The organism is Paraburkholderia sp. OAS925, from assembly GCF_040543975.1.
Classification (GTDB): Bacteria; Pseudomonadota; Gammaproteobacteria; order Burkholderiales; family Burkholderiaceae; genus Paraburkholderia; species Paraburkholderia graminis.
Genome location: NZ_JBEUNO010000002.1, coordinates 2,413,673 through 2,471,343, shown reverse-complemented (window position 1 = coordinate 2,471,343; position 57,671 = coordinate 2,413,673). Strand labels below are relative to the sequence as shown.

General features: G+C 61.1%; 48 protein-coding genes and 3 pseudogenes (2 of these 51 running past the window's edge). 33 read left to right on the top strand and 18 right to left on the bottom strand.

The genetic code is table 11. The annotated features are described in order from the left end of the window. On the top strand, positions 1-1,025 hold the 3' portion of the coding sequence (locus ABIE53_RS29815; protein WP_192698931.1) for an FAD-binding oxidoreductase. 244 nt of this gene lie to the left of the window's left edge; only the last 1,025 of its 1,269 coding nucleotides appear in the window; the start codon falls outside the window, past its left edge; its stop codon occupies positions 1,023-1,025. Positions 1,026-1,191: 166 nt separating this feature from the next. Next, positions 1,192-2,049 (top strand): glycine betaine ABC transporter substrate-binding protein, encoded by an 858-nt coding sequence (locus ABIE53_RS29810; RefSeq protein WP_006052163.1) that lies wholly within the window; start codon positions 1,192-1,194, stop codon positions 2,047-2,049. A 77-nt stretch (positions 2,050-2,126) separates the two neighbouring features. Here the strand turns inward: ABIE53_RS29810 and purU are convergent, their stop codons facing one another. Together purU and ABIE53_RS29800 are read right to left on the bottom strand one after the other, a co-directional pair. Then, positions 2,127-3,002, bottom strand: coding sequence for a formyltetrahydrofolate deformylase (purU, locus tag ABIE53_RS29805; RefSeq protein ID WP_006052162.1), 876 nt, complete (start codon positions 3,000-3,002; stop codon positions 2,127-2,129). Between the two features lie 125 nt (positions 3,003-3,127). Then, positions 3,128-4,042, bottom strand: a complete 915-nt coding sequence (locus ABIE53_RS29800; protein WP_029971730.1) for a choline sulfate utilization transcriptional regulator — start codon at positions 4,040-4,042, stop codon at positions 3,128-3,130. Positions 4,043-4,219: 177 nt separating this feature from the next. Between ABIE53_RS29800 and betC the strand changes: the two genes are divergently transcribed. The 7 genes from betC to ABIE53_RS29765 all read left to right on the top strand — a co-directional run bounded on the left by betC (position 4,220) and on the right by ABIE53_RS29765 (position 11,342). Then, on the top strand, positions 4,220-5,758 hold the full coding sequence (betC, locus tag ABIE53_RS29795; RefSeq protein ID WP_192698932.1) for a choline-sulfatase: 1,539 nt from the start codon (positions 4,220-4,222) through the stop codon (positions 5,756-5,758). Between the two features lie 73 nt (positions 5,759-5,831). Then, positions 5,832-6,785 carry a choline ABC transporter substrate-binding protein gene (locus ABIE53_RS29790; RefSeq protein ID WP_006052159.1) on the top strand — a complete coding sequence of 318 codons (954 nt, stop codon included), beginning with the start codon at positions 5,832-5,834 and terminating at the stop codon, positions 6,783-6,785. Between the two features lie 267 nt (positions 6,786-7,052). Beyond that, positions 7,053-8,201 carry a porin gene (locus ABIE53_RS29785; protein ID WP_192698933.1) on the top strand — a complete coding sequence of 383 codons (1,149 nt, stop codon included), beginning with the start codon at positions 7,053-7,055 and terminating at the stop codon, positions 8,199-8,201. A gap of 78 nt (positions 8,202-8,279) precedes the next feature. After that, positions 8,280-8,576 carry a DUF2964 family protein gene (locus ABIE53_RS29780; RefSeq protein WP_310075215.1) on the top strand — a complete coding sequence of 99 codons (297 nt, stop codon included), beginning with the start codon at positions 8,280-8,282 and terminating at the stop codon, positions 8,574-8,576. A 372-nt stretch (positions 8,577-8,948) separates the two neighbouring features. After that, a complete protein-coding gene (locus ABIE53_RS29775; protein WP_192698934.1) occupies positions 8,949-9,422 on the top strand; it encodes a universal stress protein in 474 nt (157 codons plus the stop codon). Positions 9,423-9,464: 42 nt separating this feature from the next. Then, positions 9,465-10,505 carry a zinc-dependent alcohol dehydrogenase family protein gene (locus ABIE53_RS29770; RefSeq protein ID WP_192698935.1) on the top strand — a complete coding sequence of 347 codons (1,041 nt, stop codon included), beginning with the start codon at positions 9,465-9,467 and terminating at the stop codon, positions 10,503-10,505. A gap of 147 nt (positions 10,506-10,652) precedes the next feature. Next, positions 10,653-11,342 carry a CBS domain-containing protein gene (locus ABIE53_RS29765; RefSeq protein WP_192698936.1) on the top strand — a complete coding sequence of 230 codons (690 nt, stop codon included), beginning with the start codon at positions 10,653-10,655 and terminating at the stop codon, positions 11,340-11,342. A gap of 67 nt (positions 11,343-11,409) precedes the next feature. Here ABIE53_RS29765 and ABIE53_RS29760 read toward each other — a convergent pair whose 3' ends face one another. Together ABIE53_RS29760 and ABIE53_RS29755 are read right to left on the bottom strand one after the other, a co-directional pair. Then, positions 11,410-12,846, bottom strand: a complete 1,437-nt coding sequence (locus tag ABIE53_RS29760; RefSeq protein ID WP_192698937.1) for an ATP-binding protein — start codon at positions 12,844-12,846, stop codon at positions 11,410-11,412. Further along, positions 12,847-13,506, bottom strand: a complete 660-nt coding sequence (locus ABIE53_RS29755; RefSeq protein ID WP_053860654.1) for a response regulator — start codon at positions 13,504-13,506, stop codon at positions 12,847-12,849. A 254-nt stretch (positions 13,507-13,760) separates the two neighbouring features. On the opposite strand from ABIE53_RS29755, the gene ABIE53_RS29750 reads away from it, so the two are divergent. Together ABIE53_RS29750 and ABIE53_RS29745 are read left to right on the top strand one after the other, a co-directional pair. Continuing rightward, the gene (locus ABIE53_RS29750) at positions 13,761-14,684 is read left to right on the top strand and encodes a LysR family transcriptional regulator (protein ID WP_006052151.1); all 924 of its coding nucleotides are present in this window, start codon (positions 13,761-13,763) and stop codon (positions 14,682-14,684) included. Between the two features lie 44 nt (positions 14,685-14,728). Beyond that, complete coding sequence (locus ABIE53_RS29745; RefSeq protein ID WP_192698938.1) at positions 14,729-15,670, top strand: quinone oxidoreductase family protein; 942 nt, start codon at positions 14,729-14,731, stop codon at positions 15,668-15,670. Between the two features lie 38 nt (positions 15,671-15,708). Here ABIE53_RS29745 and ABIE53_RS29740 read toward each other — a convergent pair whose 3' ends face one another. Continuing rightward, positions 15,709-16,269 (bottom strand): acyltransferase, encoded by a 561-nt coding sequence (locus ABIE53_RS29740; protein WP_029970717.1) that lies wholly within the window; start codon positions 16,267-16,269, stop codon positions 15,709-15,711. Between the two features lie 444 nt (positions 16,270-16,713). Here ABIE53_RS29740 and ABIE53_RS29735 point away from each other — a divergent pair, with 444 nt between their 5' ends. Beyond that, positions 16,714-19,449, top strand: a complete 2,736-nt coding sequence (locus ABIE53_RS29735; protein ID WP_192698939.1) for an MGH1-like glycoside hydrolase domain-containing protein — start codon at positions 16,714-16,716, stop codon at positions 19,447-19,449. A 641-nt stretch (positions 19,450-20,090) separates the two neighbouring features. Then, positions 20,091-20,381, top strand: a pseudogene (locus ABIE53_RS29730) (nuclear transport factor 2 family protein); the annotation flags it as partial. A 122-nt stretch (positions 20,382-20,503) separates the two neighbouring features. Here the strand turns inward: ABIE53_RS29730 and ABIE53_RS29725 are convergent. The 5 genes and pseudogenes from ABIE53_RS29725 to ABIE53_RS29705 form a co-directional block, all read right to left on the bottom strand. Next, positions 20,504-21,235, bottom strand: a complete 732-nt coding sequence (locus ABIE53_RS29725) for an ABC transporter substrate-binding protein (protein WP_192699431.1) — start codon at positions 21,233-21,235, stop codon at positions 20,504-20,506. A 45-nt stretch (positions 21,236-21,280) separates the two neighbouring features. Then, a complete protein-coding gene (locus ABIE53_RS29720; RefSeq protein WP_192698940.1) occupies positions 21,281-22,561 on the bottom strand; it encodes an MFS transporter in 1,281 nt (426 codons plus the stop codon). A gap of 138 nt (positions 22,562-22,699) precedes the next feature. Continuing rightward, complete coding sequence (locus tag ABIE53_RS29715; protein ID WP_107711053.1) at positions 22,700-23,749, bottom strand: Ldh family oxidoreductase; 1,050 nt, start codon at positions 23,747-23,749, stop codon at positions 22,700-22,702. 172 nt (positions 23,750-23,921) lie between these two features. Next, entirely contained in the window at positions 23,922-24,824 is a 903-nt protein-coding gene (locus tag ABIE53_RS29710; protein ID WP_192698941.1) for a LysR family transcriptional regulator, read from the bottom strand. Positions 24,825-25,055: 231 nt separating this feature from the next. After that, positions 25,056-25,546 (bottom strand): annotated as a pseudogene (locus tag ABIE53_RS29705) (SDR family oxidoreductase). On the opposite strand from ABIE53_RS29705, the gene ABIE53_RS29700 reads away from it, so the two are divergent. The 3 genes from ABIE53_RS29700 (at position 25,514) to ABIE53_RS29690 (ending at position 27,893) form a co-directional block, all read left to right on the top strand. After that, on the top strand, positions 25,514-25,717 hold the full coding sequence (locus ABIE53_RS29700; protein ID WP_310075208.1) for a hypothetical protein: 204 nt from the start codon (positions 25,514-25,516) through the stop codon (positions 25,715-25,717). The pseudogene ABIE53_RS29705 and the gene ABIE53_RS29700 overlap by 33 nt on opposite strands. Before the next feature lie 191 nt (positions 25,718-25,908). After that, complete coding sequence (locus tag ABIE53_RS29695; RefSeq protein ID WP_029970715.1) at positions 25,909-26,346, top strand: SET domain-containing protein; 438 nt, start codon at positions 25,909-25,911, stop codon at positions 26,344-26,346. 317 nt (positions 26,347-26,663) lie between these two features. Then, positions 26,664-27,893, top strand: coding sequence for a YncE family protein (locus ABIE53_RS29690; RefSeq protein ID WP_192698942.1), 1,230 nt, complete (start codon positions 26,664-26,666; stop codon positions 27,891-27,893). A gap of 61 nt (positions 27,894-27,954) precedes the next feature. On the opposite strand, the gene ABIE53_RS29685 is transcribed toward ABIE53_RS29690, so the two are convergent. Then, positions 27,955-28,278 (bottom strand): hypothetical protein, encoded by a 324-nt coding sequence (locus ABIE53_RS29685; RefSeq protein WP_192698943.1) that lies wholly within the window; start codon positions 28,276-28,278, stop codon positions 27,955-27,957. Here ABIE53_RS29685 and ABIE53_RS29680 point away from each other — a divergent pair. The 12 genes and pseudogenes from ABIE53_RS29680 to ABIE53_RS29625 form a co-directional block, all read left to right on the top strand. Next, a pseudogene (locus tag ABIE53_RS29680) lies at positions 28,262-28,524 on the top strand (ABC transporter permease subunit); the annotation flags it as partial. The gene ABIE53_RS29685 and the pseudogene ABIE53_RS29680 overlap by 17 nt on opposite strands. A 668-nt stretch (positions 28,525-29,192) precedes the next feature. Then, on the top strand, positions 29,193-30,131 hold the full coding sequence (locus tag ABIE53_RS29675) for a D-ribose ABC transporter substrate-binding protein (RefSeq protein WP_192698944.1): 939 nt from the start codon (positions 29,193-29,195) through the stop codon (positions 30,129-30,131). A 63-nt stretch (positions 30,132-30,194) separates the two neighbouring features. Continuing rightward, positions 30,195-30,851 (top strand): DUF2291 family protein, encoded by a 657-nt coding sequence (locus tag ABIE53_RS29670; protein ID WP_192698945.1) that lies wholly within the window; start codon positions 30,195-30,197, stop codon positions 30,849-30,851. Beyond that, positions 30,848-32,410, top strand: coding sequence for a sugar ABC transporter ATP-binding protein (locus tag ABIE53_RS29665; RefSeq protein WP_192698946.1), 1,563 nt, complete (start codon positions 30,848-30,850; stop codon positions 32,408-32,410). The genes ABIE53_RS29670 and ABIE53_RS29665 overlap by 4 nt, the downstream gene beginning before the upstream one ends. A 68-nt stretch (positions 32,411-32,478) precedes the next feature. Then, positions 32,479-33,546 (top strand): ABC transporter permease, encoded by a 1,068-nt coding sequence (locus ABIE53_RS29660; protein ID WP_006052132.1) that lies wholly within the window; start codon positions 32,479-32,481, stop codon positions 33,544-33,546. Between the two features lie 3 nt (positions 33,547-33,549). Beyond that, positions 33,550-34,686 (top strand): Gfo/Idh/MocA family protein, encoded by a 1,137-nt coding sequence (locus tag ABIE53_RS29655; protein ID WP_310075201.1) that lies wholly within the window; start codon positions 33,550-33,552, stop codon positions 34,684-34,686. Further along, a complete protein-coding gene (gene apnL / locus ABIE53_RS29650; RefSeq protein WP_192698947.1) occupies positions 34,683-36,695 on the top strand; it encodes a D-apionate lactonase in 2,013 nt (670 codons plus the stop codon). Before ABIE53_RS29655 ends, apnL begins: the two co-directional genes overlap by 4 nt. Before the next feature lie 109 nt (positions 36,696-36,804). Next, the gene (locus tag ABIE53_RS29645; RefSeq protein WP_192698948.1) at positions 36,805-38,175 is read left to right on the top strand and encodes an MFS transporter; all 1,371 of its coding nucleotides are present in this window, start codon (positions 36,805-36,807) and stop codon (positions 38,173-38,175) included. A gap of 41 nt (positions 38,176-38,216) precedes the next feature. Then, positions 38,217-39,047, top strand: coding sequence for a phosphogluconate dehydrogenase C-terminal domain-containing protein (locus tag ABIE53_RS29640; RefSeq protein ID WP_107709704.1), 831 nt, complete (start codon positions 38,217-38,219; stop codon positions 39,045-39,047). A 48-nt stretch (positions 39,048-39,095) separates the two neighbouring features. Next, entirely contained in the window at positions 39,096-40,340 is a 1,245-nt protein-coding gene (locus tag ABIE53_RS29635) for a ribulose-bisphosphate carboxylase large subunit family protein (RefSeq protein ID WP_029970702.1), read from the top strand. Continuing rightward, positions 40,337-41,749, top strand: coding sequence for a 3-oxo-isoapionate kinase OiaK (gene oiaK, locus ABIE53_RS29630; RefSeq protein ID WP_029970701.1), 1,413 nt, complete (start codon positions 40,337-40,339; stop codon positions 41,747-41,749). The genes ABIE53_RS29635 and oiaK overlap by 4 nt, the downstream gene beginning before the upstream one ends. Positions 41,750-41,896: 147 nt before the next feature. Next, positions 41,897-42,604, top strand: a complete 708-nt coding sequence (locus tag ABIE53_RS29625; RefSeq protein WP_006052125.1) for a transcriptional regulator NanR — start codon at positions 41,897-41,899, stop codon at positions 42,602-42,604. Between the two features lie 1,048 nt (positions 42,605-43,652). On the opposite strand, the gene ABIE53_RS29620 is transcribed toward ABIE53_RS29625, so the two are convergent. After that, the gene (locus ABIE53_RS29620; protein ID WP_132384601.1) at positions 43,653-43,850 is read right to left on the bottom strand and encodes a hypothetical protein; all 198 of its coding nucleotides are present in this window, start codon (positions 43,848-43,850) and stop codon (positions 43,653-43,655) included. A gap of 366 nt (positions 43,851-44,216) precedes the next feature. Between ABIE53_RS29620 and ABIE53_RS29615 the strand changes: the two genes are divergently transcribed. Together ABIE53_RS29615 and ABIE53_RS29610 are read left to right on the top strand one after the other, a co-directional pair. Beyond that, on the top strand, positions 44,217-44,465 hold the full coding sequence (locus ABIE53_RS29615; protein WP_006053174.1) for an AbrB/MazE/SpoVT family DNA-binding domain-containing protein: 249 nt from the start codon (positions 44,217-44,219) through the stop codon (positions 44,463-44,465). Next, positions 44,459-44,779: a type II toxin-antitoxin system PemK/MazF family toxin gene (locus ABIE53_RS29610; protein WP_107709712.1), complete on the top strand. Its 321-nt coding sequence runs from the start codon at positions 44,459-44,461 to the stop codon at positions 44,777-44,779. The genes ABIE53_RS29615 and ABIE53_RS29610 overlap by 7 nt, the downstream gene beginning before the upstream one ends. 735 nt (positions 44,780-45,514) lie before the next feature. Here the strand turns inward: ABIE53_RS29610 and ABIE53_RS29605 are convergent. The 4 genes from ABIE53_RS29605 to ABIE53_RS29590 all read right to left on the bottom strand — a co-directional run bounded on the left by ABIE53_RS29605 (position 45,515) and on the right by ABIE53_RS29590 (position 51,200). Next, entirely contained in the window at positions 45,515-47,419 is a 1,905-nt protein-coding gene (locus ABIE53_RS29605) for an RICIN domain-containing protein (RefSeq protein ID WP_192698949.1), read from the bottom strand. A gap of 76 nt (positions 47,420-47,495) precedes the next feature. After that, entirely contained in the window at positions 47,496-48,119 is a 624-nt protein-coding gene (locus ABIE53_RS29600) for an SCO family protein (protein WP_044020130.1), read from the bottom strand. A gap of 312 nt (positions 48,120-48,431) precedes the next feature. Further along, entirely contained in the window at positions 48,432-50,234 is a 1,803-nt protein-coding gene (locus ABIE53_RS29595) for a NosD domain-containing protein (protein ID WP_006047162.1), read from the bottom strand. A 54-nt stretch (positions 50,235-50,288) separates the two neighbouring features. Continuing rightward, the gene (locus ABIE53_RS29590; RefSeq protein ID WP_192699433.1) at positions 50,289-51,200 is read right to left on the bottom strand and encodes a polysaccharide deacetylase family protein; all 912 of its coding nucleotides are present in this window, start codon (positions 51,198-51,200) and stop codon (positions 50,289-50,291) included. Between the two features lie 586 nt (positions 51,201-51,786). On the opposite strand from ABIE53_RS29590, the gene ABIE53_RS29585 reads away from it, so the two are divergent. The 3 genes from ABIE53_RS29585 to ABIE53_RS29575 all read left to right on the top strand — a co-directional run bounded on the left by ABIE53_RS29585 (position 51,787) and on the right by ABIE53_RS29575 (position 56,580). Continuing rightward, positions 51,787-54,039 (top strand): polysaccharide biosynthesis tyrosine autokinase, encoded by a 2,253-nt coding sequence (locus ABIE53_RS29585; protein ID WP_006047160.1) that lies wholly within the window; start codon positions 51,787-51,789, stop codon positions 54,037-54,039. A gap of 89 nt (positions 54,040-54,128) precedes the next feature. Continuing rightward, positions 54,129-55,373: a polysaccharide biosynthesis protein gene (locus ABIE53_RS29580; protein ID WP_006047159.1), complete on the top strand. Its 1,245-nt coding sequence runs from the start codon at positions 54,129-54,131 to the stop codon at positions 55,371-55,373. A gap of 79 nt (positions 55,374-55,452) precedes the next feature. Continuing rightward, on the top strand, positions 55,453-56,580 hold the full coding sequence (locus ABIE53_RS29575) for a hypothetical protein (RefSeq protein WP_376916547.1): 1,128 nt from the start codon (positions 55,453-55,455) through the stop codon (positions 56,578-56,580). On the opposite strand, the gene ABIE53_RS29570 is transcribed toward ABIE53_RS29575, so the two are convergent. After that, positions 56,533-57,465, bottom strand: coding sequence for a glycosyltransferase (locus tag ABIE53_RS29570; protein WP_006047157.1), 933 nt, complete (start codon positions 57,463-57,465; stop codon positions 56,533-56,535). The genes ABIE53_RS29575 and ABIE53_RS29570 overlap by 48 nt on opposite strands. Positions 57,466-57,538: 73 nt before the next feature. Next, positions 57,539-57,671, bottom strand: the 3' portion of a protein-coding gene (locus tag ABIE53_RS29565) for a glycosyltransferase (protein ID WP_006047156.1). It continues 809 nt past the right edge of the window; 133 of the gene's 942 nt are visible here — the last part of the coding sequence; the start codon falls outside the window, past its right edge — the gene reads right to left on this strand; it ends in the stop codon at positions 57,539-57,541.

Here is a 57,671-nt window from a genome sequence, read left to right as displayed (position 1 = left end):
TCGAACTCGATATAGACGGCGAATCGATTAACCGCTGTTATACGATTTCGTCGCCGCCGACGCGGCCGCATACCATCTCCATCACGGTGAAGCGCGTGCCGGGCGGCAAGGTGTCGAACTGGCTGCACGACAATCTGCAAGTGGGCGGCGAGGTTCGCGTGCTTGGGCCGGCCGGCGAATTCACGTGCGCCCGCCATCCCGCGCGCAAATTCCTGTTTCTGTCGGCGGGTTCCGGCATTACGCCGTTGATGTCGATGAGCCGAGCGCATCACGAACTCGGCGAGGACAGCGACATTGTGTTTGTGCACAGCGCTCGCACGCCGGACGACATCATCTTCGCGCGCGAACTCGACCTGATTGCGTCGAATCACGCGCATTTTCGCACCGCGTTTGTGTGCGAACGCTTAGGCGCGCGCACGAATTGGCCTGGCGTGACGGGCTTTTTGACCTTACCGCTGCTCAAGCTGATCGCGCCTGATTTTCTCGAGCGCGAGATCTTTACCTGCGGCCCCGCGCCGTATATGCAGGCGGTGCGCAATCTTCTGGACGAGGGCGGTTTCGATCGCCGTCATTATCATGAAGAGAGCTTTTCGTTCGAAACGGTCAGCGAGGTCGCCGCGCAATTGACGACCGCTCACGTCGGCGATGTATTGCAGACCGCGACTGAAGCGGTTGCTGTGGAGAGCTTTGCAGAAGCGCGGCAAGAGGCGTCGGCTTTCGAGCCGGCTCCCGCGGCGCCGGAAATCGGAACCGAAATCGAAACGCGCTATAAAGTGAGCTTCACGAAGAGCAATCGCGAGATCGAATGCGGCAGCGGCCAACATGTATTGGACGCTGCAAAAAAAGCGGGCGTGCGCCTGCCCGCATCGTGTACCCAGGGTATGTGCGGAACCTGCAAGGTAAAACTCGTATCCGGCGAGGTCGCGATGAAGCACGCGGGCGGCATTCGTCAGCGCGAAATCGATCAGGGTATGGTGCTGCTGTGCTGCAGCAAGCCGCTCACCGATCTCGTCGTCGAAAAGTGACTGGCGCGCGCGCCAGGAAAAGCAGTTGCCGCCAGTGGCCGGGCAAGCCCATTAACCAGGTCGCATGCGGACAACTGCGTGTCGCAAAACAACGTTACTGGGCAATTCTGGCTGGCGATTCTAAATGCTCATTGGGTTGTTTGTGGAAGTGAACGGGAGAACGGCGATGAGACTGATCAGAAAGATATTGGTGTTGAGCACCCTGAGCGCGGCGCTGGCAGCAAGCAGCGTGAGCGTTTCGGCGGATACGAAGCCGACCATCAAAATCGGCTACGTGGAAGGCTGGGACGACAGCGTGGCGACGTCCAACGTCGCTGCACGCGTGATCGAGAAACGTCTCGGCTATCAGGTTCAACTCGTGCCGGTCGCGGCCGGCGTGATGTGGCAAGGCGTGGCGCGCGGCGATCTCGACGCGACGCTGTCCGCGTGGCTGCCGGTTACGCATGGCGCGTACTGGAACAACTTCAAGGAGAAGGTGGTCGACCTCGGGCCGAACTTTAACGACGCGAAGATCGGTCTGATCGTGCCGGACAATCTCGACGTGAAAACGGTCGGTGATCTGGAAGCGAAGAAAGCGGAATTCGGCTCGCGTATCGTCGGTATCGACGCCGGCGCGGGCGTGATGCAGAAAACCAGCGAGGCCATCAAGGCGTATGGACTCGATTACAAGCTGATGCCCAGCTCGGGCAGCGCAATGACCGCGGAACTCGCGCGTTCGGAAGCGGCGAGCAAGCCGATCATCGTGACCGGCTGGAAACCGCACTGGATGTTCGCGAAGTACAAGCTGAAATTCCTCGAAGATCCGAAGAAGGTATTCGGCGAAGCGGAGCACGTCGATAGCGTCGTGAACCCGGAACTGGAAAAGAAGGCGCCGCAGGTGGTTGCGTTCCTGAAGAAGTTCCAGTGGAAGCCGGGCGAGATCGACAGCGTGATGCTCGCGACGCAAAACGGCGAGAAGCCGACCGCCGCAGCCGATGCGTGGATCGGCGCGCATAGCGATCGGGTGGATAGCTGGGTGAAGTAATCCACTCTATTGCCGGTTAAGCGATACGACGAAACGCCGCTTCTTTTCCAGAAGCGGCGTTTTTTTGTGCTGTGATGTTATTGCAGAACGACCGTTCTATCGCCATTGATAAACACGCGCCGCTCGATAAACGCTTTCACTGCGCGAGCAAGCGTAATGCACTCGACGTCGCGGCCCGTGGCGAGCAGCCTGTCCGGACTATACGAATGATCGACACGTTCGACCACTTGCTCGATGATCGGACCTTCGTCGAGATCGTCGGTCACGAAGTGCGCCGTTGCACCGATCAGTTTGACGCCGCGCGCATGCGCCTGGTGATAGGGTTTCGCGCCCTTGAACCCAGGCAAAAACGAGTGGTGAATGTTGATCGCGCGCCCGGCGAGCGCACGGCTCGTCTCGCCCGAAAGAATCTGCATATAGCGCGCAAGAATCATCAGTTCGGCGCCGGAAGTCTCGAACAGATCCAGCAGACGCGCTTCCTGTTGCGGCTTGGTATCCGCCGTAATGGGTAGATGATGAAACGGCAATCCGTGTTGCTGCGCGAGCGGTTCGAAATCGCGATGATTCGAGCCGATACCGACAATGTCCATTTTCAGTTCGCCCATTCGCCAGCGGAACAGCAGGTCGGCAAGACAGTGCTCGAGCTTCGACACCATGATCAGAACCTTGGGTCGCGTGCCGACATCATGCATCGCCCACTGCATATGAAAGCGCTCGGCAATAGACTCGAATTCGCGTTTGAGCGCCGAGATATTCAGCGTCTCGTTGCTGTTCACGCCGTGAAAGACGCAGCGCACGAAGAAGCGTTCGCTGAGATCGTCGTCGAAAACGGTGAGTTCGTCGATATAACAATGATGCCGGTCGAGAAAGCCGACAACGGCGGCAACCTGGCCCGCGGCGCTCGGACACGCAACGGTGAGAACCAGTTGATCTGGACGGGAATCGGCGGACATGCGCTCTCCACATAGACGATAGGCTCATGCCGCGGACGCGGCATGCATCGTCGCAGTAGAGCAAATCCGTGCGCGCGGCGGATAGAAGCGAATCGCCGTGGCAATGGAACGGGAGCGTCAGAGCCTCATTCCGGGTCGAGCCCGCATTCGCCGAGCAGCCATTGGCGGAAAGCGTCGACCGCCGGCGTGGCCGCACGCTGCGTGACCAGCATATAGCCGCGCTCGGTGACCACCGGCGCATCGAACAGTTCGACGAGTTGCCCCGTTGCAAGCAATTCGTCGATGAGCGGCGCCCAGCCGAGTGCCACGCCCTGGCCCATGATCGCCGCATGGGCGACGAGCGTGAAGCTGTTGAACGTGATGCCGCGATGCGCGGCAGGCGCGACAAGACCGTGCGCCGCGAACCAGTCGGCCCATGACAGCCAGCGCGCCGGCTGCGTGGGTTCAAGATGAAGCAGCGGCAGCGTGAGCAGTTCGGAGGGCGACGTGAGCGGCGGATGCGCCGCGAAAAACGCCGGACTGCACACCGGCGTCACACGCTCGGGAAAAAGTTTGACCACGCTGCGTGCATTCCAGTCCGCATGTTCGTCGCCGAATGCAATCGCCACATCGGCCTGATCGTGCGATGGATCGAATACGCTTTGCGACGTAATGATCTTGACATCGACATCGGGCATGAGCGCCTTGAATTGCGAAAGCCGCGGCATGAGCCAATAGGTTGCGAAGCCGAAGTCGGTGGATAGCGTAAGCGTTTGCGGCGTGCGGCGCGCGCGGATTTCGGCGGTGGCAACGCGGATCGTGTCGAGCGCATGACGCACGGCTTCAAAAAGGCGCTCGCCGTCTTCCGTGAGCCGCACGCCACGATGACCGCGCTCGAAAAGCGGCGCGCCCAGCGTTTCTTCCAGTTGCACGATGCGCTGGCTTACTGCCGGCTGCGTGGAGCCCAACTCGCGCGCGGCTGCCGTAAAGCTCGCGAGCCGCGCGGCGGATTCGAACATCGTCAATGCCTGCATTGGCGGCAAGCGATCCTGCCTCGACATAACGCCCCCTTATAGGCACATAACGAATTGCCGTCTTCACAGCGCCGAATTGAACGGCAATAGTGATGTTGATGCCGCACGCGCTCCAAGAGCGCCGCTCAAATGCGGCTGTTGTTGCAGATGCACCGGCACAGGTACTTGCACTGACATTCATGATTTTATTCGAGGCGCGCTCCAATGCTTGACAGCAAAAAGAATATTCTTATTCTGATGGCCGACCAGATGACTCCGTTCGCGCTCTCCGCGTACGGCCACCCGCTCACCCGAACACCCAACCTCGATCGTCTGGCAAAGCAGGGCGTGGTTTTCGATTCCGCGTACTGCGCGAGCCCGTTATGCGCGCCGTCGCGTTTCTCGTTTCTCTCCGGAAAGCTGCCGTCGGCAATTGGCGCTTACGACAACGCAGCAGAATTTCCGTCGCAAACGCTGACATTCGCGCATTATCTGCGCGCGGAAGGCTATCGCACGATTCTCTCCGGCAAGATGCATTTCTGCGGCGCCGATCAATTGCACGGTTTCGAAGAGCGCCTCACTACCGACATTTATCCCGCCGACTTTGGCTGGACACCGAATTGGGACGACTTCGAAGCGCGCCCTACGTGGTATCACAACATGAGTTCCGTGATCGACGCCGGCCCTTGCGTGCGCACCAACCAGCTCGATTTCGACGACGAAGTGACGTTCACCACGCGCCAGAAGCTCTTCGACATCGCGCGCGAACGTCATGCGGGTAAAGATGCGCGGCCGTTCTGCATGGTCGCCTCGCTGACGCATCCACACGATCCGTATGCCATTCCGCAGAAGTACTGGGACATGTACCAGGACGAAGAGATCGACATGCCCACGCACCGCGATTCATTCGACGAAGCCGATCCGCATTCGAAGCGCCTGCGTCACGTTTGCGAAACCGATCGCACGCCGCCGACCGGGCAGCAGATTCGCAACGCACGGCGTGCGTATTACGGCGCAATTTCCTATGTCGACGATCAGTTCGGCGCGATTCTCGAAGCATTGGAAGAGGCCGGGCTCGCGAACGATACGATCATTGTCGTCACTTCCGACCACGGCGAAATGCTCGGCGAGCGCGGGCTCTGGTACAAGATGACGTTCTTCGAAGGCGGCTGCCGCGTGCCGCTGGTCGTGCATGCGCCGCAGCAATTCGACGCGCATCGTGTGAGTGCTTCGGTATCGCATCTCGATCTGCTGCCCACGCTTGTCGAACTCGCGCGTGGCGAACCACCTGCGGCGTGGCCCGATTCGCTCGACGGACATAGTCTCATGCCGCATCTTCTGGGAGAGCGGGGCGGTCATGATGAAGCGATCGGCGAGTACCTCGCTGAAGGTGCAATTGCACCGATCGTGATGCTTCGGCGCGGGCGCTTCAAGTTCATTCACACGCCGGTCGATCCGGATCAGCTCTATGACGTGCAGGCCGATCCGCTGGAGCGCGCGAATCTCGCATTCAACGCGGAGTACGCCGCTCAGGTCGAAGCATTCCGCAAAGAAATTGCCGCTCGCTGGAATCTCGCCGCGCTGCATCAGGAAGTGCTGCAGAGCCAGCGTCGTCGCCGTTTTCATTTCGCCGCGACCACGCAAGGCACCGTTGCTTCATGGGACTGGCAACCGCTCGTCGATGCAAGCCAGCGCTATATGCGCAACCACATCGACCTCGATACGCTGGAGGCGATGGCGCGTTTTCCCGCAGTCGCGCACTGAGTTGTCCCACTTGTCTTGCACCGCTACGCCCGACGCTCCACGCTAACGATTCACCCACCCACAGGAAGCCGCGATGATGAACAAGCTATTCAAACAGGCCATGTCCGGCGTTGCGCTGCTATGCGCGGCGGCGAGCTTTGCGTCGGCCGCCGAGCCGCAATCGTGCATGCAGGTCAACATGGCGGGGCCGGGATGGACCGACATCGACGCAACGAATGCGATGACCGGCGTCGTGCTGAAGGCGCTCGGCTATAAGCAGAAGGTCGCGAACCTGTCGGTGCCGATTACGTATCAGGGCCTGAAAAAAGGGCAAATCGACGTATTCCTCGGCAACTGGATGCCCGCGCAGGCGCCGGTCGTCAAACCTTTCGAAGAAGAAAAGTCGATCGTGGTCGTGCATCCGAACCTGAGCAATGCGAAGTTCACGCTTGCCGTGCCCGACTATGTGGCGGCGGCCGGCGTCCATTCGTTCGCGGATCTCGCGAAGAATGCCGACAAGTTCGACAGCAAGATATACGGCATTGAACCGGGCGCGCCGGCCAACCAGAACATCAAGAAAATGGTGGATGACAAGGCGTTCGGACTCGATAGCTGGAAAGTCGTGGAATCGAGTGAGACGGGCATGCTCACACAAGTGGAGCGGGCCGTGCGCGAGAAGAAGTGGATCGTCTTTCTTGCGTGGGAGCCGCATGTGATGAATACGAAGTTCAAACTGTCGTATCTGGACGGAGGCGACAAGTACTTTGGTCCGAACTACGGCGGCGCCACCGTGAACACCGTTGCGCGCAGCGGCTATGCGGAGCAGTGTCCGAATGTCGGCCGTCTTTTCAGGCAGCTTACGTTTAACGTCGACCTGGAAAACGGCGTGATTACCGAAGTACTGGAAAAGAAAACCAGTGTCGATGTGGCCGCAACCGAAGCACTCAAGCGTCATCCCGATCTGCTCAAATCGTGGCTCGACGGCGTGAGCACCGCGAACGGCGCCAATGGATTGCAAGCCGTGCAAACGGCGCTCGGTGTGAAATAACAAAGGCCATTGCAATCGCCAGGTCGCGAGGCGACAGATTCATGTCGCATCCAATCGATTCGCCGTAAATCTGGACCCGTATTCTTGACTCGTCGATGCCGGCCTGGCGGAATTTTAATGCTCAACAAATAGCAGCCAGGTCTTATCGACCGGTCTCAACCGGTTTCGAACTGCCCGTCATGCGAGAAATGACGCACGCCTGAAAGCCGCGCGGCAGGGATCGCTTTATCCAACGAATTGTGCAGGCATAGAGCAGGGGAGAATTAGATGAAGAAGAGAAATGCCGTCAGTCTTTCGGGACTCGCTATTGCAGCAAGTGCGGTATGTGCGCCAACGGCTGTCCATGCACAAAGCAGCGTCACGCTGTACGGCATTCTGGACGCCGGCATTACGTACGTGAACAACGCCGGTGGTTCCCACCAGGTTAAGTTCGACGACGGCATTTCGTATGGCAACCGGATCGGCTTCAAGGGCGTCGAAGATCTCGGCGGCGGCTTGCAGGCGGTATTCGTACTCGAGTCGGGTTTCCACGTAGGCAATGGACAACTTGGATTCGGTGGCGCTGAGTTCGGACGCCAGGCGTATGTCGGTCTGAAGAACAACTGGGGCACCTTGTCGTTTGGTAACCAGCTCGACATGACCGAAGAATTCGCGTACCTGTACAACATATCCGCGTGGGCAAGCGGTTACGCGATTCACCAGGGCGACTTCGACCGGATGAACGGCGACCGGCTGCCTAACTCGATCAAATTTCTCTCCGCCGATATATCCGGCTTTTCTTTCGGCGGCATGTACTCGTTCGGCAATACGGCCGGCGACTTCCATCAGAAAAGCGCATGGAGCGTGGGCGCGCGCTATGAGCACGGTCCGTTCAACATGGGCGCCGCCTATACGCAGTTGAACAACCCGTTCGGCATCTATGCGTTCGATCCGTACGCGATGATCGGCACGCATACTTTCCTCGGCAGGCCGACCGTTTCCGTCGATCCTGCAACCGGCGCGGTTACAGATCTGTATACCTCGACTTCATTTCCGGTCGACAGGCAGGGCGCGTTTGCAATCGGCGCCGCTTATACGATCGGCAATGTGATGCTGAGCGGCAACTTCACTTACACGACGATCAAGGGCCTTGGTCAGACCTCGCATATGCAGGTTTATGAAGGCGGCGCTTCGTATACGTTCACGCCGGCGTTGATGCTCTACGGTGGCTATCAGCACACGCGGTTTGAAGGAAACCACTGGAATCAGGGCTCGCTCGGGCTTCACTACCTGTTGTCCAAACGTACGGACGTGTACATCTCGGGCGATTATCTGCGCGCATCGGATGGTGTGAATGCGGTGATCGGCTATAGCTTCACGCCGTCGTCGACCAGCACGCAGGCTGATGTGCGTATCGGGATGCGCCATTCGTTCTGAAGCGGCGCGGCGGATTTCTGTGAGCGGGAATCCGCCTGGATTTAGCCGTTAATTTGCAGCCGTCGAAGACAGAGCGCAATGCGTCGCACCATCGCGGCTCGTACGCTTGACCTCGATCAAGAGCGCCCACGTCTTCTGACCGATGATGTCGTTACGACTTTAATCATCGCGTTGGAGGACATCATGACTAGCTCGGACGGCAGGATCTTATTTTCAGCAATCGCCGTTTTTGTGGCGCTCGCGGGCATAGGGGTGTCGATCCGGGGCTTGCTGTTCGACGAGCCGTCATTTTTTCGTTATGGCATTGCCGGTGTGGTCGGCGGCGTTGCGTGCTTCGTGTGGCTGCTCAATTCCGCACGCGACGGCAACTCGTGATCGCCAGACTGCGTACCGGCCGCTTGTTCACATCAGCGGCGCTCCGAGCATTGCCCCCAAGCATTGCCACCACCAGCGGCCAGACCCTGCTCTGACGCTGTCTCCTCATCATCAATCCATTCAATATGCCAATGCCCGTTTTGACGAGCCCATAGGCGGGCACGCCTTCGCGCCAGCCGTTGGCAATCGTTTCGTCGTGAGCGTTGCACTAAATCAAACGATGCGCACCGTGCGCGGCCCTGCGACCTCATTGACGCAGGTCAATCGTCAGATGCGGATACGCGCTCATGATTCTCTCATCGACTCGCTGCTCCAGGTGGCTTTCGCTGCCGCAACGGTCGACGGAAACGTGCAGATCGGGCGGAGGCAAACATGTACGCACACATCGTGGTGGCACTCGACGGCAGCGACGCAGCCAAGCGCGCGCTGAGCGAAGCGATTCAGTTGACGAAGCTCTCGCGCGGCAGGTTGACGGCCGTCTACGTGCTCGATCAGTCGGCGGCGTTCACCTACGCAGGCGCTTGCGATCCGCATCTTCTGAGCGGCGCCGCGCGGCAGGTCGGAACCATGCTGCTCGATGGCGCACAGAAACAGATGCGCGAGATGGACGTCGTGGGCGACACGGAGATCGTGGAAACGCGGGGCATCGCCGAAGACATCGCCGGCACGTTGCTGCGCTTCGTTCAGTGGAGCGGCGCGGACCTTGTCGTGATGGGCACTCACGGACGGCGCGGATTGCGGCGCATGGTGATCGGCAGCGTTGCCGAGCGTTTCGTCCGCCATGCGACGTGCCCCGTTCTGCTGGTTCGCGAGCCCACTGACGCAAAGCGCGAGGCGCCGCTTTGACACAATCCGGCCGCTCGTCTCTCTGATCATTGGAGTCATCTCGTGAAAGCACTGGTTTATCACGGCGCCGGGCAAAAATCACTCGACGAGCGGCCGATGCCGCAACTCGCGTCGCCCACCGACGCCATCGTCAAGGTGACACGCACGACGATCTGCGGCACCGACCTGCATATCCTGAAGGGCGATGTCCCCACCTGCGAGCCCGGCCGCATTCTCGGCCATGAAGGAGTGGGAATCGTCTATCAGGTTGGCGCTGCCGTCAGCACGCTGAAAGAGGGCGACCCGGTGCTCATCTCGTGCATTTCGTCGTGTGGCAAGTGCGACTACTGCCGACGCGGAATGTACTCGCACTGCGCGACGGGCGGATGGATTCTTGGCAACAGGATCGACGGCACGCAAGCGGAATACGTGCGCATTCCTCACGCCGAAACAAGCCTGTACCGCATTCCCCAAGGTGCGGATGAAGAGGCGCTAGTGATGCTTTCCGACATCCTGCCGACCGGCTTTGAATGCGGTGTTCTGAACGGCAAGGTTGAACCGGGAAGCACGGTGGCGATTGTCGGCGCGGGGCCGATCGGGCTCGCGTCGCTGCTTACCGCGCAGTTCTATTCGCCGGCGCAGATAGTGATGATCGACCGCGACCCTTACCGTCTGGAAGTGGCGTCGCGCTTCGGGGCGACGGCGTGCGTCGATAGCGGCGTCGACGATCCGGTGGCAAAGGTCATGAAGCTCACCGCCGGAACGGGCGCGGATTGCGTGATCGAGGCCGTGGGCGTGCCCGAGACTTTCGAGCTATGCCAGGCGCTGGTGGCGCCTGGCGGCGTCATCGCCAACGTGGGCGTGCATGGCGTGAAGGCGGATCTGCATCTGGAGTCGCTGTGGGATCGCAACATCTCGATCACGACGCGTCTCGTCGATACGGTCAGTACGCCGATGCTGCTGAAGACCGTGCGCGCCGGCCGGCTCGACGCCGCGAGCCTGATCACGCATCGCTTCAAGCTCGACGATGTACTGAAAGCCTACGAGACTTTCGGCGATGCGGCCCGATCGCATGCGTTGAAGGTCATCATCGAAGTGGCGTAAAGGCTCGTTGAATCGTCTGCCGGCATTCGAGCCTCGCCGACATGATCCACGTCAAACAGAACGGTGCCGCACACGCCTAACCTTGAATAGCACAGGGGTTTGCCGCGTTGCCCCTTGATTCAACGCCCAACCTTCAGGAGGCTTACCATGCGCGCATCCGATGTCATGACCCACACCGTTGTCTCAGCCACGCCCGACATGACCATTCGTCAGGTCGCCAAGATGTTTGTCGATAACGGCATCAGCGGCGCGCCAGTGCTGGATACGGACGGCAGCATCGTCGGCATCATCAGCGAAGGCGATCTGCTTCGCCGCAGCGAGATCGGAACCGACGAGACCAGGCGCGCGTCGTGGCTCGATTTCTGGTCCGCGAGGCATGAGGCGCGCGATTACGTCAAGACGCATGCGGCCAAGGTGAGCGATGTGATGACGACCGATGTGGTGACCGTGCAGCCTGACACGCCGCTTGGCGAAGTTGCGAGCATTCTCGAAGCACGGCACATCAAACGCGTGCCTGTGACGGAACGGGGACAGGTGGTCGGCATCGTGAGTCGTGCCAATCTCGTCCAGGCGCTCGCGAGCGTGCCCGATGAACCGGTGTCGGACGCCACGCTCTCGGACGCCGAAATCCGCGCGGTCCTCATGGGTGAACTGGCGGGGCGCAGATGGGGCTTTGCCGGCCGCAATATCGTGGTGACAGACGGCGTCGTGCATCTATGGGGCGTTTTCCAGCCGGCCGACGCCGTGGATGCCGTTCGCGTCGCGGCGCAGAACATACCCGGCGTCAAGCGTGTGGAAGATCACACCGAGCCGTATCAGATGATGCCTGGCATCTAGTAGCGGAAAGTAGCTCCGTACTTCTGCGCGTGCCCGATACCCGCGTCGCCTGCGATACCAACCGCCGCTAAGCCGCGGGCTTCAGTCGCTCGTCAGGCGCGGCGCCAGAGGCGGGAAACGATACTTCGACGGCGAGTCCGCGGCTCTCAAAGCCGGGCCCGAAGCGCACGGTCGCGCCAAAGTGTTCGGCAATGCGCGCGACAATCGAGAGGCCAAGACCGCTGCCGGTCGCCTGGTTGCCGGTGGCGCGAAAAAACCGGCTGGTCAGACGCGCGACATCTGCCGAGGCCACACCGGGGCCGTCGTCGCGCACAGTCACGACAACGCGATTATCGAGCGGCTCGTGCGCGCGCTTGACCGAAATTTCGATGTTGCCGCCCTCGCTGCCGTACTTGATTGCGTTGTCCACCAAATTGTCGAACAGGATACCGATCAGCACGGGCTCCGCATCGATCTTGGCCTGCATGTCGCAGTCGAGCATCGCGCGCATGTTTTTTTGCTGCAGGTTGCCGGCGTTCGCCAGCACGGCATCCTTGGCGAGCGCACCAGGCGCGAGCGGTGCCTTCGACAGTTTTTCATGCATGTCCAGACGTGCGAGCAGCAGCAACTGCTCGGCGAGCCGCGCGCTGCGATCCACGCCTTGCACGACGCGCTCCATCGCGAGTCGCTGCCGCGCCGGGTCCGGCTCGGCTAGCGCAACCTGTGCCTGGACTTTGATGGCGGCAAGCGGCGTCTTCAGTTCGTGAGCGGCGTCGGCGGTAAACGCGCGTTCACGTTCGAGCGAATGGTGCAGACGCGAGAGCAGTAGATTGAGCGCGTCGACGAGCGGGCGCACCTCGGTCGGCGCGTCGCCGATTTCGACAGGCTCGAGGCGGTTGATATGTCGCGAGCGGATTGCATCCGACAGCACGCGCAGCGGCGCAAGGCTCCAGCCGATGCTGAACCACACGAGCAACGCGAGGACCGGCAGCGCAATCAGGGCAGGGCGCGCGATACGGCTCGCCACTCCGCTGACCAGATCGCTGCGCGTATTGGCCTGCTCGAATACGCGGACCGTGTGGCCGAGCGCCGTGCCGCGCAGCGTGAACGAGTGATACGTCTGACCGTCCAGCACGACGTCTTGCGTGCCCGTGACCGCCGGCAGCGGCAGGTCCCATGCACCGAGCGCGCGCAGGGCAGGGCTGCCGGCAATCACGTCGCCGTCGCGCGCGCGCACCTGAAAGAGCGCGTCGCGCGGCAGCGAGTCGTCGTCGTCGTTCTCGCTCGCACTGGTCGCGCCGCCTCTTTCTTCCTCGCGCACGTCGATGTGCGCGTTGGCAAGCGTGGCGAGGTTGGCCCGATCGAGAAGCGCGAGCACCTGCGCGACTTCCGCGAGGCGCGCTTCTTCCCATTCGCCGACTTCGTGCGTTGCCTCACGATAACTCGACGCAAGCGCAATCGCCCAGACCGCCGCGATGCTGCCGAGCACGAGCAGCATGAGCCGCCTGCGAATGGATGCGCTCATTTACTCTTTCTCCACCACGTAGCCGATATTGCGCACGGTTCGTATGAGCTTTGCGCCAAGCTTTCTGCGAAGGTTCGAGATGTGCACCTCGATTGCATTGCTTTCGATTTCCTGCTGCCAGCCATACAGGCTTTCTTCGAGCCGCGAACGCGACTGCGGAATGCCCTGGTTGGTCAGCAATTGCAGCAGGATTGCCCATTCGCGCGACGTGAGCGGCACCCGCGTGCCGGCAAGCTGGGCCGTTTGCGCCGCGGGGTTCACCGTGAGATCGCCATAGCGGATCAGCTCGACGCTGCGGCCCTGCGCGCGGCGCAGCAAGGCGCGGCAACGGGCCGTCAGTTCCGTGAGGTCGAAGGGCTTGCCGAGGTAATCGTCCGCGCCGGCCTCCAGACCGCTCACGCGGTCCACCACCGTGCCGCGTGCCGTCAGCACAAGCACCGGCACGTCGTTGCCGGCGTCGCGGATTCGCTTGAGCAGATCCATGCCGGACACGCGCGGCAGGCCGAGATCGAGTACGACGAGCGCGTAGCTCGTGGTGTCGAGCGCGAGGCCGGCTTTATGGCCGTCGCGCGCCCAGTCGACCGTGAAACCCGCCTGACGTAGACCCGCTTCGACCCCGCAGCCGATCAGGTCGTCGTCTTCAACCAGTAGTACACGCATGGGACGCAAATTCCGTTGAGTGTTGTGATAGTGATTGCAATGCATCGCGGAAAAGCGGCGCTGGAGTCCGCAGTTTAACCGCGCTGGCATCGCATGCATTACCGGTATGCGAATGGATTCTGCTTGCCCGCTTGAACGGCCTTCCTTGACAAAGACCGCGTATTGATACGAACCTTATGCCCCCGCAGCATGCGACGAACGCGCTCGACATTCGGCTGCACATTACCTGCAAGACCTTGAGCACATGAATACCTATGCCGATAAGCATTTCGTTTGAAGTTCTGGAGGTGCTGGACGCGATCGACCGTACGGGCACGTTCGCTGAAGCTGCGGAAACGTTGCATCGCGTTCCTTCGTCGCTAACGTACCTCGTGCAAAAACTGGAAAGCGACATGCAGGTCGAGCTTTTCGACCGCAGCGGCAGACGGGCGAAGCTCACGGAGGCAGGGCGCTTTCTTATCGATGAAGGGCGTCAGCTCCTGGCAGCCGCCCGGCATCTCGAAGCGAAAACGAAGGGCATACAGAGCGGCTGGGAAAGCGAGTTGCGAATATGTCTGGATGCGATTCTGCCGTCCGCTTCGTTGTGGCCGCATGTTCGTGCTTTTTATGACCTTGGAATGGTGACGCAGTTGCGCCTTTCCACCGAAGTGCTTGGCGGCGTATGGGACGCGCTGGTGACGCAGCGCGCCGATCTCGCGGTGGGCGCATTCGGCGAGCCGCCGCATGCATCGAATATTGCAGCCCGGCCGATCGGCACGCTTCGCCATGTGTTCGTCGTTGCGCCCGACCATCCGCTTGCCGATTTGCCACAGCCGCTGGAAAGCGCGGCAATCGCACGATACAGGGGAGTCGTGATAAGCGACACGTCCCGGCAATTGCAGCCTCAATCGGTCGCAAGGCACGACGGACAGAGCGTGATCGTGGTGCCCACGCTCGCAGCCAAGGTCGAAGCGCTGTGCGAAGGTATCGCTGTCGGCATGTTGCCCGATCGCGTGGCGGAAGGCCCGATAAGCGAAGGCAAGCTCGTGACGCGACGCGTCGCGGGCGTGCGTGAATATACAAATTGCTATCTCGCGTGGCGCGAAGACAAAATGGGCCGCGCGTTGGAGTGGTGGATCGCTCAGCTCGACAAACCGGATCTGGTCGAGCGATTTTTTGGGGCGTTGCCGCCGCGTTGATGCATCATTGACGGCATCTCATCCATCGGAGCGTTCCCGTCATCATGAAGGCACTTAGATTTGCGCAGTTCGGTCAGCCGGACGTCTTGTTCGTCGACGAAGTTCCGGCGCCCTCGGCCGGTGCAGACACCGCAATTGTTCAGGTGCGGGCGGCATCCATCAATCCGAGCGACGTAAAGAATGTCGCCGGCCGAATGAGCCAGACGACGCTGCCGCGCACGCCGGGGCGCGACTACTCGGGCATCGTGATCGACGGCCCGCAGGAATGGCTCGGCGTGGAAGTGTGGGGCTCGGGCGATGCCGGCTTTACCTATGACGGCACACACGTCGAGCAGATCGCGGTGCCCGTCGCGAGCCTTTGTCGCAAGCCGGGCAACCTGTCGCACGAACAGGCGGCGGCGATCGGCGTCAACTTCGTGACCGCGTGGTGCGCGATAGTCGAAGCGGCGCAGGTCACGAACGCGGACACGGTGGCGATCATCGGGCTGGGCGGCGTAGGCGGCGCGGCGGCGCAGATCGCGCGGCGCATTGGTGCGAAAGTGATTGGCGTGACGCGAGGCGCGCGCATGAACCCGCATGTCGATGCCGCCGTCGACAGCCTCGGCGATACCGTCGCGCAGTTGCGTGCAGCGAGCGATGGCGGCGCATCCGTCGTGTTCGATACGGTGGGCGGCTCGATGTTCGAAACGGCCGTCAAAATGCTCGCATTGCGTGGACGTCTGATCGAAATCTCGGCGACGGATCGTCGTCAGGTGAGCTTTGACCTGGCCGATTTTTATCACAATGAAAGCCGGCTAATGGGCGTCGATTCGCTCAAGCGAGACCTCACCGCGGCCGCCAGGATTCTCGAAGACTTGCGCGCTGGGTTCGAGGAGGGCAGTTATCAGCCGCCCGCGATCGCCAGAACGTATGCACTCGACGATGCCGTCGCGGCTTACCGTGCCGTCGACGCGGGCACGTCGGGGCGCATCGTGTTGAGCCTGTGAAAGCCGCGCTGTGAAAGCCGCAGCGGCGCCACGTCAGTCTAGCTGCGGACCCAGTCATCAGGCGCTTCGAATGTCTTGATCACGCGTGCCGGTATGCCGCCGGCGAGGCTCCTGGGAGGAATTGCGCCGGTGACAATCGATCCGGCCGCAATGACACTGTGGTCGCCGATAGAAGCGCCTGCCAGAACCATCGAGTTCGCACCGATCCACACGTTGTTGCCGATTGAAACCGATGCCTCGGTTAGCGGTTCATCCGGACATACCTGATGAAAGTGCGTGTCGTAGATATAGACCATGTCCGCGACCTTCACGGAGTGGCCGATCTTGATCGATTTCGCGGCGCATAAAACGACACCGTCGTTGAAGAGTGCGTTGTCGCCGACTTCGAGTACGGCATCCTGGAGCACCGTGAATTGCTGCCGAAGACGAAACGAGCGAAAGCAACAATTCTCTCCGAGCGTGACGCGTCCTTTGCCGGCGAAATCGGGAAAGTATCCGTCGACTATGGGTCGTCCCGTACATTGGACGGTCCGCGGTTTGACAAGCGAATAAAGGAGTCCCTTGAGGCTGGATCTTTTCAAAATACTTCTGAGGTCCATTTCTTTGACTCCTCCGAGTAATGCGTCAACGATAGGGAACTCGATATGGAAAATCGGGCCTTCGATGGTTGCGTTTTGGGGATGCGATTCTGACGTGACTCATTTGTTCACGCCGGGACAGGCCGCGGTATGGAGCCGGCCGTTCGCGGTATCGATATGCGGAACAGGTGAGTATACCAGTGCCTTCGGAGGCGGCTGAGTTGGCGGCTGAGTGGGCGACGACAGGCGGTGTCACCAGGTGCCCGTCGCGCTTCGCAGCCGCACCTACGCGCAGGCATCTGGACCAGTTCGACGAAGGCCGCTTACCGTCGGTTTCCTCGGAGCGCATGGGACTAAGGTCCAATGGCGGCGGTGGTTCGAAGGTTGTAGCGTGAGCAGCAGCGGTCTGGCTGTTCTGTTTCATCACGACCAGCACATCGCGGCTCACCTGTACCGGAGGAAAACATGGGCCCTGCAATCGTGGATGTAGCCGAACAAGCACGCCTGAACGATGCGCGCGAGGCGAACGTGCCGTGGAAGAAGTGGGGGCCCTACGTCAGCGAGCGGCAGTGGGGCACGGTGCGTGAGGACTACAGTGACAACGGCGATGCGTGGAACTACTTCACCCATGACCATGCGCGTTCACGCGCCTACAGATGGGGCGAGGACGGGCTAGGCGGATTGTGTGACGATCAGCAGCGGCTGTGTTTTGCGCTGGCGCTATGGAACGGGCAGGACGCCATCTTGAAGGAGCGCCTGTTCGGCCTCACCAACAGTGAGGGCAATCATGGCGAGGACGTGAAGGAGTATTACTTCTATGTCGACAGCACGCCCACGCATTCGTACATGAAGTACCTTTATAAATATCCTCAGCGCGAATATCCGTACCGGGATCTCGTCCAGACGAATCGCCAAAGATCGCGCGAGGAGATGGAATACGAACTGCTGGACACCGGCATCTTCGACGATGACCGCTATTTCGACGTATTCGTGGAATACGCGAAGGCCGCTCCGGAAGATATCCTCGTGCGGATTACCGTGCACAACCGCGGGCCCGAGACCGCACCGTTACGCGTTCTGCCGACACTCTGGTTCCGCAATACATGGTCATGGGGCGAGGACGAGCGCAAGCCGTCCGTGCAGGATGCGGGCGCTGGCGTCATCCGGGCCGCGCACCACGATCTGGGCGAATACTGGCTTCACTGCGAAGGCGCACCAGAGACGCTTTTCACCGAAAACGAAAGCAATACGCAGCGCCTGTGGGATCAGTCCAACGCGTCGCGCTATGTCAAGGATGCGTTCCATGAGTACGTTGTCTCGGGACAGCGCGACGCCGTGAATCCGGAGAGAACCGGAACCAAGGCAGCGGCCCATTACTGCTGCGAGGTGCCTGGCGGCGGCAGCGCGACCATCCGCTTGCGCCTTGCGCCATCCAGACTCGACGACGCCTTCGGCGGCTTCGAGCAGATCTTCGATAGCCGCCTCGCCGATGCCAACGAGTTCTACGAGCGCATTACGCCCAGATCGCTGTCCGAAGACCAGCGCCGGGTGCATCGTCAGGCGTTGGCAGGCATGCTCTGGGGCAAGCAGTACTATTACTTCGATCTCGAACTGTGGCTGCGCGAGCATGGCAGCCATCCGTTGCTCGACTCCGCGCGGCGCGATGTGCGCAATACCGAGTGGTTTCACATGTTGAACGCCGACGTGATCTCGATGCCGGACAAGTGGGAGTACCCGTGGTACGCGGCCTGGGACCTGGCCTTTCACACGATCGCGCTGGCGCAGGTCGATTTCGACTTTGCGAAGGAGCAGTTGCTGCTGATGCTGCGCAGCCTGTACGTGCACCCGAGCGGGCAAATTCCCGCCTACGAGTGGAATTTCAGCGATGTGAATCCGCCGGTGCACGCCGCCGCCACGCTGTGGCTGTACAAGTATGAGAAAGAACTGGGACGAGCCGACCCGCGTTTCCTGGAGCGCTCGTTTCAGGGGCTGATGCTCAACTTCAACTGGTGGGTCAATCGCAAGGACCCCTCGGGCCGCAACGTATTCGCCGGCGGCTTTCTCGGTCTCGACAACATCGGCGTGTTCGACCGCAGCGCGGAACTGCCGACGGGCGGGGCGCTAGAACAGGCGGACGGCACCGCATGGATGGCGTTTTACTGCCAGACCATGCTGGAGATGGCGATCAATCTGACCGAGTACGACCCGCTCTACGAGGAGGTCGCCTTCAAGTTCGTTCAGCATTTCATGTGGATCGCCTATGCGATGGACCGACGCGGCGAACACGAAGACGAGATGTGGGACGAGCAGGACGGCTTTTTCTATGATCTGCTGCGCCTGCCCGACGGCAAGACGACGCGGCTGAAGATCAGGTCGCTGGTCGGGCTGCTGCCGTTGTGCGCGTCCACGGTGTTCGAGGCGCACTCTCTCGAGCGCATGCCCAGGCTCGCCGCGCTGATCGCGCAGTTTCGCAAACGCTACCCCGAATTGATCGCGCAGATTGCCCCGACCGACACGGGCTTCATCGGCTATAACCAGCGCAGGCTGCTGTCCATTCTGAACAGGCGCAAGCTGGAACGGGTGCTGCGCTATATGCTCGACGAGAACGAATTCCTCGGGCCGCACGGCATCCGTTCGCTCTCCCTGTATCACCTGGAACATCCTTATGTGATCAACGTCGGCGGACAGGAGTACAAAGTGCAATACCTGCCGGCCGAATCGAATACCGGCATGTTCGGCGGCAATTCCAACTGGCGCGGACCGGTGTGGATGCCGGTCAACCTGCTGATCGTCCGCGCGCTGGTGAACCTGTACAGTTTTTTCGGCGATGACTTCAAGGTCGAATGCCCCACCGGCTCCGGGCAGCAGATGACGCTCTTCGAAGTGGCGCAGGAGATTGTTCGTCGTCTGACCGGCACGTTTCTGCGCAATGCGGAAGGCAAACGACCGGTCTACGGGGGAACGGAAAAATTCCAGAACGATCCTCACTGGCGCGACCTGATTCTATTTTACGAGTACTTCCACGGTGACAACGGCGCGGGCCTCGGAGCCAGTCACCAAACCGGCTGGACGGGCCTCGTCGCGCCGCTGCTCGATCTGTTCGGGCGCGTCGACGCGAAGACCGCGCTGGAAATCGATCGTGCACGCGTGATGTCGCAAGTCGTCAGGGGGCAGGTGGGCGGAGAAGAGACCGGTGGATAGTGAGCGAGCCAAAGTGCCCTAGGTATGTCGCCGGTTTGCAGAAATTTGTTCCTGACCAGCGGGCCTTAAACAAAGGCTCGGGCGCTCTCAAGAACAATTTTCCCACGACGGTTTGGGCAAAAAATTGTTCCTTTAGACAGCAATTGCATAAATTTGTAGATTTCCCCAAGTGCCCGTGTTCCATGCGTCCGCTTGAACTCTTCCAGCCCAACGCTATTGTCGATCGTCAACCATTTTTGAGCCACCGACGTCCGTTCGCCCGGGCTGCGCTGCGGATGCTGTTTCCGAGCCCTTAATCGTTCTGATTGTCGGCGGCATGAGCATCGATACACCGCATTCGCAACGCCGGACGACGGGATTGCTGAAAAGTAGAGCCGCGGGTGCGGTTGCCTCCAGCAGCGGAGATCCGAACTCCGCATCGAAGATATGCAAGCAAAGCCGGCGCAATGACAATCGTTGCTAAGAACCGTTGTCAACAGCCGGATGACCAGCGAGTCTGAGACATCTAGATTTTTCATGACCTTTGCGGACGTTAGACATCCACGAGTATCGGTTCCGCGCGCACCGCTATCGGGCACATGAATGCCTCCGCGCCTATCGGCAGACGTCGAGTAAGCCCGATGGAGGAAACTGCGGAATGCCCCGATGCGGGCCCGCACTGCGGGCACGCGGGGTTGGCGAAAGTGCTTCAGAAGGCTTCAGAGGAGCTGGAACTGACCTATCCAAAGCCTCCCGAATTCGTGGCGCAGGGAGACCGGGTTCTGGTCGTCGGCGTCGCTACGGGGAAAATCAAAGCGACGAACAGGACGTTCAAGGACGACTGGGTATTCGCCATTACCGTTCGGAATGGCAAGCTGGCGAATATCCGGGAATATATCGACACGCAAGCACTGGCGCGGGCCTCTGACACGGACGCGAGCCGCGGGCTCTGAACCGTCGGGATCGATACCCACGCAACGTCTACCAGGTTATGTTGACCGCCGTGCACTTCACTGCCGCGCGATAGAAGGTTCGGATGTGTAAGTGAGGGCGGTCGGCTGCTGCGTGGCTTCCGTTATGCAGCAGGCGCAATTGACGCGCCGATGATCTCGTGGCGTGCGAGTGACTGCGCGACGAGCCCGGACGCCTTCGCTTCCTCGACGAAAGCCCTCAATGCATCTGCTGCCGCTGGTCCACGGCTCTTCGGCAAACCCATTGCCTGACGGATCACCATGAATCGCTTATCGAGCAAACGCAGGCCACCTGCTTGACGTTCGTCTGCCTCGAGTTGTTGCTTGACGCCAGCCGCGACTTCGAGGCCCTGGTCCAGGAAGGTTTGGACGACTGTCGGGGACGTCGGCGCGCGTACGATTTGCGCATGCTTGAGCTCGCGAGTCAGGAACAGGTCATAAGCGCTTCCCTCGCCGACGGCCACGCGGACGGCGCGCTGATCGACGTCCTCGTTGCAGCGAATCGGCGAAGCGTCGCGGACCAGGTAGTAGCCTTCGATCAAAACGTATGGCTCGGTGAACGCGATGGTTTCTCCTCGTCGTGGGTCGACGGCGAAGAAGCCGACGTCCGCTCGTTCCTCGCTGACCACCTGGACAGACTTGCCCGCCGAATTGCAAACCATGAGTTCGAGCTCCGCCCCGAGGGTTGCGGCCAAGGCCCGCGCGAGGTCGACCGAAACACCGGTCGGTGCGCCTGACGTGTCCTTGCCCGCGAGAATCGGGTTGCCAAGATTGATCGATGCGCGCAGCTTGCCGGTAGGTGCGAACGCGCGAATGACGGATAGGTCGGGTTTCATGGTGAGAGTGTTAGAAGGTTGGAATTCGTGGATGAGCATGAGTGTTCAGCCGCAGACCCGCGCGTTGCTCGACTTTAGCTTCGTCGACGAACGCGGTCGCAGCAGTATTGCCACGGCGAGCACGCTGGCAAGCGCAATGCCGCCGGCGAGGACGAACGCGCTGAAGAAGGTATGACTTTGCTCGACGAGAAATCCGGTTGCAGCCGGCCCGACGATCCCTGCGCAGTTTGCGATGGCGTGCACGCATCCGCCGACGCTGCCGAGCCTCGGACCGGGGATCGTGTCCTGAATCAGCGCCCAGTAGGTGCTACCGCTGAGATATAGCGCGAACACGGCAATGGCCATCAGCAGCAGCGCGCTGGCTGTCGTGGTCACGGCGCCGGCCAGCGTAACGCAAACTCCCGCAGTCCCGAGGCATACGATCAGTACCCGTTTACGGGCACGCAACGCATTGCCCGTGCGGCGAAAAATAAAGTCCGACAGCACACCGCTCAAGCCATAACCGATGAACCCTAGCAACCACGGCAGTACCGTCGCGAGACTCATACTCTTGAGGCTCAAATGACGGTCCATCATCAGAAAGCTCGGAAACCATGTCAGAAAGAAGAAGAGGATGTAGCTGTAGCCAAAGTACGAAATCATCGCCGCTAGAATGGCCGGCTGCTTGAGGTAGAAGCCGAGGCGCTGCACGTCCGAAGGATCTTCCGGGACGCTGCGGTCGGATTCGATAAGCCGACGCTCGTCGTCGGATACGCGCGGATGCTGATGCGGCTTGTCCGTCGCCATGAACTGCCAGAAGATCAGCCAGAGCAATCCCAAACAAGCGATTGCCGCGAAGGCGACGCGCCAGCCGTAAGTCGCAGTCAGCAGACCGACTACCGGCCCCGCAACCGCGCCACCCAAGGGCAGACCGCAATTCGCAAAGCCGAATGCAGTCGCCGATTCCTTATGCGGGAACCAGTTGTTCACGAGCTTGTTGATCGTTGTCGCAAGCGGACCCTCGGCCATGCCGAACAAGGTGCGCACTGCCAGCAGCGACCCAAAGCCGGAGGCGAGGCCGGTCGCGCCGCATAGCAACGACCACATCAGGACTGCGCCTGAAAAGACGCGCTTGCCGCCCCAGCGGTCCGCCGCCCATCCGCCTATGAAATTGAATGCCGCGTAGCCGATGAAGAAGGTCGAAAACAACAGCCCGAGGCTGCCGGGCGACATATGCAGTTCCCGCATGACGGCGGGCGCGGCGACGGACAGCGCCGAGCGGTCGAGATAATTGATGAAGCCTGCGATGAACAGCAGCAGGACGATGCGCCATCGGATGTTTGTCACCTGTTGTCTCCTTCAAGCTTGCTATGTGCTTGACCGCCGGGCGCCCGTTGGGCCGCCCGGCCTGTCGCTTTTCTGTTCGCCGGCGCGCCGCGGGTCGAGGCGGTATGGGCGTTGTGGGTTACGCAGATAAATAGGCCTTCAGTGCTGCGGACGTGCGGTCGCTTCCAGCATCGCGAGTTGTGCCGCACCGATATCGATGCCTTCGGCCATCTGGCGTTCCAGACGGCCGAGTTCGATCTCGCCGGGCACGATCACGGGCGCATCCGGATCGGCAGGCCTTGAGCCGTGCAGGATTGCCGCATAGTCGGCCATATGCTTCGCGAGCCACTCGGTACTGCCGAGCCTGGTCGTATCGATCAGGATGAAGAAGTGGCCGAGATTTTGCGGTTGCTCAGGGTCGTCTTCCCAGGACTTCACGTGCGTCAGATAGGCCGCGCCGGAAAGCAGTCCAGCGAACAGGTCAACGACCAGCGCGAGGCCGTAGCCCTTGTGGCCGCCAATCGGCAGCAGGAAGCCGTCGAGCGCTGCTTTGGGGTCAGTGGTCGGCTTGCCTTGGGCGTCGGTCGCCCAATCGCTGGGAATCGGTTCACCGCGCTTGAGCGCGTTTCGAATCTTTGCCCGGGCCGCAACGCTGATCGCCATGTCCAGAATGAACGGATGGCCGTCCGGATCCGGAACGCCGAAGCCGACGGGACTGTTTCCGAGGCGCGCATCGGTGCCCCCCCACGGCGCGATGGTCGTCGTCGCATTGCTGCCGATGATACTGGCGAATCCCTGCCTGGCGGCGAGGTACGAATAGGGCGACACCGGGCCGAAATGATTGCTGCCCCGAACGAACACGCACGCGATGCCGTGTTTGCGCGCCGCCGTCATCGCCAGATCGAGCGCGCGATAGCCGACGAGCGGACCGATGCCGTTGTCGCCATCGAGTCGGTGAAGCGCGGGACCGACCTGTTGCGCGGTGATCGACGGCGTGGGATTGATGCCACCGATGCGCAGGCGAGAGCCGTATGATTCGATTCGACTCGTGCCGTGAGTGCGCAAGCCAAACAGGTCGGCGAGCACGAGGATGGTGGCGGTGTCGGTAGCGTCGGCGCGATTCAGGCCGAGCGCACAGAGTGCTTCGATGGTCAGCTCGGTCAGTTGCGCCTTGCTGACGATGCCGTGCGTTGAGGTGGGGTGCGTCATGGACAGGGTGTCTCCTTCGATCAAAAAGCAGTGCGAATCAGGTGGCTGCGACAGACAGCGCTTCCTTTTTGCAAATGATCGGGGAAAGGCGACCCACGTGACAAACGCATATTTCCGTGCAATTGGTGCGTCGTATGCACGAATCGATTCAAACTACCGGATAGCCGCGAAGCTATTGCAACGCATCGGATGCGCGCATCTCCGTCAGCAACTGGAGGAAGAAGCGTCCGGCGGAAGACAAGCCGCGTCCGCGACGCTGGAGTACGCCGAGTGTGCGCCGGATAGGCGGATCGGTGAGCGCCACGCTGGCGAGCACCTTGTGTGGCCCGCGAGGCATGGCCAGACGAGGCACGACGCCCACGCCAAGTCCTGCTTCGATCAGGCTCACGAGAGCGGGCACATGGCGCACTTCGCAGAACCATTTCGGGCGCTCAGCGACGCCCGCCAGCGCCTCATCTATCACCGCGCGATTGCCGCTGCCTTGTGCGATCGCCAGATAGTCGAGGTTGGCGAGTTCCGCCCAGGTGACAGCTTTGCGTTTCGCGAGCGGATGACTGCGCGGGCAGGCGAGAACGAACGGGTCGTCGAGGAGCGGCGTGAACTCGATATCGGGCTCGTGTGTCCCGACGTAAGTTAGCCCGAAATCAGCTTCACCCCGCGCGACAGCGAGAAAAACCATCGACGACGGCTCGTCGATCAGACGCAGCCGGATGCCCGGATAGCGTTGATGATAGGCCGCAATGGCTTCCGGAAGGAAATAGCGTACAGCCGAAGGCACGCACGCAATGGTGAGTTCGCCCGTCATCTTGCGGGCGAGATCGTCGAATTCGAGCATCGAGTTGTCGACCTCGTTGAGGATCCGATACGCGCGCTCCAGAAATCCGCGGCCGACGATGGTCAAATCCATCTTGCGCGTGGTTCGCTCGAAAAGCCTGACGCCTAGTGCCTCTTCCAGCTTTTCTATTCGACGCGATAGCGCTGATGCCGAAAGATGCAGCGTGTCCGCTGCGGCGCGAAAGCTCCCCAGGTCGGCTGTAGCGACAAAGGCGCGCAAGTCGGATATCTCGAAGTCCATCCCAATGGTCACACCGTGAAAGGAGTTGGCTAGTGTCGGTGGCGTGGGACCCGATGTCAATTCGCGCGTGCGATACACGAATCGGCCACTTTTGCGCTTCGCCCGCCGCGATGGGGACGCAACTCGGACCGTAGTAAAGAGCGCGTGTGGCGCACGGTCGTTGCGCTGATGCTTCCGGCGCTCGCAGTCATGTCAGCAAGGAAGCGAGCCAATGTGTTACCGCTACGGCTTCTAGGGATTGCCCGCACCACCTGACGCGCCGAACACCTGCCCGGTCACGTAGCTCGCCTGCGCGGATGCGACCTCCATGTAAAGCGGTGCAATTTCGGTGGGCTGCCCAGGGCGACCCATCGGCACCTGCTCGCCGAACTTCTGCACGTTTTCGGGCGTCTGTCCGCCGGTGACCTGCAGCGCTGTGCAGAACGGACCGGGTGCCACGGCGTTGACGCGAATGCCTCGCTTGATCATCTGCTTCGCGAGCCTTTCGTGAAGTTCGCAATTCCCGCTTTTGTCAGCGCGTAATCGAGCAGGATCGCGGACGGCTCGTACGCGTTCACCGAACTGGTGTTGATGATGGCGGAGCCCGGCGGCATGTGCGGAATCGCGGCCTTTGTAATCCAGAACATCGCGTACAGGTTGGTGCGCAATGTCCAGTCGAACTGCTCGGTCGTGATGTCGAGGATCGAATCGTGACTTTGCTGGCGACCCGCGTTGTTGACCAGGATGTCGAGGCCACCCAGTTGTTGCCGGGACGCAAGGCGGTCGCGTTGCCGGGCGACATTCGCAGTGAGTCGTTCTGCCAGTCACTTGTGAACAACGCCTGGCCCGCATCCTCACGAGTCGGCGGCGACGAGCGAGCTATTCGCGACTGCAGCAGCAAGGCGAATTCCTGAGTCGAACATGTTGTGTCGGCGTGATGAGGCGCGTACGCACATGACGCAACCGATGATGTACGCTTACCGACTTAGAGAGCTTCATGAGAAAGATTTGTCTACGACCGTGAGGCGCGATGGCATCGTCGCCGGCCGAGCGGCCGTGGCTCTCCAGAATGCGTCGATAGTCCTTCACACACGATCAATCAACGATGAGAAGAATTTCTGTCCGTCGCTCGAGCGTCCATGGCCGCGGCGTGTTTGCGCTGAGAGCGCTGCGCGCTGGCGAACTCATCCTCGAATACACCGGTACGGTCATGGCCTGGAAGCATGCCGTAAGCCGCCATCGTCGATTCGGGGAGGCGGGCCATACGTTCCTCTTTGGTCTTTCCGATGGGCGGGTCATTGACGGTTCGCTTGGCGGCAACAGTGCGCGCTGGCTTAACCATGCTTGCGTCGCCAACTGTGAGGCGGTCGAGTCCGACGGAAGGGTCTACATTCAGGCAGTGTCGAATATCAAAGCCGGCGACGAGCTGTTTATCGCATATGGGCTCACGACGGAGGGCCGCGCTTCAGCCGCAGTGCGGGCCCAGTATGCGTGCCGCTGCGGTCACCGTCGATGCCGCGGAACGATGCTCGCTCGCGTGTGACGCAACTTGGCCTCGGTGCGGGGATTGCCTGAAACGAAGGCCGGCCGTCTGGCTGGAGACAGTATGTGCGAGTGAGCCCAAGCTTGCAGAACACATGCAGCTTGTTTCCAAAGTGTAAGTCGAGGACGTCGCTTTAGCGACGATCACGGGTACTCCCGCCTTTGAACCTTAAGAGAATCTGAAGCATGCCCATCTACTACCTGGGAAAACGATAAGGACCGCTATGCAACGGAATGCCTAAGCTGTAGCAGCGTCCATTATTTTCGTGGTGCGCGCCTGGTCAGACGTAATCCGACGACGACAATGGGAGGTATGCGATGCGGAAGTACATGTGGGCCAATGCATTGGTCGCGTCAGCGGCTATCGCGATTGCAGGCTGTGGCGGGGATGATCTCAACAATGGCGGACCGCACCATGTGTCGGACATATCCGTACCCAACGTCAAGGCGGGCGTGAACTTCTCATTCGATATCGGCGTCGTCCTGGGTAGCCGGTACTACTTCACTGACAGGAACAACGCATCGCTGGATCAGATCGACATACCGTCGAAAGCCTTCGTCAAGCTCATCCAGGGAAGCGGGCCGCTCGCGTTCACTGGCCTCGGTCCCGGACCGAATTCGCAGGCCGGTCCAGACGGCGCAACTCCGGTCGGCAATCTCATCTATGCGGGTGACGTGAACTCCGTCAAAGTGGTCGATCCATCGGCGGGCGTCGTAACGAGCAAGATCACGGTCAGCGCAACGGGTGTGCGCGCAGACGAAGGTTGCGTGGATTCCGTGCACGGCATCTTCATGATTTCAAGCCCGGAAGAGACGCCCCCGTTCGCTACATTCATCAACACGGCCACGCAGACCGTTATCGCCAAAGTGACGTTCACCGATAGCGCAGGCCAACCCACCGCGGGCCTCGAAGCCTGCCGGTACGACGCTGCCGGCGACAACTTCTATGTGAACGTCGACGGAAGCACGGCGAATCCTCATGGCGAGCTGGTGAAATTGCCAGGTGCGGCGATTCGCGCCATACCGAACGGTGGTACGCAGAACTATACGACCCTTGCGGGCGTCGCGATGTACTCCGAAGGCAATTGTGATCCTACGGGGCTGGCACTTGGACCCGGAAGCGATATTGCGGTGGGGTGCAGGGAAGGGACGACTGGCGCTCCCTTACTGATGCAGATACTGAACCGTTCGAACGGCGCGCTTGTGGCGTCTCTCAACGCTGGCGGCGGCGATCAACTCGAATACGATGCGCCCACCAACCGGTACTACAACGCAGCGAGCCGCTGGACGTCTTCTGGCAATGCATCGACCAACGGCGCCTGCTCGGCCGCCTCGCCATGCACGCCGGTGCTGACTATCGTGGACGCAGGCAACCGCCGTGTTGTTACCCGCCTGAACACGGGCAACAACGCGCACTCGGTAGCGATCGACCCGGCGACCGGTCTCATCTTCGTTCCGTATTCTTCAGCGACATCGCCTGCGGGCTGTCCGGGTTGCGCAGCGAACAGGTTCGTCAATGGCGGGGTGTCGGTATTCGCGGCGCGATGAGACCGGTAACGGCAACAGACCGACGCGGCGGCATGGATGCGCTCGATGGCAGGCCATTTGCCTAAAAGCGCCCGCGATCGAACTCCGGCAGTGCACGCGTTCCTTCAATAGCGACGGCGCGCAGCAGTTCAGAATCCAGCCGTTCGTCGGGCAAGGCGATAAGCATGCCGACTTTGCGTTTGCATACGGCGCGCCTGCGGGCCCGATTGCTTTCGTCAGCACGATCAAGCTTCGCAAAGCGGGGGTCGATACGGCCGTTGATACCCGTGACGCATTTTGCAACGCGCAGCAGTATTTCATAGACCGGAAGCTCCTGCCCCCCGCATCGTGATAGGTCCAGGGAGGCAGATCGCCGCGTCAATCCGTTGGCCTGGCCGACGCTCACGCACGTGACCGTCTCGGGTGTAGTGACACTCATCTGCGCGCTGATCGTTATCAGGCCGCGTACCTCTCCGAAGTCATCCGCTCCGGCATTGAGGCGATTCCTCTCGGGCAATTCGAAGCGGCACGCGCGCTCGGACTCGGCTACATGACGACGCTGCGGCAGGTGATCGTGCCACGGGCTCTCTACAACTTGTTGCCGAGCATGCTGAGCGAATTCATTTCGACGATTAAGGAAACGTCGCTGGGGACGCCGACATTCACCGCTATCGAGCGACGAATGTCGGCAAAGCGATTGAACAGTCGCACCTGCATCGAGCGGTGACGGATCGCTAAGGCCGATGAACGGAATTCGTATCACCGCAGTCAATATGGGCCGCACCGCCGGTCGCCAAAAGCGCGTCGCGCAACGCCTGCAAAGATAATCTTCCTCGTTTCGCTCGCCCATGACCCGGCTCGATATGGGACTTAAGTGGCATTCTTCGGCATTGACGAACCGTCGGACGTTGACCTTTTTCAGCTGCAAACGGCTGTCGGATGGATGCAGCCATGCCCGCGCTGCTGGACGTGTCTCTTCGCTCCGATCATCCCCTTCACACACGGCATTTCGGCGCAGGTCCACATGTTGGTCCGGATCAGACGGTCGCATCTTTTGTCGCTTTTTGCCTTCAGGGCGCAGTCATGCCAGCAATGAACCTATGCGCTGCATCGACCTGCAAAGTGGCAACGCAAGGAAAGGATCCCAACATGTCTGGGACCGCTCTGAGTAGCGAAAACCCTGGCGAGATCGCTCTTCCATGGCCAAACGTAGCTGGTATGATGACATCATGACGGCATAAGTGACGAGCGCAAAAATAAAAAGAACGCATCGCCCGCAACTGGTTTTGCAGTGCACACACGTTGACAAGGAGACAAACGATGAAGGCCTCAAAACGCTGGGTCGCGCTCGCCGCAGCCACGCTTACCCTCTTTACCGCGACGGGCACCGCACAGGCGGCCAACCTGATCGCCATCATTACCCCATCGCACGACAATCCATTTTTCAAGGCCGAAGCGGACACCGCCAATGCGCGCGCCAAAGCGCTCGGCTACGACACGATCGTGCTGGTGCATGACGACGACGCGAACAAGCAGTCCAACCTCGTCGACACCGCAATCGCCCGCGGCGCCAAGGCGATCATTCTCGACAACGCCGGTTCCGAGGCATCGATCGCGGCGGTGCGTAAGGCGAAGGCGGCGGGCATTCCGTCTTTCCTGATCGATCGCGAAATCAACGCGACGGGTATCGCGGTTTCGCAAATCGTGTCGAACAACTACCAGGGCGCGCAGCTTGGCGGCCGCGCGTTCGTCAAGGCGCTCGGCGAGAAGGGCAACTACGTCGAACTCGTTGGGCGTGAAGCCGATATCAACGCCGGTATCCGTTCGAAGGGCTATCACGACGTGATCGACCAGTTCCCGAACATGAAGATGGTCGAGAGGCAGTCGGCGAACTGGAGTCAGACGGAAGCGTATCGCGTCATGGAGACCATTTTGCAGAGTCACCCGGACATCAAAGGCGTGATCGCGGGCAACGATACGATGGCGATGGGAGCCTCCGCGGCATTGAAGGCGGCCAAGCGCAGCGACGTCATCGTCGTCGGTTTCGACGGCAGCAACGACGTGCGCGATGCGATCATGCGCAACGACATCCGCGCGACCGTTCTGCAACCGGCGGCGCTGGCCGCGACGGAAGCGGTCGAGCAAGCCGATAAATACATGAAGACCGGTTCGACCGGCAAGCCCGAAAAGCAGTTGATCAACTGCTCGCTGATTACCAAGGCGAACGCCGGCAAGCTCGACATGTTCGCCCTGCGCTAAAGCGTGTCTGTCGCCCGGGGCGTACGTCCCCGGGTTTTCCTCTGGCGTGGAATGAGGACATTCATGAGAGCTTCTGTTTACGCGGTCATTCTGCTGGTCGCGAGCGGTATGCTGTTCGGCTGCAAACTCGTCAAGCACGATCCTCAGGCGTCCAAAGGACCGCGCGATGCGTACGCGTCGGCGGGCTACGATCCGAACGCGATGGTCGCCTCCATGTGGAGCACGAAAGTGGTGCCCAGCGTCGAGAAGCGCGCGACCGATATCAAGGTGCTGCTGGACGCCATCAAGGCCGATCCCGACGCGGCCGGCAAAAAATATGGCTACCGGGGCAAGGACGACAGCGCGCCCTGGAATTTCCCGACCAGGGTGCGGGGCACCATTGTGTCGGTCGATACGGACTCGAGTCAGGGCACGGTGGGCGTCGATACGGACGGCGACGGCAAGGCAGACGTGATCGTCGACATCGGCCCGACGGTGTTGGGAACGACTCTGCGCGATTCGCTCGACTTCGTCTCGTTCGCGGATTTTCGCAATCAGATCGAATACGCCCGATTCGGAACCGCGCTCAATGCCTACGCGGCGGCACATGTGATGAAGCCGTTGCCGCGCAACGACCTGAAAGGGCAGCCGATCACGGTGACAGGCGCGTTCTCCTACGACGGCGCGAGCGACCAGCCGGAAGTGGTGCCGCTGGCTCTCGCGCTCGGGAGCAAGCCATGAGCGCGGCCCTCGTGGAGAACGATGTCGTCCTTCAGGTCGAGGCGGTGACGAAGGTGTATCCCGGCACGGTCGCATTGAAGGAGGCGAGCTTCACCGTGCGGCGCGGCGCGGTCAACGTGCTTGTGGGAGAAAACGGCGCGGGCAAGTCGACGATGATGAAAATCATCGCCGGTGCGGAGCAGCCCAGCACGGGGCGGCTGCTTCTCGACGGCCAGCCCGTTCAGCTCGCGAGCAGTTCGGACGCGCTGCGTCACGGCATCGGCATCGTGTTTCAGGAACTCAACCTGTTCCCGAATCTGTCGATCGCGGAGAACGTCTTCATCGCGCATGAAATCACGCGTGGGCGCATCGACATCGATGCCGGCGCGCAGCGCCGCAAGGTGAGCGAGTTGCTCAAGCGCCTCGAACTCGACGTCAGCCCGGATACGCTGGTCGAGGATCTACGCATCGGTCAGCAGCAGCTCGTTGAAATCGCCAAGGCGCTGGCGCACGACGCGCGCATTCTGATTCTCGATGAGCCCACCTCCGCACTGAGCGCAGCCGAGGTCGATGTGCTGTTTCAGGTGATCGCGGATCTGAAGTCGCATGGCGTCGCGATTGTTTATATCTCGCACCGGCTCGAAGAGCTGATCCGTGTCGGCGACTACATCACCGTGTTGCGCGATGGCCGCATCACCGGCCATCAGCCGATGAACGAGGTGGACGTGCCGTGGATCGTGCGGCAGATGGTCGGCCGCGAGACGAAGGATTTTTCACGCCCCATCGGACACGAACGCGGCACCGAAGTGCTGCGCGTGCATGACGTATCGCTGCCGCGCAAGGGAGCCGGCCTGCTCGTAGACCACGTGTCGCTGTCGCTGCATGCGGGCGAGATCGTCGGCATTTACGGGCTGATGGGAGCGGGGCGCTCCGAACTGTTCGAATGCATTCTCGGCTGCCATCCGCATGCAACGGGCGACGTCGTGCTCGACGGCAAGCCGCTGAACGGCAAGCCGGTTGCAAAGCGCGTGGCGCAAGGCCTCGCGCTGATCCCCGAAGACCGCAAGGCCGATGCGTTGCTGCCCATCCTGTCGATCGGCAGCAACATGACGCTGTCGAGCCTCGCCGATTTCGCGCGGGGCTTTCATATCGAGCGGCAGCGCGAGCAGAACGCCGTCACGCGTTTCATCCGCGATCTGGCGATCAAGGTGGCCGACTCGCATCTGCCTGTGAGTTCGCTCTCCGGCGGCAATCAGCAGAAGGTCGTCATCGCGCGGGCGTTGATGACGGCGCCGAAGGTGTTGCTGATGGACGAGCCGAGCCGCGGCATCGACGTCGGTGCGAAGGCGGACATCTTCAAGGTGATGCGCGATCTCGCCGTCAAGGGACTCGGCATTCTGTTCGTCACGTCCGACCTGGAAGAAGTGATGGCGCTGTCCGATCGCATTCTGGTGATGTCGAACGGGCGCATCACGGCGGAATTCGATGCAAACGAAGCCACGCAGGACGCGCTCGTTGCCGCATCGGCGATCGGACACCGCGTCGACACGCGCGGAACCGGACAACGCGCCGCCGCCTGACCAGAATCGATGCAACCAGGGATGTAACCCAAAGACGCAGGCCTGACTGGACGATTGGAGACCTTTTCATGACCGTAGCGATCAAAAGCGCCGCGCCCGGCGCGAACCTCGGTGAAGCGCCGCTTTTACTCCTGCTCAAGCTGCGCACGTTCATCGCGCTCTTTGCCGTCGTCATTTTCTTTTCGTTCGCGGCGCACAACTTTCTGAGCATCGAGAACCTGCTGATCATGTCGCGTCACGTTGCGCTCAACGCGTTTCTCGCGATCGGCATGACCTTCGTCATCGTGGCGGGCGGCATCGACCTGTCGGTCGGCTCGATCGTCGGCCTGTCAGGGATGATCGCGGGCGGGCTGATTCTCAACGGGATTCCACTTGGCAGCAGCTACACGCTCTATCTGAGCGTGCCCGAGGTGATCGGCGTCGCGCTGCTCTCGGGCGTCGCGGTCGGCGCGGTGAACGGCCTGCTGATCACGCGGCTCAACGTCGCGCCGTTCATCGCCACGCTGGGCACGCTGTATATCGCGCGGGGCGCGGCGCTGTTATCGTCGGGCGGCGAGACGTTTCCCAACCTGACCGGCAATCCGGATTTCGGCACCACAGGCTTTCCGATTCTCGGCAGTTCGTCCATTCTCGGCATTCCTCTCACGATCTGGCTGCTCGTCGTGGTCGGTGCATTCGCGGCCTATCTCGCGGCCCGCACGCCGCTGGGGCGGCAGATCTATGCGATCGGCAGCAACGAGCGCGCGGCGCAGCTCTCCGGCGTGCGCGTGAATCGCGTGAAGATGTTCGTCTATATGTTTTCGGGGTTTTGCGCGGCGATTGTCGGGCTGATCATTTCGTCGGAACTGGTCGCGTCGCATCCGTTGAGCGGCGAGACTTTCGAACTCAACGCGATCGCCGCGGCCGTACTGGGCGGAACATCGATGTCGGGCGGACGCGGCAAGATCGGCGGCACGATTATCGGCGCGTTCGTGATCGGCATTCTGTCCGACGGACTCGTGATGATGGGCGTCAGCTCCTTCTGGCAGACGGTTATCAAGGGTGTCGTGATCGTCGCGGCGGTGGTGGTCGATCAGATCCAGCGGCGGGTGCAGCAGCGCTTCGCGTTGCAGAAACAGGCGGCGACAGGAGCGTGAGCGATGAGTGCGACGGACGCAATGCAGGCAATCAGCGCAACGACCACAACGACCACAACGGTGAAACGCTTCAAAGGTGCGTTGATCGGATGCGGCTTCTTCTCGCGCAATCATCTGCACGCATGGCGGGACATCGACGGCGCGGAGATCGTCGCGCTGTGCGATGCCGATAGCGAGCGGTTGAAGGCGGCAGGGCAGGCGTTCGGTATCGAGCGTCTGTACAGGGATGCAGCGGCGATGCTAAGCGCCGAGCAACTGGATTTCGTCGACATCGCCACGACTGCGCCGAGTCATCGTTCGCTTGTCGAGCTGGCCGCGCAAGCGGGCGTCGCGGCGATCTGCCAGAAGCCGTTCGCACTGACGCTCGCCGATGCGCGCGCAATGGTCGCCGCTTGCGAGCGGGCCGGCGTGCCGCTGATGGTCCATGAGAACTTTCGCTGGCAGCCGGCGATTCAGGCCGTGGGACGCGCGCTGCATGACGGTGCGATCGGCACGCCGTTCTGGGGCCGCGTGTCGTTTCGTTCAGCGTTCGACGTATTCAGCGAGCAGCCGTATCTCGCGCGAAACGAACGTTTCATTGTGGAAGACCTCGGCATTCATATTCTCGACATCGCGCGCTTTCTGTTCGGCGACGTGACGCGTCTTGCCGCGGCGACCTCGCGCGTGAATTCCGCGATTGCCGGTGAAGACGTTGCGACCATTCTGCTCACACATGAAAGCGGCGTGACGAGCGTGGTGGATTGCAGCTACGCGTCGCGTCAGGCACACGAGCTGTTTCCGCAGACGCTGGTCGAAGTGGACGGCGCTGAGGGCACGCTGCGGCTGTCGGCGGACTACCGGCTGGAGATTCACAACCGCGACGGCACGCGCACCGCAACAGCGGCGCCGCCGCCGTTGGCGTGGGCAAGCGTGCCGTGGGAGGCGATCCAGGCCAGCGTGGTGAATATCCAGCGCCACTGGATCGCGTGCCTTCGCAATGGAGGCGAGCCGCAGACGAGCGGCCGCGACAACCTGAAGACGCTTGCGCTCGTCGAAGCAACGTATCTCTCCGCGCGTGAAGGCCGCACGGTCGAGTTGAAATCGCTTGACGCGGAAGCGCCTGCGGTCACGTCCACTTCTTCCGGTGCGGTGCGGCGATGAATAGCCGTGACGCCTCGCCCGCCAACATTTACTACGGCACCTCGCAGATCGAGCCACGGGGGCAGACGCTGACGGCCGGCCCGTGGTCGGCGCTTTTCATCGACGGTGCGTTGCGCCATATTCGCTACGGCGGCACCGAAGTGATTCGCGCGATCAGCTGGCTGGTGCGCGACCGGGATTGGGGCACTTGCCGGCCGGACATTCGCGACGTCGAACTCGACTCGCATGCGCGAGGCTTTCGCATCTCATACGCCGCGCGCTGCGCGAATCCCGACGGCCATGTTCTGACCTACACGGTCCTGATCGAATGCGATGCGGACGGTGCGTTCGAATGCAGCGCTCAGGCGACGGCGCAAACGGATTTCGTCGCGGCGCGCTGCGGCTTCGTGGTTCTCCATCCGATCGAGGGCGTCGCCGGTGCGGCGGCGCGCGTGGAGCACGATGACGGCACGATCGAAGTATCGTCGTTTCCTGCGTTGATCGATCCGTGGCAACCGTTCACGCGTATCCGCACAATCGAGCATGCGCTTGCATCCGGCGAAACGGTGCGCTGCGCGTTCACGGGCGATGTGTTCGAGATGGAAGACCAGCGCAACTGGTCGGACGCATCGTTCAAGACTTACTCGCGTCCGCTCGAACTGCCGTGGCCGTATACGATCGAAACGGGCTGGACGGGCGAGCAGTCAGTATGTATCGAAGTCGACGGTGCGCCGCGCCAATTGAACGAGGTAGCGGCACTGCCGCGGCAGCATGGCGAAAGTCGGCATAGCGAAATACTGATCGACTTGCATGGCATGAACGAGCCGATGCCTGATCTCGGCGTGACGATCGCGCCCGACGAGATCGACGCGACGCTTGCCAATCTGTCATTGCTGGCCGAACTTGCGCCGCAGCGCCTGACGCTGCACTTCGATCCCGTCGCCGGTCATGGTGCGGCGGAACTCGTGCGGTTCGCGCAGTTGCAGCGGCGCGCCGCGATCCCGGCCGTGCTCGAATGCGCGCTGCCTGGGGTGAATGCGCCCGAACACGAATTGCAACGGATCGCGGCGCGGATTCGGGAAGCCGGCCTCGAGTTGACCGGCATCGTTGTCAGTCCGTCCGTGCACCGGCAGTCGAACCCGCCGGGGAGCATCAGCCCGCCATGCCCGCCACTCGACGAGGTCTACCGCGCCGCACGCCGCGCGTTTCCCGGCCTGCGTCTGGGCGGCGGCATGCTGAGTTACTTCACGGAACTCAATCGAAAGCGGCCGCCGCTCGAGTTGGTCGATTGGGTCACGCACGCAACCTGTCCCATCGTTCACGCAGCCGACGACCGCAGCGTGATGCAAACGCTCGAGGCGATTCCCCACATCACGCGTTCCTGTCGCGCGTTGATTGGCGCGCGGCCGTATGCGATCGGGCCGGTATCGATCGGCATGCGGCAGAACCCGTATGGTTCGCGCGTGATGCCGAATCCGCAAGGCGAGCGTGTGGCGATGGCCGGCGACGACCCGCGTCAGCGCGGTCTGTTTGGCGCGGCGTGGCTGGCCGGTTATGCAAAGGCGCTCGAAGGCGCGGCGCTCGAATGCCTGACCCTCGGCGCGCTAACGGGGCCGCGCGGCCTGATCGACCCCGCGTCCGGTCCGGCGCGCTATCCGATGTTTCATGTCGCGGCCGCGATCGCGCGGATGGCCGGTATGGACCGATTGCAGTGCGGCACGGCAAATCCTCGCGAGGTGGCGTGTTTTGGCGCGCGCGACGCGAAGGGACGCCTGCGCCTGGTCGTCGCCAACCTCACGCCTGATCCATGCACGGTCCGCCTGAGGTTCGCCGGCGGCGAGGTGGTGGGCGACAGGAGCGTTTCGACGCTCGATGAATCGTCGTTCGAAGCGGCGCGAGGCGGGCAAATCCCGGTGGACTGTCTGAGCCCCGGGCACGGCGCCGTGTCCCTCAAGCCCTTCGCCTGCGTGCAGATAGCTGTCGGGCTGACGCCTTTCGGACGGCCCATCTCCGCCGCCCGCCACTCATAAACCGCTCCGTGAATACCCCACTGTCCGCACTTTAAGCATCATGGTCTAATCATCACACCAGTACATCACATGAGTGATGTGTCGAGGCGACCTGATTGGAGGATGTGAGATGCAAACCGTACCCGTGAATCAGGTCGAGCGATCGGCCATACGCAAGGTATCGATTCGCCTTGTGCCGTTCGTGGCGCTGATGTTCTTCATCAATTTTCTCGACCGCACGGCGATCTCGTTTGCCGGTCCGAACGGCATGACGAAGGACCTCGGCCTGAGCGCCGCGCAGTTCGGTCTCGCGGCCGGCGTGTTTTTCATCGGTTACATCGTGCTGGAGATTCCGAGCAATCTCGCGTTGCATAAGTTCGGCGCGCGCCGTTGGCTCGCTCGCATCATGGTGTCGTGGGGCATCGTCGCGTTGCTGTTCACGTGGGTCAGCAGTATTCCCGGCCTGTACACGCTGCGTTTCCTGCTCGGCGTGACGGAGGCGGGCTTTTTCCCGGGCGCGATTCTGTTCCTCAGCATGTGGGTGCCGTCGCGCTATCGCAGCCACATCCTCGCGCTCTTCTATCTCGCGCAGCCGCTGACGATCGTAATCGGCGCACCCGTTGCCGCGTTGCTGATCGAAGCGCATGGCCTCTTCGGACTTGCCGGCTGGCGCGTGATGTTCTTCGGTGTCGCGGTGCCCGCGATCGTGATCGGCGTGGCGGCATGGTTCTATCTCGCCGACTGGCCGTCGCAGGCGCGCTGGCTAACCGCGGCCGAGAAAGCCTGGCTCACCGCCGAACTCGAAGCGGAAGAACTCGCCCGCGCCAATGCGTCGACACAGCACTCGATGCATGCGCGAGCCGCGCTCAGAAGCGGCCGCGTATGGATGTTCGCGTTGATGTACTTCGGCCTGATCTACGGACTCTATGCGCTCGCTTTCTTTCTGCCGACGATCATCGGCGGCTTTGAAGGCCAGTTCGGCACGCACTTCAACGTGTTCCAGAAGGGCTTGATCACCGCGATCCCGTATCTGCCCGCCGCGCTCGCGCTGTATCTGTGGAGCCGCAACGCGACGAAGCATGGCGTGCGTGCATGGCACATCGGCGTGCCGGCACTGATCGGCGCGGCGAGCATTCCCCTCGCGCTGTACATGCAATCGCCTGTGGCGACCGTCGCCGTGATTACCGTCACCGCCTGCGCGATCTTTTCCGCGCTGCCGAACTTCTGGGCGCTGCCCGCGCGCTTTCTCTCCGGCGCCGCGGCTGCGGCGGGCATCGCGCTGATCAACACCATTGGCAATCTCGCCGGCTTCATGGCGCCGTACGTCACGGGCGCCGTGAAGGATGCGACGGGATCATATCACGCGCCGATGTTCGTCGTCGGTGTGCTGATGCTGATGAGCGCGGGACTGGCCTTCGCGTTCTGCAGCAGCGCGCGCCTGCCAAAACCCGGTGACGGCATCGCGCCCGTCACGCTCGAGCCGCAATCGCATTCGAGCTGATCGCCACGAATTTCGATGAATCCATGCAAGGAGCTCACACCATGAAAGAGAAAATCGCACTGTTCGGCGCCGGCGGAAAGATGGGCTTTCGCCTCACCAGCAATCTGCTGAAGTCCGACTATCGCGTCGCGCATGTCGAGGTGAGCGAGGCGGGGCAAAAGCGTCTCAAGGAAGAACTGAACGTCGACTGCGTGTCGACCGATGCCGCGCTCGACGGCGCACAGGTGGTGATCCTCGCCGTGCCCGACACACTGATCGGCAAGCTCAGTCACGAGATCGCGCCGAAGCTGCCGGCGGGCACGATGGTGATGACGCTCGACGCCGCGGCGCCGTTCGCAGGCCATCTGCCTGAGCGGCCCGATCTGACATATTTCGTCGCGCACCCGTGTCATCCAATCATTTTCAATAACGATGACGATCCGAAAGCGCGGCGCGATTTCTTCGGTGGCGCGTACGCGAAGCAGTCGATCACCAGCGCGCTGATGCAAGGACCGGAAGAAGCGTTCGACCTCGGTGAAGACGTGGCCAAAGTGATCTACGCGCCGATTCTTCGCTCGTATCGTTTGAGCGTCGACCAGATGGCGCTGCTCGAACCCGGCCTGTCGGAAACGATTTGCGCGACGCTGCTCTACGTGATGCGCGAAGCGATGGACGAGACCGTGAAGCGGGGCGTGCCGAAAGAGGCCGCGCGCGACTTTCTGCTCGGGCACATGAACATCCTGAGCGCGGTGATCTTCAACGAAATTCCCGGCGCGTTCTCCGATGCGTGCAACAAGGCGATCGAATTCGGCAAGCCGCGGCTGATGCGCGACGACTGGAAGAACGTGTTCGATCGCGCGGAAATCGCCGAGAGCATCCGCCGGATCACGTGATAGGGCGATGTGCGCCTTCTTTCCGATTTCCAAACAGGGATTGATATCGTGAGCGAACGTATTCACGCGACTTACTGGCTCGAAACCGGCGACGATCCACAACGTGCTGCCGACGTGATTGCCGGCGAGCAGTCGAGCGGCACCTTTGTCGCGCTGCCGAACGAAACGCCGGAATTGAAGGCTCGCTCGGGCGCGCGCGTCGAGCATCTCACGGTGCTGGAAACGGTCGGCAGGCCGAGTCTGGCTGGCGGAATCGTGTCGGAGCGGTATAGCCGCTGCACGCTCGAACTGTCGTGGCCGATCGAGAACCTCGGTGCGTCCCTGCCGAATCTGATGTCGACCATCGCGGGCAATCTGTTCGAGCTGCGGCAGGTGTCGGGTTTGCGTCTAACCGGGCTGACGTTGCCGCCGTCGTTCGCTTCGGCGTATCCGGGGCCCGCGTTCGGTATCGAAGGCACGCGGCGGCTGAGCGGTGTGGCGCACGGTCCGTTGATCGGCACGATCATCAAACCGAGCGTCGGGTTGTCGCCCGTGGAGACGGCGCAGCAGGTGCGCGAACTCGTCGCGGGCGGCATCGACTTCATCAAGGACGATGAATTGCAGGCCGACGGTCCGCACTGTCCGTTCGACGAACGGGTGCGGGCCGTGATGCGTGTGGTCAATGCGGAAGCGGATCGCACCGGCAAAAAGGCGATGGTCGCGTTCAACGTGACGGGCGACCTGGATCAGATGCGTCGTCGTCATGATCTCGTGCTGGCCGAGGGCGGCACATGTGTGATGGCGGTGCTCAACTCGATCGGTCTGGTCGGCATGCATGAACTGCGGCGGCACGCGCAATTGCCGATTCACGCGCATCGCGCCGGCTGGGGTTATCTGTCGCGCTGCCCCGAGCTTGGCTGGGACTACGCGCCGTGGCAAATGATCTGGCGTCTCGCGGGTGCCGACCATCTGCATGTGAACGGACTGCGCAACAAGTTCAGCGAGCCCGACGACAGCGTGATCGCCGCCGCGCGCGCGGTGCTCGCGCCGGTGATGCGCGAAGCGCCGATGTCCGCGATGCCGGTGTTCAGTTCAGGGCAGACCGGCTTGCAGGCCGCGGACACGTACGCCGCGATCGGCTGTGCGGACCTGATTCACACGGCCGGTGGCGGTATCTTCGGTCATCCCGGCGGCGTGGCAGCGGGCGTCGAGGCGTTACGCGAGGCGTGGGTCGCCGCCGTCGAAGGCGTGCCGCTCAAGCAGCATGCCGCAAGACATCCGGCATTGAACGCCGCGCTGGAGTTCTGGAAATGAACGGGACAGAGCCGGCGGAGCCGACGAACGGGACGAACGCGACAGCGTGGCCTGCCGGGCTGCTGCTCGCCTATTACGGCGACGACTTCACGGGCTCGACGGACGCGATGGAAGCCATGCAAGCCGCCGGCGTGCCAACCGTGCTGTGTCTGCAAAAGCCTTCGCCCGAGTTGCTGGCGCGTTTTCCAGAAGTGCGCTGCGTGGGCATGGCGGGTTCTTCGCGTGGACGCTCCAGCGCATGGATGGACGACGAGCTTCCGGATGTTTACGCGAGCCTTGCCGCGCTCGGCGCACCGATCCTGCAATACAAGGTCTGCTCGACGTTCGATTCGTCTCCCGAGGTCGGATCGATCGGCCGCGCAATCGACATCGGCGTCAGGCATATGCCCGGCAACTGGTCGCCGATGGTGATCGGCGCGCCGCGCCTGAAGCGTTATCAGATGTTCGGCAACCTGTTCGCCGCCGTGGATGGTGTCGGCTACCGGCTCGACCGGCATCCGACCATGTCGCGGCATCCCGTCACGCCGATGAACGAGGCCGATCTTCGCCTGCATCTCGCGAGGCAAACGGCGCGGCGCATCGAACTGATCGACATGCTTGAACTGCGCGGCGCCGATGTCGCGACGCGAGTGCGAGCGCTGTGCGCGCCCGACACGCCGGTCGTCCTGATCGACGTGCTCGACGAAGAGACCCTGGCCGAGGCGGGCCGTCTGGTTTGGGAGCAGCGTTGCGAAGGGATTTTCACGGCGTCGTCGTCGGGTCTGCAATACGCGCTGGCGGCGCACTGGCGCGCGCGTGGGTTGTTGCCGCCGACGCCCTCGCTACCGGCCGCCGATCCCGTCCAGGCGATCGCGGCCGTCAGCGGCAGTTGCTCCCCGGTGACGGCCGCGCAAATCGGCTGGGCGCGCGCACACGGTTTTCACACCGAGCGCCTCGATCTGCCTCGGGCGCTCGATTCGCGCGACGGAGCCGCCGAAATCGAACGCGTCGTGACGGCAGCCACGCAGGCGTTGACTCGCGGCATCAGCGTGATCGTGCATAGCGCCGAAGGGCCGCACGACCCGGCGGTAACCGGCTTCGACGCCATTGCGTCCGCTGCGGGATTTGCGCGGCACGATGCGGCGCGCAAAGTCGGGCGCGCATTGGCCGAGGTGATGCGGCGGCTGCTCGATAGCGTCGAGCTGACGCGCGTGGTCGTCGCCGGTGGCGACAGTTCAGGGGAAGTGGCGAGCGTGCTCGGCATCGATGCGCTGAGCGTCATGGCGGGGCTCGTCCCTGGCGCGCCGCTGTGCCGCGCGTGGTCCGCCGAGCCACGGCGCGATGGTCTGCAAATCGTGCTGAAAGGCGGCCAGATCGGCGATGCAGCGTTCTTCGGCATGGTCAGGGAAGGGCGGCTGGCGGGGGCGTAACGTGCGGCGCGCGTTGAACCAGCGAGCGGTCGCGCCGCACGCCACCGGTCTTGTCAGGTCATAGGTGGCGACGGCCCCCGCGCCCTTCCATCCGGCGGCGTGTCCGTGGTAAGGTCATTACACCACTTGGTTTTACGCGGATATGTCATGGCTGAGATCATTCAGCGCCGAAAGCTGTATCAGGAAGTTGTCGACCGGCTTATGGAGCGAATCCGTTCGGGCGAAATCGCGCCCGGCGCGCAGCTTCCGTCTGAACGGGAGTTGATGGAAATCTACGGCGTGGGCCGGCCCGCCATCCGCGAGGCGCTGCAAACGCTGGAGCGCTCCGGCATCGTCGAGATCGTGCATGGGGAGCGTGCGAGGGTCGTTGTTCCCACGGCCGACCGGCTGATTGCGCAGATCGCCGGCGGCGCGATGCACCTGCTGCGCAGTCATCCCGACATGCTGGCTCACCTGAAAGAGGCGCGGGTCTTTCTCGAGACGGGCACCGCGCGCATGGCGGCGGAGCGCGCGACCGAAGAGGACGTGGCTCGCCTGCAACTCAGCGTGGCGCGGCACCGCGCTTCCATGGTCAATCTCGAGGAGTTTATCGAGCGCGATATGGCGTTTCATCGCGAGATTGCGCTGATCAGTGGCAATCCGATTTTCCCGTCGATTGTCGAATCGCTGTTTCGCTGGGCGGGCGAATACTACCGGCCGCTCGTGCGCGCGCCGGGCGCAGAAGAGTTGACGTTGTCGGAGCACCAGCGAATCGTCGATGCGATCGCGAAACATGATGGCGACGGTGCGGCTGAAGCAATGCGCGCGCATCTGAATCGTGCAAACGAACTGTATCGAACGCTTAGCCGGACGTAATCGAGGGCTCTACCAGGTCACGTCTGCGCTACGGTCCAGGATGCGGCGAATCTGTCACGACGCGTACTGCAATGCCTGTCTTTGTTGAACGCAGCCCAGCAGGTTGGCTGACTGGGGCGATTCATCAGCTTCTGGACCTGCACTCTTCGGACGCGCCAGACCGGGACAGCCGGAAGAGCGGTGGCGACGCGATATCCCATTCACCTTGAGAGTGGAGATCAATGGCGTGCTTTGTCGATTGCGAGTCCGAACAGTGAGCGAAGAGGTCGATCGGAAAGGCCACCATCGGCGCCATTGACCGACCATGGGGGACAACGACGTAGTACGCGTCTTTGGGCTTATATGGTGTTGATTTGCACGGAATCCTGACCCAAGGGGGGCGGATTCCGTGCAAATCAACACCCCAACGGACATCATTAGTGGAATTTGCGAACTTCAACAGATTGTGGTCGCTGATCGAGCCACTGCTACCTGCGCGAGCACCACGCAATCGCCAGTTTGCGGGCCGCAAACCGACACCCGATCGGGCGGTGCTGACCGGCATCGTATTCGTGTATGCCACGCTAGCAGAATTAACGGACACTATTAGCGCCTATGGCCACGGCTAGCAGAATTAGCGATCTTCTACAACGGGCGCAAGATGGACGGCGGCGGAGCAGGGCGGCCGCGACGGATTGCCCGGGGTTCAGGGGCGCCAGAAGGCCTGGCAGAGATTGTTCGTCGCCGACGGTTTCGATGATCGGGCAGCGTCCGGGCGTGGCAGTAACTGGCGGATGGACCGCCGCCATGCCGGCCGGCAGACGATGCTCACGGACAACTGAGAAAGTGTTCGGCGCGTTTTGCATCACCGCACTGCATGGCGACGAGCAGCGCTTAACGGGGAGGGGCCGAGTTCGCCCTTCCTCACCACCGGGTGACTGCCTGCGCGTTGTGGACGACAAGAGGGCGATCAGAAGCGCAGCTACAATCGCCGGCTGCTCGGGCGGCCCAAGCGGGAGTGCTTCCAGGCCATCGTGCCCACGCGTGTCACCAACCGGCTCCGGACGTTCTACTCCAGCACGTCCGACTCTTCGTAGCAACGCATTGCCGCTTGCAGGGGCGTGGCGTCCATCCAGTGTTGCCGGTCGTCGGATTTGATACCGCCGCGAGTTACCTTGCCGACACAAGCGACAAATTGTTTTCCTAACTCTGCATCGGCAATTTCGCCGACGACGATTCCCAGTTGTTTCAGGTCATCCAAGGTCATTGTCATTTCTTCTCTGTGGGCTGTGCGGAGATCCGCTCGCCATCTGGTCCCATCGGACGGGCTGCGTCCAAGGGCACTGGGCCGAGTGGATACTGTTATCTGTACGGTATACAGCAGCGTCAGGCCGCAGCGACCGGCGAGGTGCCGCCCTCCGGCGCGCCGGCAAGCCGGGGTGGGCGCCGGCGTCGCTCCTTCTTCCCTCGGGCGAAAAAAGCTGACTGCGAAGGTTCGCTCTAACCGTTCCCTACCTACGTTGAGGGACCGCGGTGAAGGACTTCAGGGCTGAGTGACAAGCAGCGGCCAACGTAATAACATTGTGTTGACGCGATCCGCTCGACGGCATAACATTGTACTTACGGTGAGCTTATGAAAACGACGATTCGCAAGATGGGTAATTCGCAGGGCGTGCTGATTCCAAAGCCCGTCCTTGCGCAGTTGGGATTGGAGAACGAAGTGGAAATGGAAGTCGAAAACGACGCGATCGTGCTGCGTCGCCCCCGCCATAAGGCTCGCGAAGGCTGGGCTGAGGCGAGCAAGGCGCTTGCTGAGAGCGGTGACGACGCGCTGGTGATGGGTGAGTTTGGCAACGCCGACGATGCGGAGCTTGCATGGTAGTGCGCGGCGAAGTCTGGCTCGTTGCGCTCGATCCGACGCTAGGTAGCGAGATTCAAAAAACGCGGCCCTGTGTAGTGGTATCGCCGCCTGAGATGCACGACCATCTGCGAACGGTCATCGTTGCACCGATGACTTCGAAAGGGCGCCCTGCGCCGTTTCGCATACCTGTGACGTTCAAACGGAAACAGGGGTTGATTTTGCTGGATCAGATTCGCGCGGTAGACAAGGTACGACTGGTAAAGAAGGAAGGCGCGATTGCCGATAACACGATGTTGGACACCCTGCGTACCTTGCAGGAAGTGTTCGCGGAATAGGAAAAGTCGTCACTACAAACCGGCGACAGAAAAACGGGGTGGGGAATATTTTGGCGCATGTTTCTCGGCGCGAACTTTTGGCGTCTCTGGCGTTGATGGCGTTGTGCTTGGTAACGCCGCTAAAGCCGCTGTTTGTATGGTGGCCAATGGATACTCTGGCATCCAACTATCGCGCTGTACTTGGCTAGTACGTAAGTTGACATAATATAAATTATCAACAAATCGCATGTGCCAGCTAAATTGAAATGTCGCGTTTCCCCCCCAATGCCACACCAGCCGCTTCACCGCCTCACCATCAAGGCCCAGTAACAAACCGCCAAAGCGCCGCACACTCGGCACGCGACAACTGGAAATGAGGCATCGACTTACGCAGCAGCACGCTTGCCGGATCGATGCCGTCCTCGATGGCTCGACAGAACGCCACCGGGTCATACTGACTCGGCGGCCCGCCTCGGCGGCTCTTTGCGTCAAGCAAGTAGCCGCGTGTCAGCGGCGGCGCAAAGCTGGGCGCCGGCTCCGTCCGCGTGTGGCAATTGATGCATCGCGTCGTCCATTCCGGCAGCGCTTGATTGTCGTCGCGCAGATGCGCCGCTGCCGGACGTTGCCCGGTGAAAATCGCGCACCCAAGATCGTCCGGTTTGCAGCGCTCTTCAGCATGCGCAAAAAGCGCAGCGCCAAGTAGCGCCAGGCAAACCGTCCAGCGAGCCGCGAGGCGCGAGGTTGTCGACGTCGTCATCAGTGGAGGCGCAACGTGCGTGACACGCTCGGCACGCCGTTCGTGTTCAACGCGAACAGCATGTAGTAGCCGGGAATCACAACACCAGGATCGGCGGGAATCTTCAGGATGAATTCGCCGGCCGTACCGATCGTGAAACTCAACGGCACGCGTCGCTGCTCGTTGTTCACTGCATGTGTGTTGGACGACAAACGCATCAGCGCGAACGCCTTCACGCCAGTAGTGGCTTTCACCGCGATGGACGTGCCGAGTTGCGCGTCGGCCGGTACGTTGCTGAGCGTCGGCCGCGTGGCCGCCGAACCATCCGCATTGAGCAGATACGGCGGTGTGAGTATTTCGATGTCCGTATGGTTGGTCGCACAACCACCGCACAAACCGCCGCCGCCGCTGAGCACTCGGCCGTCCGGCAATAGGAGCGCAACGCTGTGATAAGTCCGCGGCACGGCCTGCGGCGCGAGTTGCGAAAAGACCTTCGTCGTCGGGTCCCACAACTCGGGAGTCAGCACCGCGGTGTCGTCCGAGAAAGGCTGTGCGAACGCCTGGCCGCCCACCACGACGACCTGTCCGTTCGGCAACACGACGCTGCTGCTGAATGCCCGCGTATAGCTCATCGGAGGCAGCGCGGTCGCGGTCGCCGTACCGGTGCTGATATCGATGAGCGTCGCATTCGAAGTCGCATTCGACTGCTCATAACTCGGCGCCCCGCCGACCGCGAGGATCTTCCCGATGTCGTACATGACCGCGTTGCCGTTCATCGCATCGGTATCGTTCGCGCGCTTGCCCGCATCGGTCACATTGCCGTTACCCGCGGTGTCGAACCAGTGCATGGCCTGGCTCGGCCCCGCGTGGAAAACGCGTCCGTTGGCCACCGCGAACAACCACGCGTGGTTATCGGCGCGGAATATGCCCGCCGCGTCCTGCGTCAATATGTAGTCGGCGAGTATCGCGCCGTTGATTTGCCAACCCACGCCCGATGTCCACGTCTCGCCGTTCTTGCCGCCCTCCCCGCCATTCCACGAGCCGCCCAGCGTGAACACGCTGCCGTTGCTCAACGTGACGGTGCCCTGATAGCCGCGCGGGATTTTCATCAGGTTGCTTGACGTCCATTGACCCGTCGACGGCGTGTAGATACTCGTCTTCGAACTGCTCGATCCGCCGTTGACCAGCAAGCGGCCGTCAGGCAGATTCGCGATGCCTGGACAGAACATGTCGTGCCCGGTATTGCTGACCAGTACCTGCTTGTTGGTCCCTGTGGTTGGGTTGAAGACTGCGGTGTAGGTCTTTCCCGGCGTGATTTCACCCGAGGTGAAATCGAGCAGCATATCGGAGGACCACACCAGCACGTTGCCATCGGGAAGATTGGCTGCCGCTGCGGGAACCATCGGCACGCCGAAAGGCCCCGACCATTTGGACGGCAACGTCTTCACATTCAGACCGCTCAACTGCCAGGTCTGCAGCGCGCTGCCATTGCATGTCTGCTGGCGGATTTGCTGACCCCATCCAGTGAGACTCTGCGCGGCCAGACACAAGCCGCTATGCGCAGCCACTATCGCGTAGCCGTTGCCTTGCGGCTTCGCGGTGAAGGTCTGGTTCGTCTGACCGTTGCACGACCACTGGATGATCGCGGCGCCCGCAGCCTTGCTCTCCGCGTTCACATCCATGCACAGGCCGCTGTTCTGATTAACGAAATGGAATTGCGACCCGATAGGTACAGGCCGCCACTGCTGATTGGCGCCGCCCGAGCAGCCCCAGGAGATCACCGAGGCGCCGGGAGTGGTCGATGCAGAGTCGACGTCCGCGCACACATTGCCGCCGAGCGCTATCGACCCTACCGTTTGCGCTTCTACGCGTCCGGCAAACATGGCAAGCGTCAACGCCAGTGCAGCGACGAAAAATGCATTCATGCACTTGCCGGCATAGCGCGAGAAGAATCTGACAAACGGAATTGGCGCCACGGTTTCTGCTCCAGTGAAGGTTGTACTACGCGCGCCCCAATGCGCTCAGCGCATTGCAAATTTCATCTGCACGCGGAAGATCCGCGCTGCGCCAGCGCAATCGCGCGTTGGCATCGAAGCAGTAGATCTGGGTTGCGTGATCCGCAATATTGCCGAGCGGCAGGCGGCTGCCTGCAAGCGCCATACGCATGCCGTCGATGTCGCGCAATGTGGGTGTCGCCGCAGTCCATGCAGGGCCCGCCTGAAAGCGCTTGAGCCACGCATGCAACGCGGATGGCGAGTCGGAGAGCGGATCGATTCCTATCGACAGCAATCGAACCGGATAACGCCCACGTATTTGTGGCAACCGCTCCTGGACCGCGCTGAACAGCGCCCCTTGCAAAGGACATACGGAACTGCATCCGGTATAGATGGTTTGAAGCGCAGTCACGCCGCCTAGCAACAAGCTGTTGAGCAATCGCTCGGTGCCGGCCTGATCGACCAGCCGCGTATCGTCGAGACGAACAGGCGGCGTGACGAGACCCGAAGTTCCATGCTGTGCATATGACGGCAAAGGCGCCGCCGCGATAGCAAGCGATGCGATATCGCGCAGGAAGACGCGACGCGACGATCTTTCAAGCGGGATGGACTCGCCGGCTTTAGCGCGCATGAGAGCTTTCGGATCAAACAAGGTGTCGTCCTCCGCAAAAGCTCTTTGGGGAAGTCGGCGATCACTACGTTGCTTCGGTTTCGGGGGGCGGAAAACCGGTCACGTATTGGAGGTAGCGATTAACGCCGACGGCAAACGATCGTATGCGAAGATCGCGGCTTCGGTTTGTTTAGTACCCCACACTTCGCAGTGTTTGATGACGCGAAGCGCATACGCGCGCGGCAAGTCAGCGCGTGGGCGAAATGAAAGATCTGGGCAATGCGAAAGCACTGCGGCGATCTCTATTAATTCGCGTGCCGCGATGCTGTTTTTTTAACCCGCGCTGGCATTGCTCGCGAGCAGCATTCCCGAACCGCGAGCCTGCGAATAGCCCGTGCCGCAGCTCATCGCACTGTTTCCTGTGACCGACATGTCGGTGCAGCCGGACAGATTCATGCCGGTCTCGCACCGGCGCACGAGATTCGCCGACACAACGCCGCCGATGCGATTTGCCGCCGCAATGCCGCTTCCGCCCGGCCCGTTGAAACCTTCGACGACATTGCCGACTACCACGGCGCCCGTCGCGCTCGCCTCGAGATAGATGCCGTGCTTCGCGCTTTGCTGACCGAGTACGGTATTGCCGTTGATCACGGGATCGGACACGTCCATGCAATGGATTCCATGCGCGCCCATGTAGCGCAGGTTATTGCCGAGAATCGACGGCGAATCCTGATACTGCGCGAAAATGCCCATTGCGCCATCCGCGGCATTGCACAGCACACTGTTATTGGTGACAGCGGTGCCCTGCCCGCGCTCATGCCACTTGAAAGTCAGTAGCGGCGAGCCGGCGCCTATCGGATTGCTTGCGAGCAGCGCAGTCCCCGCAACACTCACAACGAACGTCGCTGACGGCACGCCTGGCCCGGTGATGAGCTGCCCAAGTTGCACGGCCGGATTTGCAGATGCAAGCGTGGCGCGAGCCGTGCCGTTTGTCGCCGCCCGCTGCTCCACCGCGACCGCGTCATCCACGTCCGAGCCCAGCAAGCAGATTGCGGCTCTCGCGTGACCGCGCGTGAGATCGATGGTATTGCCCGATATCACGCATTGCACCGCTCCGCCATACACGGCAATGCCGGCGTGAATCGGGTCCCATGCGGAGCCGGTGCCGTCCGTTGCCGCGCGGTCGAATATCACCGTGTTGCCTGTGACCGAGCATGCCAGCGATCGGACGATAGCGATGCCCCACCACTTTGCGCCTTCGCAGGTGTTGCCTGTGATGGTCGAGTTGTTGACGTTTTCCGTGACGATGCTTCGCCGAAACGGACCTCGCACGACGTTGCCGACCACCGTACACATGTTGTCCTGAAGTGGGAAAGAGTCGGCATGGTAGTTCGCCAGCCCTTCCATGTGTATACCGATGCGGCAGTCCTGGCCCGCCTTCGCCGTCACGAGATTGCCGGTGATCGTCGCCGCGCAACCCCACACCGTGATACCGTCGCCGCGATCCTCGCCATACGTGGATTTTTGCGTGGGCCCGCCGCCGGCGCCGATACAGTCGATAACCCGGTTGTTCGCGATGATGAAGTCGTGGTACTCACCGGTCGATTCAACCTGGATGCCATTCTGAAAATAGCGAATGGTCGAGCGCGTCACGGAACCCAGACTTGCGCGAAACATGATGCCGACGTTTCGCGCCCCGCTATTCGACTGAAGCATGTTCGGGTTCGTCAGATAGACTCCGTCGAATTCGCAGCCAGGAGCAGTCACCGTGATCGCCGCCGCATTCGCGATGCCTGCGGTAAAGCGCAACTCGCCGCCGCCCATCACCCGAATCGTCTTCTCTATCTTGAGCGGCTTCGTCAGCTTGAACACGTACCCGCCTGGCACATTCACTACTGCGGCGCCGCTGCTGAAAGCCGCTTGTATCGCGGCGCTATGATCGAGCGACGGCGCGCCGGAGCGTGCGTCAGCGCGTGCCTCGGCTGACATGAAGTCCAGCACGCTTGCTTCGCCATTCGGCCCGCGTACATTGACTGCATTCGACGCAGTTGCCGGATTGGCCGAAAAGTACCCCGCCACTGCCGCGCCCGCGGTCGTAGTTATCTTCGTCAGGAAGTTGCGCCTTTGTTCACTCACAATTTTTCCAGCAAGTTGGAGTACAACTGTTGGCCGTTGCGACTTACCGCTTAATTAACCGGCATTCGTCTGCGGCTTGCCAAGGCGAGCAAAGTTCAGCGTTCTGATCAGTATCGACTTGACCGTGCCCAAAGGTAGAAGCCGCCAGGCGAGCGGCACGCCCGTCATTTGCGCGGCAAACCACGGTAATGAGGAATCGTCTTCGATATCGAATGCGCTCAGGCGAAACGGATCGCTTCTTTCGTCGTTCCAGCCCACTGCCGTAGTGCGCCCGGTTTTGTATCCGGTCGCCTTGAGCATCGCCACCTCGCGCGATCCATATCGGCCATACGGGTAAGCGAAGTGTTCGCAAGGTGAGCCGGTCAACTGCTCAACCTCACGCTTCGATTGCGCGAGTTCGTCGATACATTCCTGATCGTCGAGGCGTGTGAGCGTCGGATGAAAGCGCGTGTGCGATTGAAAGTCCACGTACGGCAGCATGGCTTCTATCTGCTCTCTGCTTAGTCCGCTGACCGGTGCTTCGTCGCTGCGCACGTCCTGTTGAAATCCGCGCCGCGCTAACTCCTCGAGCCTTTGCGAATTGGGGAGCTTGATCAGACGCTTGACTCCCGCATGCTGCGCGCCGGGTGTCAGCCACCAGTGAGTGCGCTCGTGCGCCACGATACTGCTGCAAATATAAATAGTCGGACGAACGCCATGCTTGATGAAAATCGGCAACAGTGCCGCGTTTCCGACGTGGCCATCGTCGAATGTCAGTGCTGCGCGCCGGCGACCCTTACCCGGTTTATTTACTTCGGACATCGGAACAAAATCGCAATACCGCTTCAGATACGCAAGATGTGAATCCAGTGTGGCAGGATCGGGATCGTGATAAAGAAGTACAGCAACCCGGTCTCGCCATAGCAGCAAGCGTGTGAGCGCGGGCAAGCCGCTTACAAGAATGGCGTGCGTAAAGATCGTGCGCATTAGTTGCTTCGGCTTCATGTCACCTCTTGAGATCACGAAGTACAGCACGTGTTGTGCGCTTCCTTATACCGTTGCCGATAAGGTGCGAACGTACGGTTAACCACAAACGCGCCGTGTGCGCCGACTTTCGCGTAACGGCTTTGCTTTTTGCGAATACGATCGCTAGAAAACGCAGCGCAAATGATCCAATAGAACTTGTGCGCTCGCGAACATACGCGTCGAAAATGGCACCGCAGACTCTGGCAGTGCTGACCGGTGCGCGTCACGCAGTGCGCCGCCTTCACACCGTTCTACATGCGACCCGGCTTCATTCAGGCACGAAGCGAGTGTGACGAGTCGCAGCATTCCGACAACGTATGAGCCTTGTTTGCCGCCATGTTTTATCGAGGCAAGAAAGAGGCGTCTGATCGGCATTTCCACGGGTTCGAACGACGCTCCTTGACCCGAGCGGAAAGCAATGAGCCGCGGCGCTTACGCGCGGTAAGCAGACCAATAGCATCCGGCAACGGAACTTCGCTGGCATCGGCGGCTGCGCATCAATGTGTGTGCGGGCAGTCGGTTAAACCTCTTCGATGATGGGTTCCCTATGAACGAGTTTTCTCCAAAATCGCAGGCTGCCGGCTCCGGCCAGAATGACGTGAATCTGGTGCGTTACGTCGACGTCGTCCTCGCGAACCGGTGGCTTGTACTCGCCATTACGAGCATGGTGCTGGCAATCGGTGTCGCGTACAGCTTTCTCGCGCCGCCCGTTTATCAGTCGGATATTCTCCTGCAGGTTGAACAGGAGAGCCCCACCAACACCAAAAGTCTGCTAGGCGACGTGTCTAGTCTGTTCGACGTTAAAACAGAAACCACCGCCCAGATTGAAGTACTGCGCTCGCGCATGGTCGTGGGAAATGCAGTCGACAATCTCAGACTCTACATAAGCGCCGAGCCGAAACGCTTTCCGCTAATCGGCAATTGGATCGCGCGCTGGAACAAAAGCCTGTCTCAGCCCGGCCTGCTCGGAGTCGGCGGCTTTGCGTGGGGCAATGAATCGATCGATGTCGGGACGTTCGATGTCCCCGAGGATCTCGAAGGCGATGACTTCAAGCTGACCTCGCTTGGCGGAGACCGCTATGTTGTCGACCAGAAGCAGCTCGATGCGCCGATCTACGGACGCGTCGGCGAGACGATCGTTTCTAATGAGAGCACCGGCAAGATAACGCTGCGCGTGCAAGCACTCAATGCGAATCCCGGCACCGAATTCGTGCTCGTACGCAACGCGCGACTGAAGACGCTGGAAAACCTGCAAGACAAGCTGTTCATTGTTGAAAAAGGCAAGCAGAGCGGCATCATCGGCGCGTCACTGACAGGCACGGACCGTCAACTGACCGCGAAGATCCTGAACAATATCGGCGATGAGTACGTCGCGGCAAATATCGCGCGCAAGGCTGCTGAGGCTGAAAAGTCGCTCGCGTTTCTCAGCGATCTACTGCCGCAACTGAAGAGCGAGCTTGAAGAATCCGAGCGCAACTACAACGCATTGCGAATCAAGCGCGGCACATTCGACATCAGCGAGGAAGGCAAGACGTATTTGCGCGAAAGCGTCGAATTGCAGGCGAGCGCGCTGGCACTCAAGCAGAAGCGCTCGGAGCTGACTGCACTTTTCACGAGCGAGCATCCGTCGGTTCGTGCCGTCGACCAACAGCTTGCCTCGCTGAGCGCTAAAGAAGCCGCGGTCTCGCAGCGAATGACTTCACTGCCCGAACTCGAACAGGAATCGTTGCGCCTGATGCGCGATGTGCGCGTCAATAACGATCTCTACGTCGGCATGCTCAACAACATGCAGCAGTTGAAGCTCGTGCGCGCCGGCAAAGTCGGCACCGTGCGCCTGCTTGACCGTTCGCTCGTACCGAAGGAGCCCATCAAGCCGAATAAGCCGCTGCTGATCGCAGCGTCCGCGGTACTCGGCCTCTTTCTGGGGATAGCCGCAACTTTCATGCGCCACATACTGCGCGGCGGCGTGACGAACCCTCAGGACATCGAGCAGGAAACCGGTCTGACCGTGTATGCGACTGTGCCGGTGTCGCGCACACAAGCAACGCTCGAGCATGATTCGCCAGAACGCAGCGAGGGCTTGTTGTTGCTGGCGTCGCATTCTCCCGGAGACCCGTCGGTCGAGAGTCTGCGCAGTTTGCGTATCGTGCTGCAGCTTTCAATGCTGGAAGCGGGCAACAATCGCGTGCTGCTCACCGGTCCGAGCGAACAGATCGGCAAATCGTTTCTATGCGCGAATCTCGCGGCCGTGATGACCGGCTCCGGCAAGCGTGTGCTGCTGATCGACGCCGATTTGCGCAGAGGTCATTTGAATGACTATTTCGGCAAGGAATCTCAACCAGGGCTCGCGGACGTTTTGACGTCGAATGCCACGCTGGACGAGGCTCTGCAGCGTAACGTCGCGCCCGGACTCGACTTCCTCCCCAACGGTACTACGCCGTCCGACCCCGCAGAACTTCTAATGGGCGACGCAATGGCGCGTCTTCTCGAATCGGTCGGCGACAGTTACGACATGGTGTTGATCGATACGCCGCCCGTTCTCGCGGTATCCGATGCGGCGGTAGTCGCGCACCGTTGCGGCACCGTGTTCCTTGCCACGCGCTTCGGCACGACTTCGGTCGATGAAGTGCGCGAGTCCGTCAAGCAACTCAGGCATGCGAACGTGGAAGTCAAAGGCGTGATCTTCAACGCCTTTCATCCCGCGGCCTATCGCTACAGCCTCGGTTCGCATGCGGGGCGAAACCGGTATCTGTCGTATCAGTACGCGACTGCCTCGAGCGACTCCAAATCCAATAGTTGACCGGCGTCCAACGGTATGCCGCAAAAAGCCTTTTCGGCCGATGCGGCATGACCCGGACGGCTTTGCCCAAACCGAACTCCAAATAGAAGATGATCGTCAATGTAAAGCATTCGGTGGTTAGTATCGCGGGCGTTGTCCTTAGCCAGGCCGCGAACTTCATTGCGGTCATCCTGATCGGCAAGTTCTGCGGGCCGAGCGAGCTCGGTTACTTCAGTCAGTTGAATGCGATTGGCCTGTTCGCCGGTTCCGTGCTGGGCTTGCGGCTCGAAGTGGCCTGCATGGCAGCGGATAAGAAGCTCGCCGTTCAGGCGCTGGTGAGTTCGAGCTGCGTCGCCACAGCGATCGCTCTGCTGCTCGCCGCCGTCGCGGTGGTCACTGGCCAGCAGAAGTACTTGACCGTCGTGGTGCTCGCGACCGGCGTATTCCTGCAGCAGGCACTGTCTTCCGCACTGGCGAGCGAGCGCAAGTACCTGAGCATTGCCGTGCAGCGTGCATTTCCCAATGTTGCATTCGCGGTCGCATTTATTGCACTGATGATGGCAGCGAGACACCCGTGGAGCGGCCCGGATATCTTCGCGGTATATAGCTTCGTGTTTTTTGCTTCGGCCGTCGTCCCATTGGTCGGCTATCTTTTTGCTTCCCGACCGATGCTTTCGTCGGAGTGCCTGAAGTTCTCCCGGCTGCAATTGGATTACGCCAAGTTCTCTCTGCCGACAACGTCGCTTAATTCGGTCGTGATCTACTCAATCGCGATCCTGATGCCGCTCGCTTTCGCCCCGCACGACGCGGGCGTGTTTGCTCTCGCCTATCGCGTCGGCTATTTCCCCGCGTCGCTTCTGTCGCAGAGTCTCGGGGCTGTATTTCGCCGGGACCTGATCGATCTGGTGGAAAGAGGAGCGGACGTGCGCAGCGGCAGAAATCCGGCGACATCGTTCTCGCTGGTTTTGATGCCGTTGAGCGTGGTTCTCATTGCCGCCGGCTATCTCGGTCTCGCGCTCATCATCAACTTCAAGATGGGAGATCTGTGGCAGCAGTCGATGGAAGTCTACCTGCTGTTTTCGCCGTACTTCCTGACAATGGCCGTGTTCGGTTCGCTTGCACAGGTTTTTATCGTCTTCAGGCAGCAGAAGTTCGATCTGATGATTCAACTGATGAGCGCCGCCAGCATTTTCGTCATTTTCTCTTTCAAAAGCTTCTTCAGGCTCGACTTCATGTCCGTTGTGCTGCTTCTCAGTTTTATGGGAACGCTGGTGGCATGCATCGGAATCTACTATTCGGTGAACGTGGCGAAAGGCGGCATGAGCATCAAGCCGCGGGATTCAGTCGCAATCTAAGGGGATGAACGTGCGCATTGTCAAAGTACCTGGGCTGATCGGGCCGAGCGCGAGTCCCGGTGTGTCGGCGACAATCTGGGTGCTGCTGCTCGCGCTTCTTTGCTTCGTTGCCGTCGCGCATGAAACGGTGCTGCCGGCCAAGTTCCTGCTCGACGAGCAGGTTATCCTCGAACGCATGGTGACGGTTAGCCGCTTCGAAGCGTTCGGCGACTCCTTCGACAACCTCGCATGGACTTTGCGGTGGCTCGGCGCGGGTACGGCGGGAATATCCCTGATCGGATTCTTCGCGTCCACCGTCGGACTGGTGCTCGCGATCTGGCGTTCGGGCGTGACGTCCCTGACCGGCACGGAGTTCCTGCTCGCCTGCTTCTGGCTCGTTGCACAAACGGTTTACATCGGCATGCCGTCGAAGGAGATCGTCATCTCGCTGGCGGTTCTCGTGATTCTGCAGTGCAAGGACTCGCGGTTCATCGTTGTCATATTCACCGCTTGCGTCGCGCTGATCGCCGTTTTCTTTCGTACCTACTGGGCGATTACATTGGCGCCGGCGCTATTGCTCTACTTCGGGCCCGCCGTTCTGCGCAAGCCGCTGTCTCTCGCGTTCGTGGCTGTCGTCCTGTTCGCGTGCGTGGCCGTCAACTTCCGCATTCAATACGGCGAAACGCTGGACTTCGCACGCCAAATGGTCAACGAGTCGAGATATCCGAACGAGGTGGGATCGCTTATCGTACAGATCATTCCGGGTGGCAATATAGTCTCGGACGTGACGAACGCCATGCTCATTCTCGGGACATTCCTGCTGCCATTACCGCTGATTCTCTCGGGTGTGGCGACGCAGACCATCGGCGGAATATGCACGTTTTTTACGCTGGCGTTGATGTTCTCGCGGTATCAGGGAAGACGCGCAGTGGCGGCGCCCGATCGTTTCGGGAAGCTGTGCTTCTGTTTTATCGTCAGCTTTCTTGCGACCCAGGCGATCTTCGAACCCGACTATGGATCGTTTCTCCGCCACCTATCGCCGATCTCACCGCTTATGCTCTATCTGCTGCTTTCATCGCGTTCGGAGCGGGAGTCGGAAGCGCCTCGCTCCTCTATGATCCGCGAGCGCCCGCTCGCATTCCGGCCAGCCGGCGCGCGGATAACCGCGATCGCACGACACTCAATGAACGCGCAGCGCCGCGTTCAGGCAGCGGTCTATTCCCGATGACGCGATCACGTTATTCCACCGCAAGTGTGTAAGACCCGAAGGGTCGTTCGCTGGCACGGTCTCATCCGACAGGTGACCGATTCCTGCAAAGATGTCGCGCCCCGTTACCTTGCACAGTATTCCGAATTCGGCCGCGGCCGTGAGGTTCGACGGCGAATCGTTGCAAATGATCCTTTTGCCTAACGCGGCATACTCGAGGAGCTTCGTCGGCGTCTGCACGTTGTACGGGCGCGAGTAAGGAATCGTGGAAATGGCGTACTCGCAGTTCTTCACGACATCGAGCGCGTCGCGCTGCGGCAGTTTTCCCGTGAATATCAGGCCGGGCGCGCCCTGATAGGCGTCGGCAATTTCCTTTTCGACGGCACCCACAAGCACCAGGGTTTCAGAACCGCGCCGCGCCGAGGCGAAACCCGCGAGGAATTCATCGACGCCCCGCTCCCGCGTAATTTCACCCATATAGCAAAAGGTTCCTGCGGGCAGCGACCCGTTGCGGGTTCCCCTGCACGAGAAGATCCAGTCAGGCACGCCCATCGGCAACAGGATGGTTTCCACACTGTCGTCGAAGTTCATGACCTTCTGCATCGATTCGTTCTGAAAAATCCGGAGATCCGGACGCGGCTGCAGTAGCTTCTTCGCAGTGTCTTTCAGCTCAATGTAGCTACCCACCGACAGCGAGCGATAGTCGTGAATCACGTAGCGCGACGGCAGTCTGCGTGGATAGAACCCCATGATGCACCAGAGCACATAGTTCTGCGGGTCGGAGATCTTTCTGTATTCGGCCATCGTCCCCGAGTCGACAAGATAGCCGTTCTTCTGGAAGTACTCGGTGTATGCGGCGACCTCGGGATAGTTCGCCTTGCCCGTATGCAAAATAAACAGTTTCACTTTTCCCTACCTCCGTTTCTCACACCCGGCAGCCAGGTGATCGACGAACTCTCTGTCTCTGACGGCGTTACTCTTATTGGCTCAAGTTTATTTTTTGCGAAATATAGCTATTGATGTTCGACTTCTCGATCACGCTGTCCCACGCAAGCTGCGTGAAGTTCGCCCTTTCATTGGGCTTCGCCGTTTTCATGGTGGCGATCGTCATG

What these genes read in the sequence shown, in the direction of transcription:
- ABIE53_RS29710 (WP_192698941.1), bottom strand. Translation starts at nt 24,824, where the DNA reads ATGGACTTCGAGATATCCGACTTGCGCGCCTTTGTCGCTACAGCCGAC.
- ABIE53_RS29605 (WP_192698949.1), bottom strand. Translation starts at nt 47,419, where the DNA reads ATGAATGCATTTTTCGTCGCTGCACTGGCGTTGACGCTTGCCATGTTT.
- ABIE53_RS29725 (WP_192699431.1), bottom strand. Translation starts at nt 21,235, where the DNA reads ATGAAACCCGACCTATCCGTCATTCGCGCGTTCGCACCTACCGGCAAG.
- ABIE53_RS29775 (WP_192698934.1), top strand. Translation starts at nt 8,949, where the DNA reads ATGTACGCACACATCGTGGTGGCACTCGACGGCAGCGACGCAGCCAAG.
- ABIE53_RS29655 (WP_310075201.1), top strand. Translation starts at nt 33,550, where the DNA reads ATGAGTGCGACGGACGCAATGCAGGCAATCAGCGCAACGACCACAACG.
- ABIE53_RS29600 (WP_044020130.1), bottom strand. Translation starts at nt 48,119, where the DNA reads ATGCGCGCTAAAGCCGGCGAGTCCATCCCGCTTGAAAGATCGTCGCGT.
- ABIE53_RS29620 (WP_132384601.1), bottom strand. Translation starts at nt 43,850, where the DNA reads ATGACCTTGGATGACCTGAAACAACTGGGAATCGTCGTCGGCGAAATT.
- ABIE53_RS29810 (WP_006052163.1), top strand. Translation starts at nt 1,192, where the DNA reads ATGAGACTGATCAGAAAGATATTGGTGTTGAGCACCCTGAGCGCGGCG.
- ABIE53_RS29800 (WP_029971730.1), bottom strand. Translation starts at nt 4,042, where the DNA reads ATGTCGAGGCAGGATCGCTTGCCGCCAATGCAGGCATTGACGATGTTC.
- ABIE53_RS29735 (WP_192698939.1), top strand. Translation starts at nt 16,714, where the DNA reads ATGGGCCCTGCAATCGTGGATGTAGCCGAACAAGCACGCCTGAACGAT.
- betC (WP_192698932.1), top strand. Translation starts at nt 4,220, where the DNA reads ATGCTTGACAGCAAAAAGAATATTCTTATTCTGATGGCCGACCAGATG.
- apnL (WP_192698947.1), top strand. Translation starts at nt 34,683, where the DNA reads ATGAATAGCCGTGACGCCTCGCCCGCCAACATTTACTACGGCACCTCG.
- ABIE53_RS29615 (WP_006053174.1), top strand. Translation starts at nt 44,217, where the DNA reads ATGAAAACGACGATTCGCAAGATGGGTAATTCGCAGGGCGTGCTGATT.
- ABIE53_RS29660 (WP_006052132.1), top strand. Translation starts at nt 32,479, where the DNA reads ATGACCGTAGCGATCAAAAGCGCCGCGCCCGGCGCGAACCTCGGTGAA.
- ABIE53_RS29670 (WP_192698945.1), top strand. Translation starts at nt 30,195, where the DNA reads ATGAGAGCTTCTGTTTACGCGGTCATTCTGCTGGTCGCGAGCGGTATG.
- ABIE53_RS29765 (WP_192698936.1), top strand. Translation starts at nt 10,653, where the DNA reads ATGCGCGCATCCGATGTCATGACCCACACCGTTGTCTCAGCCACGCCC.
- ABIE53_RS29625 (WP_006052125.1), top strand. Translation starts at nt 41,897, where the DNA reads ATGGCTGAGATCATTCAGCGCCGAAAGCTGTATCAGGAAGTTGTCGAC.
- ABIE53_RS29640 (WP_107709704.1), top strand. Translation starts at nt 38,217, where the DNA reads ATGAAAGAGAAAATCGCACTGTTCGGCGCCGGCGGAAAGATGGGCTTT.
- ABIE53_RS29790 (WP_006052159.1), top strand. Translation starts at nt 5,832, where the DNA reads ATGATGAACAAGCTATTCAAACAGGCCATGTCCGGCGTTGCGCTGCTA.
- ABIE53_RS29715 (WP_107711053.1), bottom strand. Translation starts at nt 23,749, where the DNA reads ATGACGCACCCCACCTCAACGCACGGCATCGTCAGCAAGGCGCAACTG.
- ABIE53_RS29645 (WP_192698948.1), top strand. Translation starts at nt 36,805, where the DNA reads ATGCAAACCGTACCCGTGAATCAGGTCGAGCGATCGGCCATACGCAAG.
- ABIE53_RS29580 (WP_006047159.1), top strand. Translation starts at nt 54,129, where the DNA reads ATGATCGTCAATGTAAAGCATTCGGTGGTTAGTATCGCGGGCGTTGTC.
- ABIE53_RS29585 (WP_006047160.1), top strand. Translation starts at nt 51,787, where the DNA reads ATGAACGAGTTTTCTCCAAAATCGCAGGCTGCCGGCTCCGGCCAGAAT.
- ABIE53_RS29665 (WP_192698946.1), top strand. Translation starts at nt 30,848, where the DNA reads ATGAGCGCGGCCCTCGTGGAGAACGATGTCGTCCTTCAGGTCGAGGCG.
- ABIE53_RS29675 (WP_192698944.1), top strand. Translation starts at nt 29,193, where the DNA reads ATGAAGGCCTCAAAACGCTGGGTCGCGCTCGCCGCAGCCACGCTTACC.
- ABIE53_RS29745 (WP_192698938.1), top strand. Translation starts at nt 14,729, where the DNA reads ATGAAGGCACTTAGATTTGCGCAGTTCGGTCAGCCGGACGTCTTGTTC.
- ABIE53_RS29695 (WP_029970715.1), top strand. Translation starts at nt 25,909, where the DNA reads ATGAGAAGAATTTCTGTCCGTCGCTCGAGCGTCCATGGCCGCGGCGTG.
- ABIE53_RS29785 (WP_192698933.1), top strand. Translation starts at nt 7,053, where the DNA reads ATGAAGAAGAGAAATGCCGTCAGTCTTTCGGGACTCGCTATTGCAGCA.
- ABIE53_RS29755 (WP_053860654.1), bottom strand. Translation starts at nt 13,506, where the DNA reads ATGCGTGTACTACTGGTTGAAGACGACGACCTGATCGGCTGCGGGGTC.
- oiaK (WP_029970701.1), top strand. Translation starts at nt 40,337, where the DNA reads ATGAACGGGACAGAGCCGGCGGAGCCGACGAACGGGACGAACGCGACA.
- ABIE53_RS29690 (WP_192698942.1), top strand. Translation starts at nt 26,664, where the DNA reads ATGCGGAAGTACATGTGGGCCAATGCATTGGTCGCGTCAGCGGCTATC.
- ABIE53_RS29780 (WP_310075215.1), top strand. Translation starts at nt 8,280, where the DNA reads ATGCGTCGCACCATCGCGGCTCGTACGCTTGACCTCGATCAAGAGCGC.
- ABIE53_RS29750 (WP_006052151.1), top strand. Translation starts at nt 13,761, where the DNA reads ATGCCGATAAGCATTTCGTTTGAAGTTCTGGAGGTGCTGGACGCGATC.
- ABIE53_RS29590 (WP_192699433.1), bottom strand. Translation starts at nt 51,200, where the DNA reads ATGCGCACGATCTTTACGCACGCCATTCTTGTAAGCGGCTTGCCCGCG.
- ABIE53_RS29760 (WP_192698937.1), bottom strand. Translation starts at nt 12,846, where the DNA reads ATGAGCGCATCCATTCGCAGGCGGCTCATGCTGCTCGTGCTCGGCAGC.
- ABIE53_RS29740 (WP_029970717.1), bottom strand. Translation starts at nt 16,269, where the DNA reads ATGGACCTCAGAAGTATTTTGAAAAGATCCAGCCTCAAGGGACTCCTT.
- ABIE53_RS29610 (WP_107709712.1), top strand. Translation starts at nt 44,459, where the DNA reads ATGGTAGTGCGCGGCGAAGTCTGGCTCGTTGCGCTCGATCCGACGCTA.
- purU (WP_006052162.1), bottom strand. Translation starts at nt 3,002, where the DNA reads ATGTCCGCCGATTCCCGTCCAGATCAACTGGTTCTCACCGTTGCGTGT.